Genomic DNA, 57,671 nt, shown 5'->3' with positions numbered 1-57,671 from the left:
AGAAGAACAGACCTACAAAGGTGGATTCGAGGAAGAAGGCCATCAGACCTTCGATTGCCAGCGGAGCACCGAAGATATCCCCTACATAGTGGGAATAGTAAGACCAGTTAGTCCCGAACTGGAACTCCATGGTCAGACCGGTTGCCACACCTAGAGCAAAGTTGATACCAAACAACTTGCCCCAGAACTTGGTCATATCTTTATAAATCTGTTTGCCGGAAAGGACGTAGACCGTTTCCATAATGGCCAGCAGGAACGCCATACCGAGCGTCAGCGGCACAAAAAGGAAGTGGTACATCGCGGTCAAGGCAAACTGTAAGCGCGACAGTTCGACTATATCTAACATCATGACTCCTTGCTCATCGCATGAAGACTCCGAGAGTGAACCCCGTTAGAAAGGGTCACACGCATGCCCCAATACAAAATTATTTGCTCGCCCCTATCGTTGCCATTTCATCAAAAGAGGAAAGACAATGATAAAAAAGTTACAAATATGTTAATGAATAAACCAAATTGATCCCGTAATTATATTACGCCGCAAAATCCTTACAATAAACAGGTTTTTATTGAGCAAATTTGCATTTTTCGACAGTGATCAATTTATAGTGAAATTGTCACTATCCCACCAATTTGATCTACGACAATTTATCGCGTTTTGCAGATTTTTTTCAAGAATTAAAAATTGATTTATATCAAAATCAACCAGATATGTTAATCATGTATAATCCATGGATCATTGGTAATTTTATTGTTAATTTATTGTAACTAAATAGCACAGTAAAATTACCACTATGGAAATACATAGATAAAAAACCAGTATTTTATTTAACAGAACCGCCTTACCCACTTTTTATAAGACTAATTGATTAGATTAGCCAATTTGTTGTCATTTTACATAACATATTTTTATCAAAGTTAATTGATTGTTGTCTTTATGAGCACCCATCTTCACCCCGGAATGTTATTGTTGCTTTGCTAATAATCACGTTGAAGGATGGATTTGTAGAATGCAGGAGGAAGGGAAAGAGAGCTTTTAAGCTAAATTGCATCTGATATAAGTATTTTTCCCCTTTTTATATTCAATGAACGGCTCAGTGAGCCAACATCAAACAACATGAGATTCAATAACTAAGTTTATCCTGTGTTGGTATATGTAAATTATCTTTATTACCCCAGCAGCAAGACGAGACAATGAAACGGTATTATATCTGGACGTTATTGAACATCCGCCCACTCTAAGTAATACGTTCCACTGCTCAAGAATAATCATTTGAGTAGAAGTGATTAATTAGGCCCAATAAATAGCACCCCCCAAATGAGTTATTAACCATTTGTTACTTTAAACATTACCGTTACAATTTCATGTTAAGACGGCAGTAAATTGCATTAATAATGCGCACCAAACTTTATGAACTACTTTTATAACCAGCCCCTCTTAAAAAAAATGCAAATCAGATGTTGATCACAAATATATCAATACATTAAATCAATATAATTTGAAAAATTAAAATCAATAACAACCATATACGTAACCTATTGAAATAACCGTCATATTTAATGCAACCACATAAACAAGCATTTTTCGAAAGATATTTTGAAAATAGATCAATTGCAACCTGACGACAGGACACAGACACTCCAGTGTTATTAATCATGTGCCACAGAAACGGCCATAAATACGACGTGTGTAACTTATTTTACTCTCTGTCTTACAAAGGATTACCCATGAAGAAAGCAACACTAGTGCTTGGCGTTATTGGTGCCGACTGCCATGCAGTTGGCAATAAAGTTCTGGATCGCGTTTTTACTTCTCATGACTTCAGAGTCATTAACCTGGGCGTAATGGTCAGCCAGGATGAATATATTGATGCTGCCATTGAAACTGGCGCTGACGCGATAGTGGTTTCCTCTATCTATGGGCATGGGGATATCGACTGTCTGGGTATGCGTGAACGCTGCATCGAACGTGGGCTGGGCGACATTCTGCTCTATGTAGGCGGTAACCTGGTGGTGGGTAAACATGACTTCGCTGACGTGCAAATCAAATTCAAAGAGATGGGTTTTGACCGCGTCTTCGCCCCCAGCCATGACTTAGAAGATGTCTGCCAGCTGATGGCCAACGATATCAACCAGCGTCATGGTGTTGAAACACGTATTTTCGAAGAGGCCATCTGATGCAAATCGTCTCTGTCGATATTGGATCGACGTGGACCAAAGCTGCCCTCTTTACCCGGGAGGGGGACGCGTTAACGCTGGTTAACCACGTTCTGACCCCAACCACCACGCATCATCTGGCCGATGGTTTTTTCTCAAGCCTGAATCAGGTGTTAAACGTAGATAACGCCCTCCCCCTGTTAAAAAGCGGCGAAGTCGCATTGAAGTACTCCTCTTCAGCCAAAGGTGGACTGGCGGTTGCCGCAATGGGATTAGTGCCTTCTATTACCCTGGAATCCGCGAAAGTAACCGCTCACTCTGCTGGCGCTAAAATTGCACAACATTACGCCTACAAGCTGAACCGCCGTGATATTCAGGCGCTGGAAGAGTCACCACCCGATATCCTCTTGTTCACGGGCGGCACCGACGGCGGAGAAGAGAGTTACGGGCTAAATAACGCCCGTGTGCTGGCGGAATCAAAACTCGAGTGCGCCATTATTTATGCCGGAAACAGGGACATTCAGGACAATATACAAGACATCCTCGGGCATAAAGATCTGACTATCGTCGATAACGTCCTGCCTGACCTTGAAAATCCCTCCCCTTTCGCCGCGCGACAGGCCATCTGCGACATTTTCCTCAAACGCATTGTTAAAGGGAAAGGGCTGGATGTCATTGTTGATGAAACGGGCGAAGAGCCGATGCCAACGCCGTGGACGGTTTTTGAACTGGTTAAGGCAATCAGTAATGTCGATAGCAGTTGGAAAGAGTTCATGCTGATCGACATGGGCGGCGCAACCACCGATATGTATTCTGCCTGTGCCAATAATCTCTCACCCGACACCGTTTTACACGGCGTACCGGAACCCTTCGTAAAACGGACCGTTGAAGGCGATCTGGGAATGCGCGTCTCAGCAATGGTGGTTGGTGAAAGCGCAAAAGACTTAGTTAATGTGATCTTTTCTCAGCACCCCACGCAGCAGGACGCTTTTTATCATTATCTCCGTCATTTGGTTGCACATCCCGACCATTTACCCACTACCGCAGAAGAAAAATATTTCGATACTGTGCTGGCCGGGCTGTGCGTAGGTTACGCCACTGAACGTCATGCCGGCACCAAAAAAGAGGTCTGCACCTGCGTCGGCAATGTCGATTTACAGATGGGACGCGACCTGACCACCGTGCGCAAAGTCGTTGGTTCCGGTGGATGGCTGTCGCGCGCGAGCCAGTTTGATATTCATCGTTGGTTGAAATACCGCGAGTTAAACGACGACGGCAAACGCATTCTCTTACCGACCGAATTTGAATATTACCGCGATTCACGGGGGCTATTTCCACTGCTGGCAAACGTCGCCAGAGTCGATCCGCAGGCCGCCGCGCGTACCAGTATTCAATGCTTAACCCTATAACAATTAAGGTAGCAATCAATGGAACTTCGAAATAAGAAATTAACCCATGACGAATTCATGACCGAGCGGCAACAGGTACTGAAAACCTGGGAAACCGGCAAGGATGTTGAAAACTTCGAAGATGGCGTTAAATATCAACAAACTATTCCTGATCACAAACGCTTCTCCCTTGCCCTACTGAAAGCAGACCTGGAAGGTAAAACGCTTAGCCAACCGCGCGCAGGCGTGGCGTTGATGGACGAGCACATCGAACTACTGAAAACACTGCAAGATGAGTGCGATTTGCTGCCGAGCACCATCGATGCCTATACCCGTCTGAATCGTTACGAAGAAGCCGCGGTAGGGATTAAAAAATCCATCGAAGCCGGAACCTCTAAACTGAACGGTTTACCGGTGGTTAACCACGGCGTCGCCGCATGCCGTCGTCTGACCGAAACCTTGCAAAAACCGCTACAGATCCGCCATGGCACACCAGATGCGCGGCTGCTGGCTGAAATCTCAATGGCCAGCGGCTTCACCAGCTATGAAGGCGGCGGCATTTCCTACAATATTCCGTATGCCAAACGCGTAACGCTGGAAAAATCGATCCGCGACTGGCAGTACTGCGACCGTTTAATGGGGCTGTATGAAGAGCACGGCATTCGCATCAACCGCGAACCGTTTGGCCCGCTTACAGGTACCTTGATTCCACCGTTTATCTCGCACTCTATTGCGATAATCGAAGGCTTGCTGGCACTGGAACAGGGCGTGAAATCTATCACCGTCGGTTATGGTCAGGTCGGAAGCCTGACGCAAGATATTGCGGCGATCCAGTCTCTGCGGGAACTCGCTCACGAATACTTCCAGAATCATGGCTATGCAGAGTACGAATTAAGTACGGTGTTCCACCAGTGGATGGGCGGTTTTCCGGAAGACGAGTCAAAAGCGTTCGCGATTATCTCCTGGGGCGCGGCGGTTGCCGGAATGTCGGGCGCAACCAAAGTAATCACCAAGAGTCCGCATGAAGCCTGGGGCATCCCTACCGCTGCCGCCAACGTGCAGGGACTGAAAGCCTCCCGCCAAATGCTCAATATGGTTAGCGATCAGAAATTCCCACAGTGTCCTGCGGTGGAACTGGAAGTTGAGCTGATTAAGAGTGAAGTTCGCGCCGTGCTGAATAAAGTGTTCGAACTGGGGAATGGGGATATCGCGCGCGGTACGGTGCTGGCATTTGAAGCGGGCGTACTGGATGTGCCGTTTGCGCCAGCCGCCTGCAACGCGGGCAAAATTCTTCCGGTTCGCGACAATACCGGCGCGATACGCGTGCTGGAAGCAGGCGCCGTTCCGTTGCCAAAAGACATTCTCGACCTTCACCACGATTACGTTGCTGAACGCGCACGCTTTGAAGGACGCCAACCGACATTCCAGATGGTTGTTGATGACATCAATGCTGTATCCCACAGTAAATTAATAGGAAGACCATAATGAAAATAAAACAGGCCCTGTTCACCGCTGGCTACTCCTCATTCTATTTCGATGACCAGCAGGCGATAAAAAACGGAGCGGGCCACGACGGATTTTTTTATACCGGGGAGCCGGTTACGTCTGGTTTTAGCGCAGTACGTCAGGCTGGGGAGTGCGTTTCAGTTCAGTTGATTCTGGAAAATGGCGCGGTCGCGGTTGGTGACTGTGCTGCGGTACAGTACTCCGGGGCAGGCGGTCGCGATCCGCTGTTCCTCGCCGAGCATTTTATTCCGTTCCTTAATGACCATATCAAACCGTTACTGGAAGGCCGCGATGTGGATGCGTTTGTGCCGAACGCCCGTTTTTTCGACAAGCTGCGTATTGACGGCAACTTGCTGCATACCGCCGTGCGCTATGGATTATCGCAGGCGCTGCTTGACGCTACCGCGCTGGCAACGGGCCGTCTGAAAACTGAAGTAGTTTGCGATGAATGGCAGTTACCGCGCGTGGCAAAATCCATTCCTTTATTTGGCCAGAGCGGCGACGATCGGTATATCGCCGTCGATAAGATGATCCTTAAAGGGATCGACGTACTGCCCCATGCACTGATTAATAACGTCGAAGAGAAGCTGGGCTTTAAGGGCGAAAAACTGCGCGAATATATCCGCTGGCTGTCAGATCGCATTCTGAGCAAACGTACCAGCGCTCGCTACCACCCTACCCTACACATCGATGTATACGGCACCATCGGTCTGATCTTCGACATGGATCCTGTTCGCTGCGCGCAATACATCGCCAGCCTGGAAGAAGAAACACAAGGTCTGCCGCTGTACATTGAAGGTCCGGTCGATGCCGGTAACAAACCTGACCAAATTCGCCTGTTGACTGCCATCACCAAAGAGCTGACGCGCCTCGGTTCCGGCGTGAAAATTGTCGCCGACGAATGGTGTAACACCTACCAGGATATCGTTGATTTCACTGATGCAGCCAGTTGCCACATGGTGCAAATCAAAACGCCTGATCTGGGCAGTATTCACAACATCGTCGATGCGGTTCTGTACTGCAACAGCCACGGAATGGAAGCTTATCAGGGTGGCACCTGTAACGAAACCGATGTCAGCGCCCGAACTTGTGTCCACGTAGCTCTTGCCGCGCGTCCCATGCGGATGCTGGTAAAACCGGGGATGGGGTTTGACGAAGGCCTCGACATCGTGTTCAACGAAATGAATCGTACTATCGCGCTGATGCTGGCTAAGGATTAACAGATGGCTCGTTCTTTTAAAGTCTTATCACCTACTGCGATCCTCGGTTACGGCTTCCCTGAAGAGAGCTTCCGCAAAGCGATGGCGGAATCTCCCGATCTGATCGCCGTTGATGCCGGTTCTTCCGATCCTGGCCCGCACTATCTGGGGGCGGGTAAGCCCTTTACCGACCGCGCGGGAGTTAAACGCGACCTGCGCTATATGATAACCGCAGGCGTGCAAAATAATATTCCAGTGGTGATCGGGACGGCCGGTGGTTCTGGCGCAGCCCCGCATTTGGAGTGGTGTCGTCAAATTATTCACGAGATTGCGCAAGAGGAAAAACTTTCGTTTTCGATGGCGCTGATCCCGGCGGACGTTGACAAAGCCATCGTCCACCAGGCACTGGATAACGGCAAAATCACGGCGCTGGATTTTGTCCCGCCGTTAACGCACGACGCGATTGACGAAAGTACCTATATCGTCGCGCAAATGGGCATCGAGCCCTTCCAGCGGGCGCTGAAAGAAGGCGCACAGGTGGTGCTGGGCGGCCGGGCTTATGATCCGGCCTGCTTTGCCGCGCTACCCATCATGCAAGGCTTTGACGAAGGGCTGGCGCTGCACTGTGGGAAAATTCTCGAATGTGCAGCAATTGCCGCAACGCCAGGCTCCGGCTCTGACTGTGCGATGGGCATCATCGACGATAATGGCTTCACGCTGAAGACGTTCAATCCGCAGCGTAAATTCACCGAAACATCCGCAGCCGCGCATACGCTGTATGAGAAATCGGACCCGTACTTCCTGCCGGGACCAGGTGGTGTTCTGAATCTGAAAGGCTGCACCTTCAAAGCCGTGAACGACGGTGAAGTTTATGTCAGCGGTTCTAAGCATGAAGAAACGCCATATGCCCTGAAACTGGAAGGTGCGCGGCAGGTGGGCTTCCGCTGCCTGACCATCGCAGGCACTCGCGACCCAATAATGATCGCCGGGATCGACAAAATCATTGAAGATGTCAAAGCCAGCGTAACGCGCAACCTGTCGCTGACCGATGACAGCATTCGAATGACATTCCACCTGTACGGTAAAAATGGTGTCATGGGCGACCACGAGCCCATGGAAACTGCCGGACATGAACTGGGGATCGTCCTGGATGTGGTCGCGCCGACGCAAGAAATCGCCAACAGTGTTTGTTCACTGGTGCGCTCCACTATGCTGCACTACGGTTATGAAAATCGCATCGCCACTGCGGGCAACCTGGCGTTCCCGTTCTCCCCTTCTGATATCCAGAGCGGACCCGTATACGAGTTTTCTATCTATCACCTGATTGAAGCCAACGACGCATTGCGCTTTGATTTCCATATTGAACAGGTGACGCCAGAAGGAGTTCAGGCATGAAACAGTCAATTGTCTCACTGGCGCAAGTCATTCGTTCGAAAAATGCCGGCCCCTACGAACTGGTTTTAGATATTTTATTTAAAACGAAAGAAAACTATGAGCGAGTTAAATCATCAGGGCAATTAACTCCAGAGCTGATTGCGCGCTTATATCATGTTGAACCTGACTTTATTCATCGTATTGTCTGGTTTGATCCTTCTAATGCAGTAAAAATCGTCATGCCACGAGATATTATCTCCGGGAATGTGGGCGATAATGATGTTTATGGTGCGCAGCAGCACGCACCTTTATTAAGCATTCATTTTGACATTTAATAATTAATACTGTTTAGATTATCAACCCCATAAATGTACCTGCACAGATTTCCTTATGCCAGGTACATTTATCTAAACATATCAATAAAATAGCTTAGAAAGCTGCCAGCATTATCACAACTGGAATAACTGGTGGCCTACGTTCCCCTAAAAATCATACAACAACCACACGTAATTAAACAAAAAATACTTAAGCTAATACCGAATGACAACGTGATATAACTCATCCAGTCTCTGCTGGAAAAAAGACTGCCTTATCATTCGGTAAAAATAACCACAATGTGAGAACACATCATGTCCAAACCATTTATCTGGCAAGAACCGTTTTTACAATATAAAGACGCGACGGAATATAAATTAATCAGCGATCAATATATTACAGTAACGGAAATAGACGGCGAAGAAGTGATAAAAGTCGCTCCGGAAGCATTAACGTTGCTTGCCCGGGAGGCATTTTATGAAGCCTCTTTTTTCTTACGTCCCGTTCACCTGCAACAAGTCGCCAGCATTCTGAACGATCCGCAGGCCAGCAGTAATGACAGATATGTGGCCTTGCAGCTACTGCGCAATGCCGAAGTCTCGGCAAAAGGGATATTACCCAACTGCCAGGACACCGGCACCGCTACCATTGTCGCCAGTAAAGGGCAACACATCTGGACCGGGGGCAATGACGCCGAAGCCTTAAGCAAGGGTATTTACACCACTTTCCAGGAAAATAATCTGCGCTTTTCACAAAATGCGCCACTGGATATGTATACCGAAGTCAATACACAAACCAATCTTCCGGCTCAGATTGATATCAGCGCCGTCCCCGGCGACGAGTACCATTTTCTGTGTGTTAATAAAGGGGGTGGCTCTGCCAATAAAGCTGCGCTTTACCAGGAAACTAAATCTCTCCTGCAACCAGAAAAACTGACTGCGTTTTTAATCGAAAAAATGAAATCGCTGGGAACTGCCGCCTGTCCGCCCTACCACATCGCCTTTGTCGTCGGGGGACTTTCTGCCGATCAGGCGCTAAAAGTTGCCAAACTAGCGTCGACAAAATACTACGATAATCTGCCCACCAGCGGAAACGAGCAGGGACAAGCCTTCCGCGATGTTGAGCTGGAAAAAACCTTGCTCGACGCCAGCCAACAATTTGGTATTGGTGCTCAGTTTGGTGGCAAATATTTCGCTCATGATATTCGTGTTATTCGTCTACCGCGCCACGGCGGCTCCTGCCCAATCGCTATGGCACTCTCCTGTTCCGCCGATCGTAATATTAAAGCCAAAATTAACAAGCACGGCATCTGGCTGGAAAAACTCGAACATAATCCGGGGCAATATATTCCAGCCTCAATGCGGGAAGACAATCACACGCATAACGTACAGATTGATCTAAATCGTCCATTGCGTGAGGTAATGCAGGATCTCGCCACATTACCGATCGGCACCCGTGTGTCGTTAAGCGGCCCCATCGTAGTGGCGCGTGATATCGCCCACGCCAAAATAAAAGAACGACTGGATAACGGCGAACCGATGCCGGATTACCTGAAACATCATATTGTCTATTACGCTGGCCCCGCGAAAACACCGGAAAATATGGCCTGTGGTTCTCTTGGGCCCACCACGGGCGGTCGAATGGACGGTTATGTCGACGCCTTCCAGGCGGCTGGCGGCAGTCTGGTGATGTTATCGAAAGGCAACCGCAGCCAGCAGGTTACCGATGCCTGTCACAAACATGGCGGCTTTAATCTGGGAAGTATCGGCGGTGCGGCGGCGTTACTGGCACAAGAATATGTCAAAAGCCTGCATTGCCTGGAATATCCGGAGTTGGGCATGGAAGCTGTGTGGATGATGGAGGTTGAAAACTTGCCCGCGTTCATTCTGGTGGATGATAAAGGCAATAATTTCTTTAGTCAGTTTGAGCAGCAACACCGTTGCGCCAATTGCCCCGCCGGGCATTAAGGAAAGTGAATGGAAGCGCGGATTTCAACTGAACGACATATTCAGCGCCAGCAGAAACTGAAAGAACAGGTCGACACACGCATCGCGGCGGCGACGGAGAAAAAAGGAATATTGATTGTTTTCACTGGTAACGGAAAAGGAAAATCCACCGCCGCTTTTGGTACCGTGACGCGCGCCGTAGGTCATGGCAAAACGGTTGGCGTTGCGCAGTTCATCAAGGGACAGTGGGACAACGGCGAATATAACCTTCTCCATCCACTGGGCGTTGAATTTCATATTATGGGAACAGGTTTTACCTGGGAGACACAGAATCGGCAAGCGGATATCGACGCGGCGAAAGAGGTCTGGTCTGAATGCAAGCGGATGCTGGCTGATGACCGTTACGATTTAGTGGTGCTCGATGAGCTGACCTACATGCTGGCTTACCATTATCTGGATACCGAAGAAGTGATCGCTTCGCTACAAAATCGCCCGGCGCAGCAAAACGTCATTGTCACCGGACGCGGCTGCCATAGTGAGATAGTAAAAATGGCGGATACGGTAAGCGAAATCCGCCCCGTCAAGCATGCTTTTGATAACGGTATTCAGGCACAGCCTGGTATCGACTGGTAATGACTGCGCCTGGCATCTCGCCAGGCGCAGGTTTTACATCTCCTCCGGTACGACCGATTTTGCCAGCAACCACTCACGAAAGAGTTGCAAGTGCGGATAATCAGCCTTCTCTTCCCGCCACGTCATAATAAAGCGATTGCCGGTACGAATAGGCACATCACACGGAATCACCATGTCACCGCTATCTAAATCGTGTTGAATTGCAAACCGGGGCAGGAGCGCCACACCGAGATTAGATCGCACGGCGGCAATCAGCATTGAAAGTAAATCAAAACGTGGCCCGTTATTCACCAACGGATTACTAACGCCAGACAATGCAAACCACTCTTCCCAACCAGTAATACGGGTGCTTTGATGCAGCAATGGTAGCTCACTTAATAGCTCTGCAACAGACAGTTTTTGGTCAGGAAGTGAAAGTAAACTGCCGCTGCATACCGGCAGGATCTCTTCCTCAAAGAGATATTCTACCTCCGACCAGGGCGCACAGAAATTTTCGCGCATAATGACGGCATCGTATTCCCGATTAAGAAAATCCCCGTTATTAGCTAATGAGTGAATATTGACAATAATATCGGGATACAATTTATTGAACTCACGTAAATTGGGGATCAACCAGTGCGTGCTGAAAGTAGGATTGACAGCAAGCTCAATAACCTGAACCGTAGGCTGCCAGGTCATGATAGTATTCGTGTCACGTTCAAGCTTATTCAATGTTTCTTTAACAATTCCCAGATAATGCTTTCCGGCATCATTAAGAAATATTCTTTTTTTAGAATGCGCAAATAATGATATATGTAAAAAATCTTCCAGTGCGCTAACTTGCCTGAATACTGCGCTTTGGGTTAATGCTAACTCCTCTGCCGCTCTGGTATAACTTTCATGGCGTGCGACTACCTCAAAAGTTACCAACAGTTCCGTTTTGGGTATTTTTCCTCTCATAATGCCGTCCCTTAAAAATAGTTTAAACTATCAAAAAACCATTACTTATTGCTAAGTAATGGCAACCAAAGCAGCAATAGATATTTTATAAAAATCATGATCGATATTTATAACCCAGCAAGCCCGGCGTGACAATTGTCTCAATCAGATAATAATAATCCGAAAAGCAAAGCGCCCTTCGGATTATTATGATTCAAGTTAAGTGAAGATTATTAAATTGATAGCAATTATCATATCTATGGATATTATGATAAACAATCAACAAAAATTTTATTTTTGATTTATAGCATATCCTTCTAAGAATTTTTGCGAAGCTGCAATATCTGGGGTAAAGACCCGATCCTGGTCGACAAAAGGCACGACTTTTCTGTATTCGGTAAACATTGCTTTGGTGGATTTTCCTAATGCCAGTTGCGGATCGGCCTGCAACCGTAAATCGAGAGCCTGTGCGGAATGCATCAGTTCAATGCCATAAATCACGTTCAGATTATCGACAACCTGTTTCAATCTTCTGGCCGCGTGGTCATTATTGGCGCCGGTATCTTCTATACCTCCGGCAACCGGTTGAATATCGAAAGAAACAGGATTGGCGAGATCGACGTTTTCCGCATGCAGCGCGACAAACGGAATATGCAGCGAACCGAAGCCGTGACCTTTATTACCGGGTGCCGACAGGAAGCGCGTTAAACCGGTAAAGTGCTCATCTTCCAGGTGCAGCGAGCGACGCATACTGTTATGCGAAACATGTACCAGCGCCACGGTCAGACGCTGAGTGGCAAGCGCAACAGGTAACGATTCGAAGTTCGCCGTCGGGAAGATCCCGCCGCTGACTGCGCCATCTTTAACAAAATATTGCGCGACCTGACTGGAGTCCTGATACGCCTTGTCTGCATTCAGCACCGTTGCTGGGTTGTCATCGGAACTGTTGATTTGTACGGTTATGACCTCTTCAGCATCATGCAAAGCACGTACTGATTCAGCAATGGTATATACCGTAGTTCTGAACGATAACGGATCTTGCAATGCACGTTTGTCATCTTTATGCCATAAATATGAACCGTTTAACGCATCGCGAATCTCTTTTGCAGAGTCAGCCAACTGCGGGAAAGGACGCACGGCAATTGACTGCGGCAGTACTGGTGCGACGTTACCATTCAACGCTTCCAGACTCATAGCGAAAACCACCGGGCTGACATTCAGCAACTGACGTGCCGAACGAACTGCTTCGATAGCGTAGGCTGTCCCGACGCTGTTGTTCGACAAAATCGCCAGCATATCTTTACCCTGCGGCACCAGTGGCTTAAGTCCCACTTTCGCCAGCGCGTCACCACCGCTCATTTGCACGCCATTTACTCGGGCTTTCCATTCCCCCATCATCACCAGACCAACGTGCGAAGCGAGCATAATATCCGCTGCGCCGATGCTTCCCCGCGCCGGAATTAACGGTGTAACGCCGCGATTAATAAATTCGGCATACAACTCGGCAATATAAGGCTGCGCGCCGGTTTGCCCATGCAGCATGGTATTTAAACGTAATACCATTGAAAGGCGTGCCAGATAATCCGGTAACATCGGACCAACGCCCGCAGAATGGGCGCGCAGCGCGGCAGCATTAAATTTTTTCGACGCGTCAATCACCTCAGGCGTTAAATTTCCTTTGGCATCAAATATCGGCTGGTCTTTATTTAGCCCCACGCCTACGGTTAAACCATAAACGGGTGTTCCAGAATGTGCGGCGGTCATCACCAGATCATAACTTTTTTCCATTCTGTCCAGAGCTTTCGGCGCGATTTTGACGTCGTTATCACCTAACGCAATTGACCAGGCCTGGTCAATGGAAAGATGTTCGCCATCCAGAGTAATGGTTGATTTCGCCATCGCGATGGAGCAAACGCTCCAGAGCACAACGGTGACAGTGACTCTTCGTATCAATCCTTTCATTGTGTTTCCTTATCATGATGAGTTTAACAACGGGTTACTGCGACAACGTTTTAATTTGTTCTATCTGTTTTCCCCCGCCGGACAATACTGGTCACCAGGCGAGCGGCAACTTTCGCGGTTAAATTATCGCGATCCAGGTCCGGGTTAAGTTCGGCAATATCCGCCGCAATCAACTTCTCGCTACCGGCGATTAAATTCACAATGGCTTCAGTAATATTTAACGGCACGCCTAACGGTGATGGCGCAGAAACGCCGGGCGCCTGATAACCAGGTAAAACATCGAGACAAATCGTTAAATAAATGGCGTCACATGCCTGAATATCTGCCGAGAGCGCATTAGCCACCTCATGCAAACCACGTTCAAATTGCAGAGATTCGTCCAGCCAATAACGCACACCGAGACAATCAGCGCGATCAAATAACGCCTGAGTATTGGCAAAACGACTTATTCCCAGCACGCGATAATTAAACGGTTTGCCATGCTGCGCGTTCCACTCTTGCATCTGACGAAACGGCGTACCTGAATTGGCTTTTTCCGCCATCCGTAAATCAAAATGCGCATCAAGGTTCACAATCAGTAACCGCTGAATATCAGGACGCGACTGCATAATCCCCTGAAATGTTCCCCACGCCACTTCATGACCGCCACCCAGAACCACCGGTAAACTGCCGCACGCAATGGCTGTAGATACGTTGGCCGCCAGACGATTTTGTGCGGACTCCAGCGCGTGGTCCTCGCTTTGTACATCGCCCATATCGAAAATAGCGCCTTCAAAGAGCACCGGCATATTTCCCAACATGCTGCGCAACGCGCCCGGTCCGCCTGCTGCACCCGCTCGCCCACCATTACGTTGCACCCCGTCATCAACGGCAAAACCAATCAGCGTACAACCGCCGTGGCTTTGTTCACTAAACGGTTGCACATGCTGATGCCAGCGAGTGCTGATGCCGATTTCCTGCGAGTCAACACGCCCACTCCACGGCAATAATGTTTGCTTCATTACCAACTCCTTTTTCCGCCGACAATAAGCCCCTGGCAAGGCTGATGCCCAAACCAGTAAGCCAGTTCACGTGGATGGTTAAGATCCCAGACCGCCATATCCGCCCGTAATCCCGGTGCAAGTTCACCCCGGTCAATAAGTCCAAGTGCCTTTGCCGCATGACGTGTAACGCCCTGAACGGCTTCCAGCGGCGTCATGCGAAACAGCGTACAGGCCATATTGATCATCAATGGCAATGACATATTGGGAGACGTTCCGGGGTTATGATCTGTGGAGATTGCAATCGGCACGCCCGCTGCCCGCAAAGCGGCAATCGGCGGCAGATGGGTTTCGCGCAGGAAGTAATAAGCACCGGGGAGCAGTACCGCCACTGTTCCAGCTGCTTTCATGGCGGCGATCCCCGACTCGCTAAGGTATTCCAGATGATCGCAGGAGAGTGCAGAAAACGCCGCCGCCAGCGCCGCGCCTTGCTGGTCAGAAAGCTGTTCGGCATGCAGTTTTACAGGCAATCCATAGTGTTGCGCTTTACTGAAAACGCGCCGTACCTGGTCTGGGCTAAAGGCGATGTTTTCACAAAAAGCGTCAACCGCATCAATCAGCCCCTGTTCATGTAAGACGCCCATCCAATCGCAAAGCGCCGTAATGTAATCATCACTGCGCCCGGCAAACTCTGGCGGCAAGCTGTGCGCCCCAAGAAACGTAGACTGAATACGTAATCCTGTAGATTCCTGTAAGCGGCGGATAACGCACAAACAGCGCGCTTCATCTTCCAGCGTCAAGCCATAACCGGATTTTATTTCCAGCGTACTGACGCCTTCACGCAACCAGTTTTGTAGTCGCTGCGCCGCCAGTTCAAACAGTTGTGTTTCGCTGGCCGCCCGCGTGGCATTGACGGTAGATAAGATCCCGCCGCCCGCTTTGGCGATATCTTCATAAGCCACGCCTTGCAGCCGCATCTCAAACTCATTCGCCCGCTGGCCGCCATACACCAGATGCGTATGGCAATCCACCAGACCGGGGGTCAGCAACTTACCCTGCAGGTCGTGTTCCTCTGTAATGTCAGCCGTCAGTTCGCGAGGGATCTGCGTGGCCTTGCCAAGCCAGACAATAGTGTCGCCACGGCTGATTAATGCACCATTTTCAATCACTCCCCAATCGTTAGCGGAAAGCGTCGCCAGCGTGGTATTTCGCCAGAGCGTTAATGCACTCATAAGGATTTTTCCCCTCGTAGATAATAAAGCCACCAGCCCGCCAGCTCACCGACGGAGACTTTTTTCCGTGGTACGAAACGCCAGGGCTTGCCATCAGGCGCAACCAGCCATAACAACATATTTGCCGCGACAAACACCCTTTTCTCGCCGCTTATCCACTCCCCTTCACACAGCGTGAACAGGCCCGCTTGCGCAAGTGACGGAGGAAGCCAGTCAACGGCACTTTGCACCCGCAACATCCCCGTATCGCCTTCCCGCGCCATGACATTGAGATCGCGAACTGCACCGCCCAGCAGCTGGCAATCTGGCATGACTTCTCCGGGAAAAATTAAGGCGGGATCGTGACGTTGCAGGTTGATTATCGAATCGGCAAACGTCAGCCTCACCCCTTCCCCATCGAGAATGGCGAGGCCACGAACCACGCCAGGCCACGCCGAAAAAGGACCGTCCTGGCTGACATTGGCCATACTGATGCGTAACAGCCAGTTTTCATCATCAGGCCAGGCATGCAGTTGTCGCGTAAAACCCCCGCCGTTGCGCCACGGTTGCAAGGGCTTATCCATTGCAGATATCAGCATTGGTTCCATATTACGACTCGGGATAAATAGTCTGGGCAGGAACGCTGGTAGTACGTTTTGCCCACGGGTAATAAATAACGGCAGTCATTAACAAGCCGATAATCCAGGAAATATCCGCCCTGCCCATCAGTACAGAAATGGGTCCCTGATACAGTTTTTGATTCAGGAAGGGGATCTGCACCAGCACACCAATTCCGTAGCAAACCAACGCGGTTTTGTTATACGCGCCATAGCGACCCTCCGGGGTATAAAGTGCCGGAATATCGGTTTTACCTTGTGAGATGAAGTAGTAGTCGATGAGATTGATGGCGCTCCACGGCACAAATACCGTCAACAGCAGCAGAACGAAGTTTTTGAAATTATTCAAAAAGTCTGCGCTTGCCGCCAGCGCGACGACCATCGACAACAGCACGAAACCTACAACGTAAGCAGCACGAACACGCTGTGAAACCTGGCTGCGATTGTTAAAGGCGCTGACGGTCGCCAGAATCGACATAAAGCCGCCGTAGGCATTCAAACAGTTAACCGTCAGTTTGCCGCAAACAATCACCGTATAAATCAGAATGGCAAACGTTGGTCCGGCCAAATCGCCCATAAAACCAACCTGATCTTTCAGGAAGTTAGCACCGCAAGCAGCAACAATAACGCCAAAAGTCATGGCACATTGCGCGCCAAGCGTGGTACCCAGAAAGGTGGCAAAGAAGATTGATTTTGCTGGTGTATCAGAGGGTAAATAGCGGGAATAATCAGAGGCGTAAGGTGCAAACGTTAATTGCCATCCGGCTGAGAGTGCAATCGTTAATAAAAACACCGATAAGCTAAATGGCTTTTGACCAAATGCCGCAGCCACATCGTAGTGACCGCTAAGTTGAGTGGCCAGGTAAATAAACCCCAGAATACTTAATATCCCTGCAACACGGCCAACGACGTGAATAAGTTTATAACCGACCAATGCGATCATCGCGGTAAGCATGCCAAAAATAATAATTCCGGTCGATGCTGACTCAAAACCAAATATCCGGTTAATCGCCTGACCGGATAATACCGTACCCGTCGCGGCAAATCCGAGATACATAATAATCACCATCAGTAACGGTAGCGCCGCTCCTTTTACGCCAAAGCGGATACGACTGGAGATCATCTGTGGTAATCCCAGCTTTGCCCCCTGTGACGAGTGCAATGCCATAACCGCGCCGCCGATAATATTACCGATTAATAAACCAATAATTGCTGACATGGCTTCAGAGCCAAAAATAATCGCTAACGCGCCGTCCACCACGGCGGTAATTTGTAAGTTAGCACTTAGCCACAAAGTAAACTGGCTGGAGGGCGCGCCGTGGCGAGCGGACTCAGGAACGGCGTTAATCGTATTTGATTCTAATACTGGTTTTTTACTGCGGATAGGGCTGCTTGATTCCATGAAAAAGTCTCCTGCAAAATGAGAGGTCATTTTTTGAAACAGCAATAGAGGGTCGAGAGATATTTCTCTCGACGATGTAATGAATATTTTTGATAATTATTGTTATACAGGCGGATGACTTCCCGCCTGTATTAGCGCAAATATTAAATAACAGCGTTAATATTTAGCGAATCATCGGCAATTTCAGACCATAATTTTTGGCACATTCAATTGCCGCCTCATAACCCGCATCCGCATGACGCATAACCCCGGAAGCACAGTCATTCACCAGCACACGCGCCAGACGTTTTTCGGCTTCTTCGCTACCGTCGGCAACAATAACCATCCCGGCGTGTTGTGAATACCCCATCCCGACGCCGCCGCCATGATGCAGAGACACCCACGTTGCGCCACCTGCGGTATTGAGCAGACCATTGAGCAACGGCCAGTCAGAAACCGCATCACTGCCATCGAGCATGCTTTCAGTTTCGCGGTTCGGGCTGGCGACAGAACCGGTATCAAGATGATCGCGACCAATCACAATCGGTGCTTTTAGTTCACCGTTGCGCACCATTTCGTTGAATGCCAGCCCCGCCAGGTGACGCTCACCAAGCCCCAGCCAGCAAATACGTGAAGGAAGCCCCTGGAAGGCGATACGCTCACGCGCCATATCCAGCCAGCGATGGGTCAGTACGTTATTGGGGAATAGTTCTTTAATTTTGGCATCGGTTTTATAGATATCTTCCGGGTCACCAGACAGTGCCACCCAACGGAACGGGCCTTTACCTTCACAAAACATGGGACGAATGTAAGCAGGAACGAAACCCGGGAAATCGAAGGCATTTTGCAGACCTTCGTTGAAAGCCACCTGGCGGATGTTGTTACCATAATCGACAACCGGGATCCCCATCGCCTGGAAGTCCAGCATCCCCTGAACATGCGCCACGCAACTCTGTGCCGCTTCTTTTTGCAGTCTGGCGTGCTGTTGTGGATCCTGCTGTGCAGCACGCCATTGTTCTACGCTCCAGCCCATTGGCAGGTAACCATAGACCAGATCGTGAGCGGAGGTCTGGTCGGTCACCAGATCCGGTTTGATAGCTCCCTGATGCGCACGTTTCACCAACTCAGGAACAATTTCCGCTGCATTGCCCAGCAGCGCGATAGAAACGGCTTCTTTGCGTTCGGTGTGGTATTTAATCAGCGCCAGTGCATCATCAAGATCTTTCGCTTGTTTATCGACATAACGGGTACGCAGACGGAAGTCGATGCTACTTTGCTGGCACTCGATATTTAATGAACAAGCTCCCGCCAGAGTCGCCGCCAGCGGTTGTGCACCGCCCATACCACCGAGCCCCGCGGTCAGGATCCATTTTCCACTTAGCGAATTGTTGTAGTGCTGGCGACCTGCTTCGACAAAAGTTTCGAACGTTCCCTGCACAATGCCCTGACTACCGATGTAGATCCACGAGCCCGCGGTCATCTGGCCGTACATGAACAGACCTTTGCGATCCAGTTCATTGAAGTGATCCCAGTTGGCCCATTGCGGCACCAGGTTAGAGTTGGCAATCAGCACGCGGGGCGCGTCAGTATGGGTTTTAAACACGCCTACGGGTTTACCGGACTGTACCAACAGCGACTCATCAGGCTCGAGATTTTTGAGCGATTCGAGGATCTGGTCGAAACATTCCCAGTTACGCGCCGCGCGGCCAATGCCACCGTATACCACCAGATGCTGTGGATTTTCGGCTACGTCGGGATCAAGGTTGTTCTGCAACATCCGATAGGCAGCTTCGATCTGCCAGTTTTTGCAATGCAGTTGAGTTCCTTGTGGCGCATGGATGACGCGACTGGTATCAATACGAGGGTCTGAAGGCTTACTCATGAATCTTCTCCTGTTACTGGATAAAATTAAATGCTGTCATCGCCCAGAAAAAACGAGCGAAGGAATACAGAAACGGTTTATATAATCTCCGTTTATAATTTCGCATTATCAATTCACTTGGTGAATTTCATTTGTTATGGAATATTCACCCTGAATGTAAATTCAAAAAAACTGCCAACGCTTTGTATGCGATTTCAATATGCTTAATTTAACTTTTGGAAAAAGTGATATTGTTGGCAAAATATTTTCTCATTTGAACATATGAATATGATGAGATTGCAAGATGTCTGTAATTTAATTATCCGGAGAAATGCGTTAATAACAACCAGACATTAGCGTAACAACAGGTAACCCGACACCATACAGCACGCATAACACAATGATATTTAAAATAAGATCTTCATTGCTCGTCATAACGATATGTTTTATTATCATTAATAATCCATTTGTTTTTATCCCACTTTGATAATTAAAAAACGGCAAGCAATGGATAGTTACCGCCATAAGAACAGGCGTAAAAATAACTCTTAAAATATATATCCCGGGAGTTATCATTTTTCATATTTTACAATCCAGTGTCGATGATTCACATCCTTTATAACAACAACCCTCTTTGGCAATCGGTATTTTTATCTTGTATTCATCATCATTGCTGAATACACTACGCGCGTTTTCTTTCCCTTTTGCTGGCTGCTGACCGGAAAGACAAAATTACCCTCGCAATACAGGGGGTTGATTAACGTCTATATTTCAGGACAGCGTTATGCATCATCTTTCGAGGCTTGATAAAGCCTTTCTGCGCAAAGGGATCCAACTTTCCCGCGCCAACAATATTGTTTCATTATCTCGTCCATCAGGAGCCAGAGCCCACGTACTGCTGCCGGACGAACTGCCGCTAGAAGAAAAAGCAGTGACACAACTTCTTGATTTTGCAGAAGTGAAGCTACCAGATCATCCAGGTTATGTACGCCAGACGTGCGCGACGCCAGATTTTCACCCCGGCAATGGCGTCCCCGTTGGCGCTGTGGTGGCCTCAACGCCGGATTTAGTCATTCCCGCCGCCATCGGCACCGATATTTCTTGTGGCATGCGACTGCTGACGACTGGATTAACACTTGAGCAAGCCGAAGCGCATAAAGACGTCATCACTCAGCGGTTAACACAAGTGCTACTGCAAAATGAGCGCGATGTTCCGTTATCCGCACGAGCGTTCACCGCGCTTTTTGATGGCGGACCGGCAAATTGTGTGTCGGCCTTACCATCAGCGGGTCTCTGGACACGCACGAATATCCCCCGGATGATGCAAGAGATTGATCGCTGCATTGGGCTGAACGAGCATAACAGTCATTCGCGTTATGCCCCACCCGCCCTGCTGGCAACGGACCGCGCATTACTCCGCGATCCTTGTCTTGGTACGCCGGGTTCAGGTAATCATTTTATTGAACTTCAGGTGGTTGATAGCGTGGTCGATCGCCATGTGGCCTGGCAACAAGGGCTGAAAATGGGCGATATCGTGGTGATGATCCATAGCGGATCGCGAGATGTCGGCTTTTACGTCGGACGACGCTGGATGGATCGCGCCCGTGCAGCCTGGCCCGCCGGGCATAAACATCCACAAAGCGGATTATATGCTCTGGGCGGTGAGCTGGCGGAGGAATACCTGCAGGCTATGGGAATGGCGGCGCGTTACGCGTGGTTAAATCGCGTGACCATTGCGGAAATGGTTCGCGTATGTTTTGCCGATTTATTCCATCAGGATGATTCACATCTGGTGGTGGATGTGCCGCATAACATCATCCTTCGCGAGCATGAAATGAATATTCATCGCAAAGGCGCAACGCCGGCACGCGCCGGCGATCTGGCGTTAATCCCCGGATCAATGGTCGATTATTCGTGGCTTGCGGTCGGTTGCGGCAACCCGCAGTGGCTGTGGTCATGCAGTCACGGAGCAGGACGCAGCCAGCGTCGGCAGACCATGCGCTCACGCGCGACTGAAGAGTCAACGCTGCCGTGGCAATGCGTCACATTGCGCGAAGAACGACGTCTTGAAGAAGCGCCAGCTGCTTATAAAGATATTGGTCCGGTTATCGAAGCCCAACAAGAAGCCGGATTAATTCAGCCAGCGGTCAGATTTCGACCGTGGTTAACGTTTAAGGGGTAACGCAATTAACAAAACCCAATCGGATATATAAGTATCTGGTTGGGCATTGGGCCATTGATTACAGCCCACAGTGCGGCAAGCGAGGAATTAGGCACGGGAAAGTGGCAAACAGGCCTGGCGGCGGTAGCGGTTGATTGGTCGCCAAAATGGTTGAAGGTGGGTCTGGTGCAATGGCAAAAAAGCTTTGCTGGCGATAACGATCGTGAGTCGGTGGCATCAACCACTTTTCAGCCCTTCATCATTTATAAAATGTCTAAAGGCTGGTTTTTACGCTCAAGCGGGATCTGGACGTTGAATGTTAAAAACGATGATTACTATATTCCGGCGGGCCTGGGGGTAAGGAGGCTAACACCACATAGCCTCCTGTTTGCTAACCGCTACATTTTCGCTTTTACCCGTGCGATAGCCTCTTCATAAGAGGGCTTATTTTTTTCCGCATAAGCGAGTTGATAATGCTGCAATGCATCGGCGTTCTGTCCAGCAGTTTCATAAATTTTGGCAATGTTATAATAGGAGTTAGCGCGCGTTGTCGCCGCATTTGCTCCACTGGCTAACGAGATCGCTTTACGATTTGCCCAAATCGCTTCCGCTATGTTGCCATTTTTCTGATAAGCCAGACCCAGGTTACTAAATGCCTGACCGTAATTGCCGTCTAATTCTGTTGCCTGTTGGAAGAGTTGAATGGCTTGCTCAAGTTGACCGGTTTTATAGACAGCTTCACCTTCGCGATTATATTTTCTTGCCAGTTGAGAATCTCCACTGTTTTGCATCGCAGGTGAAGCCGGAGTTGAAGAGCCCGTCGCAGGCATTATCACAGTGGCTAGATCCCTGACGCCTAATGTGGTGTCGTTAAAATTGGCACTGGTCACAGAGTTGATATCTTCAAACTCGCCGTTTGGATTGAGTTTAAACACGGTCCAGATGTTCCCTCGTTCTCCAGCTGGGACACTATAGCTACGCACCAGGGAGCTCCCTACATAGACAAACACTTTTGCATTACTGGCAGAGAGATAATTACTGTTGGGCAACCCTTTATTGCTATAGTCCTGCACGGCATAGATGTAACTTTCGCCAAAATGCTTTTTGCTGATGGTGATAGTTTCTGGTCCATAGCTATCCGTATCATCAACATCCAGATTGGCATCAGTCCCCCCTTTACTATCAAAATAGATATGTCCGCCAGGGAAGATCAAATGCGAATCAAGATCAAAAGGCCTGTCCCCCCAGCTCAATACTACACGCATGCCATCCAGATTAGTCATTACCGGACTAATAGCATAAGTCATGCCCGCACACGGGCATTTGACCACCAGATTGGAATAACCCTCTTTTTTGACGATTAGCAAAGCATCTTGATCATCGGCAAAGGAAGAGCCCAGATTAATGCTGCCCGAGGCATCTGTGGTGCCAGAAACAGATTGTGCGCCATTGCGTTGCAGCGTCACCGATGCCCCCTCAATGCGTTTATCTTTCACTGTCGCACTTAAAATATCGATCTTTACATCGGCCGCATAAACGTCCGCATTTATACCCATCAGGGCCAGAGCAACCGGCAGAACAATTTTCTTCATGTATAAATCCTTTTACAGAACGGAGAGGAGATATTTCGCCGGGCATTATTGCGCAGAGGATGGGGAAAAAAAGCAGTGGGCAAACTTTTCAGATTAGCGCCCGACACACAACAAAAAAGGCCATCATACGATGGCCAACCATGTCGAAACCGACAGCCCTTCGCCATTCCTGTAGAGGGAAGCGGCGAGGGCTATTTCTTATTACAGATATTTATTTCAGAACAGTTTTCAGTGCTTCACCGATATCCGCCAGGCTGCGAACGGTTTTCACGCCTGCGGCTTCCAGAGCCGCGAATTTCTCATCCGCAGTCCCTTTACCACCGGCAATGATCGCACCTGCGTGACCCATACGTTTGCCTTTCGGCGCAGTCACACCAGCGATGTAACCCACAACTGGCTTGGTAACGTGCTCTTTGATGTACGCAGCTGCTTCTTCTTCAGCGCTACCGCCGATCTCACCGATCATCACGATCGCTTCGGTCTGCGGATCTTTTTCGAACATTTCGAGAATGTCGATAAAGTTAGAGCCAGGGATCGGGTCGCCGCCGATACCGACACAGGTCGACTGACCGAAACCGTAATCCGTGGTCTGTTTAACCGCTTCATAGGTCAGTGTACCGGAACGGGAAACGATACCCACTTTACCCGGTTTGTGAATGTGACCCGGTTGGATACCGATTTTGCATTCACCCGGAGTGATTACGCCCGGACAGTTCGGGCCGATCATACGAACGCCTGCTTCATCCAGCTTCACTTTCACGGTCAGCATATCCAGCGTTGGGATGCCTTCAGTGATGGTGATAATCAGTTTGATGCCTGCGTCGATGGCTTCCAGAATGGAGTCTTTGCAGAAAGGTGCTGGTACGTAGATAACAGAAGCGGTAGCGCCAGTAGCAGCAACGGCTTCACGCACGGTGTTGAACACCGGCAGGCCGAGGTGGGTGGTGCCGCCTTTACCTGGAGTTACACCGCCAACCATTTTGGTGCCGTATGCAATGGCCTGCTCAGAGTGGAAAGTCCCCTGGCTACCGGTAAAGCCCTGGCAGATAACCTTGGTGTTTTTATCAATTAAAATGGACATTATTTCCCCTCCACTGCGGCAACAACCTGCTGAGCTGCATCCGTCAGACCTTTTGCTGCAATAATATTCAGGCCGCTGTCAGCCAGTTTCTTCGCGCCCAGTTCGGCGTTGTTACCTTCCAGACGTACCACGACCGGTACGTTAACACCCACTTCCGCTACCGCGCCGATGATACCGTCAGCGATCAGGTCGCAACGAACGATACCGCCGAAGATGTTAACCAGAACGGCTTTCACTTTGTCGTCAGAGAGGATGATTTTGAACGCTTCGGTTACACGTTCTTTGGTTGCGCCGCCGCCAACGTCCAGGAAGTTAGCCGGTTCGCCGCCGTGCAGTTTAACGATGTCCATCGTACCCATCGCCAGACCTGCGCCGTTAACCATACAACCGATGTTACCGTCCAGCGCAACGTAGTTCAGTTCCCACTGTGCAGCCTGTGCTTCACGCGGATCTTCCTGCGACTGGTCGCGCATTTCGCGCAGATCAGGCTGGCGGAACAGTGCGTTGCCGTCAGCGCCCAGTTTGCCGTCGAGGCAAATCAGATCGCCCTGTTTGGTGATGACCAGCGGGTTGATTTCGATCAGCGCCAGGTCGCGCTCCAGGAAAATGGTCGCCAGACCCATGAAGATTTTGGTGAACTGCTGAACCAGTTTACCTTCCAGACCCAGTTTGAACGCCAGCTCGCGTCCCTGATACGGCATCGGGCCAGTCAGCGGATCAAGCGCAACTTTGTGGATCAGGTGCGGAGTTTCTTCCGCCACTTTTTCGATTTCCACGCCGCCTTCGGTGGAGGCCATAAAGACCACGCGACGGGAACTACGATCTACAACGGCACCGAGATACAGCTCTTTAGCGATGTCGGTCGCTGCTTCAACCAGAATCTGGTTAACCGGTTGGCCATTAGCATCTGTTTGATACGTTACCAGACGCTTGCCCAGCCAGTTTTCTGCAAAAGCACGGATGTCTTCTTTGCTGTTTACAACTTTCACACCGCCCGCTTTACCGCGGCCACCAGCGTGAACCTGACATTTCACTACCCACGGACCGGCACCGATTTTTGAAGCGGCTTCTTCTGCTTCGCGCGGAGTAGTACAGGCATAACCCACCGGTGCTGGTAAGCCATAGCGGGCAAAAAGTTGTTTTGCCTGATATTCATGTAAGTTCATGTGTTCTGTCCATCCTTCAGTAATCGTTATCTTTTAAACCGTAGACCGACACCCTATCCACGTCGGTCTACAGTGCAGGTGAAACTTAAACTACTACACGTCCAGCAGCAGACGCGTCGGATCTTCCAGCAACTCTTTGATCGTTACCAGGAAGCCCACGGATTCGCGACCATCGATCAGACGGTGATCGTAGGACAGCGCCAGGTACATCATCGGCAGGATCTCAACCTGACCATTCACCGCCATCGGACGATCTTTGATAGCGTGCATACCCAGAATTGCGCTCTGCGGCGGGTTGATGATCGGCGTAGACATCAGGGAACCGAACACACCACCGTTGGTGATGGTGAAGTTACCACCGGTCAGATCTTCAACCGTCAGCTTGCCGTCACGGCCTTTAACTGCCAGCTCTTTGATTTTCTTCTCGATGTCTGCCATGCCGAGGGTATCGACATCACGCAGTACCGGCGTCACCAGGCCGCGCGGCGTAGAAACCGCCATGCTGACGTCGAAATAGTTGTGGTAAACCACATCATCGCCGTCGATAGACGCATTCACTTCCGGGTAACGTTTCAGGGCTTCAACCACCGCTTTCACGTAGAAGGACATAAAGCCCAGACGGATGCCGTGACGTTTTTCAAACGCTTCACCGTACTGCTTACGCAGATCCATAATCGGCTTCATGTTGACTTCGTTGAACGTGGTCAGCATGGCGGTGGAGTTTTTCGCTTCCAGCAGACGCTCTGCCACACGCTTACGCAGGCGAGTCATCGGGACACGTTTTTCGCTACGTGCAGCCAGAGCCGGTTGTGCCGCCGGAGCAGCCGCGGCCGGAGCAGACTCTTTCGCCGGGGCTTTCGCCAGATGTTTTTCCACATCTTCACGGGTCAGACGACCACCCACACCGGTGCCTTTAATGGCGCTGGCGTCGAGGTTGTGTTCAGCCAGCAGGCGACGGATCGCCGGGCTTAACGCATCGTTGTTTTGCTCTTCCAGAGACGCCTGCTGGCGTTGCGCCGGAGTGGACGCTTTCTCTTCTGATTTGGCGCTGGTTTCTTTACCCGCGCTGTTGCCTTCACGCAGGCGACCAAGGATCTGACGAGACGTTACCGTTGTACCTTCATCTTCCAGAACCGCATCCAGAATGCCGTCTGCTGATGCCGGTACTTCCAGTACCACTTTGTCAGTTTCGATTTCTACCAGCACTTCATCACGTACGACTGCGTCGCCGGGTTTTTTATGCCAGGTTGCGACGGTGGCATCGGCTACGGATTCAGGCAGGTCAGGGACCAGAATATCTACGCTACTCATTGTGTATCCTTTATTTATTCGACGTTCAGCGCGTCATTAACCAGATCTTGTTGCTGTTTCTGGTGAACGGACATATACCCTACCGCCGGAGAGGCGGAGGCCGGGCGGCCTGCATAACGCAGAGAAGCCCCAAACGGAATCACTTCACGGAAATGATGCTGGCTGCAGTACCATGCGCCCTGGTTGAGCGGCTCTTCCTGGCACCAGACAAAATCCTTGACGTGAGCAAACTGCTGCAACACTTCCTGCATCGCTTTATGCGGGAACGGGTAGAGTTGCTCGATACGCACAATGGCGACATCGTGTTGATTGTTCTTACGACGTTGTTCCAGCAGGTCGTAATAAACCTTACCAGAACACATCACTACGCGCTTCACGCCCTTCGGATCAAGCTCGTCGATTTCACCGATGGCGGGCAGGAAGGTGCCGTTCGCCAGTTCTTCGAGGCTGGAAACCGCCAGCGGATGACGCAGCAGGGATTTCGGCGACATCACGACCAGCGGACGACGCATCCCGCGCAGCGCCTGACGACGCAGCATGTGGTAAACCTGTGCCGGGGTAGACGGTACGCACACCTGCATGTTTTGCTCAGCACAAAGTTGCAGATAACGTTCCAGACGCGCGGAGGAGTGCTCCGGCCCCTGCCCTTCGTAACCGTGCGGCAGCAACATCACCAGACCACACATCCGGCCCCATTTCTGTTCGCCAGAGGAGATGAACTGGTCGATAACCACCTGCGCACCGTTGGCGAAGTCACCGAACTGCGCTTCCCAGATAGTCAGAGTGCGTGGTTCTGCGGTGGCATAACCGTATTCAAACGCCAGCACTGCTTCTTCAGACAGTACGGAGTCCCAGACGCGGAACGCGCCCTGCCCGTTATGGATGTGTTGCAGCGGCGTGTAAGTGGAACCGTTAGACTGGTTGTGGATCACCGCGTGGCGGTGGAAGAAGGTACCGCGACCGGAGTCTTCACCCGACAGGCGAACCGGAATGCCTTCGTCAACCAGCGTGGCGTAAGCGAGGTTTTCCGCGCCGCCCCAATCGAACAGTTTCTCACCGGCAGCCATCGCCTGGCGATCGCCATAAATCTTGGCAACGCGAGACTGCATTTCAACCGCTTCCGGCACCGTACTGATGCGTTTAGCCAGCTCCTGCAGGCGCTTCATCTCAACTTTGTTCGGGTACTCTTCGTCCCATTCGTGGTTGAGGTACGGCGACCAGGTGAAAGAGTGCATGTTCATCGGACGCCACTCTGCCACTACGCAATCGCCAGCATCCAGCGCATCGCGGTACAGGTTAACCATCTCGGTGGCATCTTCCAGCGTCGCCACTTTTTCCTGCTCCAGCTTGTCAGCGTAGATTTTGCGCGGCGTTGGATGTTTTTTGATTTTCTGATACATCAGCGGCTGGGTTGCGCTCGGCTCGTCGGCTTCGTTATGGCCGTGACGGCGGTAGCACACCAGGTCGATGAAAACATCACGTTTAAAGGTGTTACGGAAATCGAGCGCCAGACGGGTCACAAAGGCAACGGCTTCCGGATCGTCCGCGTTAACGTGGAAAATCGGTGCCTGAACCATCTTACCGATATCAGTACAGTACGGCGTAGAACGAGCATCCAGCGGGTTAGAGGTGGTGAAGCCAACCTGGTTGTTGATAACGATACGTACCGTACCGCCAACTTCATAACCACGTGCTTTCGACATGTTCAGGGTTTCCTGAACCACGCCCTGCCCGGTTACTGCGGCGTCACCATGAATGGTGATTGGCAGCACTTTGTTGCTGCTTGGCTCATCAAGTCTGTCCAGACGAGCGCGAACAGAGCCGATAACTACCGGGCTTACAATCTCAAGGTGAGACGGGTTAAACGCCAGCGCCAGGTGCACCAGGCCGCCATCGGTCTGGAAGTCAGACGAGAAGCCCATATGGTATTTCACGTCGCCCGTGCCGAGGTGTTCTTTATGTTTACCGGCAAACTCGTCGAACAAGTCTTGCGGTTTTTTACCCAGCACGTTCACCAGAACGTTCAGACGACCACGGTGCGCCATCCCGAGAACCACTTCGCGGGTGCCGCTGTTGCCCGCGTGGCGGATCATCTCTTTAAGCATCGGGATTAACGCGTCACCGCCTTCCAGCGAGAAGCGTTTTGCGCCAGGGAATTTTGCGCCGAGGTAACGTTCAAGGCCTTCAGCGGCGGTCAGTTCGCTTAAGAAGCGTTTTTTCTCTTCGCTATTGAAAGTCGCGCGACCAGACTCGATACGCTGTTGGATCCAGCGTTTTTCTTCGGTGCTGGTAATGTGCATATACTCGGCGCCAATCGGGCCGCAGTAGGTTTGCTTGAGAGCTTCCAGCAACTCGCCGAGTTTCATGGTTTCTTTGCCGCTGGCAAATGAACCGACGTTGAAGGTCTCCTGGAAGTCTGCTTCGGTCAGATCGTGGAAAGACGGATCCAGATCGGCCACTTTATCTTGCTGCCACAGTCCCAGCGGATCGAGATTCGCATGCTGGTGACCACGGAAGCGGTATGCGTTAATGAGCTGCAGGACTTTAACCTGCTTCACATTAGTGTCAGGGTCGGAGATCGTTGAAGAGTAACGTGAAGCGTCTTTCGCCAGGCGGCGGAAATATTCACGCGTTTGAGAGTGGAATTGATCCGGTTTGACTCCCGTACCAGGTAACTGCTGGAACGTCGAACGCCAGTTAGCGTCAACCGAGTCAGGATCGGTTAAGAAGTCTTCATAGAGCTGTTCTATCCAGCTCTGGTTTGCGCCAGAGAGGTAAGAAGAGTCCAACCAGGCTTTCAAAGCGCTGTTCTGCATCGTGATCCCTTAAGCATCTTTTTTATGCTTACTTCGCCGTGGATACTACCACGCACATTTCATATCAGATGTGCGTGCCGGGGTTCACTTGTTGCGGACTTGTCGTGTTTTCTGCGTCCGCTAAGGAACCTTTAAAAACTGTCTTAGTGTCAGGGGCAGTTTTTAAAGATTTCCTGCATTTCTTTTGTAGGCCGGATAAGGCGTTCACGCCGCATCCGGCACTGGTTGCCTGATGCGACGCTTGCGCGTCTTATCAGGCCCGGGGTTTATGCATTACGCTGCAATAACATCGACTTGATATGGCCGATGGCGCGCGTCGGGTTCAGCCCTTTCGGACATACACTGACGCAGTTCATGATGCTGTGACAGCGGAATACACTGAATGCATCACTCAAACCGTCGAGGCGCTCGTCAGTCTCGGTATCACGGCTATCGATCAGGAAACGATATGCCGCTAACAAGCCTGCCGGGCCGATAAACTTATCGGGATTCCACCAGAAAGACGGACAAGAGGTTGAACAACATGCGCAGAGAATACATTCATACAGCCCGTCGAGTTTTTCGCGCTGCTCAGGCATCTGCAAATGCTCACGAGCTGGCGGATTTTGCCCATTATTCAACAGGTAAGGTTTGATTTTCTCATATTGCGCATAGAATTGTCCCATGTCTACCACCAAATCGCGGACAACCGGTAAACCAGGTAACGGGCGAATTACAATTTTCTTACCCGGCTGGTTGAGTGCCGAAATTGGGGTAATACAGGCCAGACCATTCTTACCGTTCATGTTCAGACCGTCGGAACCACATACCCCTTCACGGCAGGAGCGGCGGAATGACAGGCTGGGATCTTTCTCTTTCAACTGGATAAGCGCATCCAGCAGCATCATGTCGCGACCTTCATCCGCTTCCAGGGTGTAATCCTGCATACGCGGAGCATCATCAACATCCGGGTTATAGCGATAAATTGAAAACTCGAGTCTCATTTTCCTGTCTCCGCATTAGTAAGTACGAATCTTCGGCGGGAATGCCGGGCGCAGTTTCGGTTCCATGTTGACGCTTCGGCGCGTCATGGATTCCGACTCTGGCAGATACAGGGAGTGGCACAGCCAGTTTTCATCATCACGATCCGGGAAGTCGAAGCGGCTATGCGCGCCACGGCTTTCGGTACGGAAGTTGGCAGAAACAGCCGTTGCATACGCCGTTTCCATCAGGTTATCCAGTTCCAGGCACTCAACGCGCTGGGTGTTGAACTCGCTGGAAGTGTCATCCAGACGGGCATTTTTCAGACGCTCGCGGATCACTTTCAACTGCTCAAGCCCTTTCGCCATCGCATCACCTTCACGGAAGACCGAGAAGTTATGCTGCATACATTCTTGCAGTGCTTTACGAATCGCCACCGGATCTTCACCGTTACGGTTGTTGTTCCAGCGGTTTAGGCGATCGAGAGACGCTTCAACATCAGACTCGCTGGCATCGCGCAGTACGCCCTGCTCGGCAATAGACTCTTGCAGATGCAGACCTGCCGCACGACCAAATACCACCAGGTCCAGCAGCGAGTTGCCGCCCAGACGGTTTGCGCCGTGTACGGATACGCAGGCAATTTCACCTACCGCGAACAGCCCAGGGATCACCACATCTTCGCCTTTCTCGTTCACGGTCAGCGCCTGACCGGTCACTTTGGTCGGAATACCGCCCATCATGTAGTGACAGGTTGGGATTACCGGAATCGGCTCTTTCACCGGATCAACGTGAGCGAAGGTGCGGGAGAGTTCAAGGATGCCCGGCAGACGGGATTCAAGAACTTCTTTACCCAGGTGGTCGAGTTTCAGTTTTGCGTGTGGCCCCCACGGACCATCACAACCACGACCTTCACGGATTTCGATCATGATGGAACGCGCCACCACGTCACGGCCCGCCAGGTCTTTGGCGTTCGGCGCATAACGCTCCATAAAGCGTTCGCCATGTTTGTTCAGCAGATAACCGCCTTCACCACGGCAACCTTCGGTGACCAGTACGCCCGCACCGGCAATACCGGTCGGGTGGAACTGCCACATTTCCATATCCTGTACCGGTACGCCTGCACGGATAGCCATGCCGACACCGTCGCCAGTGTTAATGTGGGCGTTGGTGGTGGACTGATAAATACGCCCTGCCCCGCCAGTCGCCAGCACAGTCGCGCGAGCTTTAAAGTAAACCACTTCACCAGTTTCGATGCACAGTGCGGTACAACCGACCACCGCGCCATCGGCGTTTTTCACCAGATCCAGCGCATACCATTCGGAGAAAATAGTGGTGTGGTTTTTCAGGTTCTGCTGATAAAGCGTGTGCAGCAGTGCGTGACCGGTACGGTCGGCAGCCGCCGCAGTACGTGCCGCCTGCTCGCCGCCGAAGTTTTTCGACTGGCCGCCAAACGGACGTTGATAGATACGACCATCATCAAGGCGCGAGAACGGCAGGCCCATGTGTTCGAGTTCCAGAATCGCTTCCGGCCCGGTTTTACACATATATTCAATCGCGTCCTGGTCACCGATATAGTCCGACCCTTTTACGGTGTCGTACATATGCCATTCCCAGTTATCTTCATGGGTATTACCCAGCGCAACGGTAATGCCGCCCTGCGCAGAAACGGTATGGGAACGGGTCGGGAAAACTTTAGAGAGCAGCGCACAAGTCTGGCCGCTCTGGGAAATTTGTAGCGCCGCGCGCATACCTGCGCCTCCGGCACCAATCACAACTGCATCAAATTCTCTGACTGGCAATTTCATCACACACCCCACACCACAACGAATCCATAAATCACGTAAACCACCAGTGCAACGACAATTACCAGTTGCAGAATCAGGCGCACGGCCAATGGTTTAACGTAGTCGGTCAACACCTGCCACATGCCGATCCAGGCATGGATCAAAATGGAAAACAGTGCCAGCAGAGTGAAGACTTTAGTGAACGCAGAGGCAAAGAAACCACTCCAGACGTCATATGTCAGTTCGCCACTGATAGCAAAAAAACCGACCATATAAATGATGTAAAGCGTCAGGACGAGAGCAGTAGCGCGAACGAGGATGAAATCATGTACGCCATTGCGTCCTAATGCGGAAGCGTTGCTTACCATACGAGGACTCCTGCAAGAATTGAAAGCACGACAGTAATGACAAAAGAGACTTTGGCAGAGCGTTTACCCGCTTCGAATGTTTCTTCCAGATAGCCAAAATCCATCATCATGTGGCGAATACCTACGACGACGTGATATGCCAGAGCGGTAAGGATGCCCCACATGATAAATTTCACGAAGAAGCTGCCCATAATGGCGGAAGCTTGCTCGAAACCTTCAGGGGAAGAGAGGCTGGTACCCAGAAGCCACAGCAGGATGCCCACTGCAACAAACGTAATCACACCGGAAACGCGATGAAGAATGGACGCTATCGCCGTGATGGGGAACCGGATGGTCTGTAGGTCCAGATTAACAGGTCTTTGTTTTTTCACATTTCTTATCATGAATAACGCCCACATGCTGTTCTTATTATTCCCTGGGGACTACGGGTACAGAGGATAACTTTCTGTTACCTGGAGACGTCGGGATTTCCTTCCTCCGGTCTGCTTGCGGGTCAGACAGCGTCCTTTCTATAACTGCGCGTCATGCAAAACACTGCTTCCAGATGCGAAAACGACACGTTACAACGCTGGGTGGCTCGGGATTGCAGGGTGTTCCGGAGACCTGGCGGCAGTATAGGCTGTTCACAAAATCATTACAATTAACCTACATATAGTTTGTCTGGTTTTATCCGGAACAGTGATCTGGGTCACGATAACAACATTTATTTAATTTTTAACCATCACATTTGACAATCATTCAACAAAGTTGTTACAAACATTACCAGGAAAAGCATATAATGCGTAAAAGTTATGGGGTCACTATTTCACCGAAGATTAACTTATGTAACAGTGTGGAAGTATTGACCAATACATTCGAGACAGTTATTAGTGATAGACAGGTTTAATAATTCGGATTGCTAAGTGCTTGATTCGCCGTTTATTCGTCATCAATGAATTCTTTACCTGCAAGCGCCCAGAGCTCTGTACCCAGGTTTCCTCTCTTCCACAGAGCGGCGAGCCAAATAACAAACGGGTAAAGCCAGGTTGATGTGCGAAGGCAAATTTAAGTTCCGGCAGTCTTATGCAATAAGGCGCTAAGGAGACCTTAAATGGCTGATACAAAAGCAAAACTCACCCTCAATGGGAACACAGCTGTTGAACTGGATGTGCTGAAAGGCACGCTAGGTCAAGATGTTATCGATATCCGTACGCTTGGTTCAAAAGGCGTATTCACCTTTGACCCTGGTTTCACTTCAACCGCATCCTGCGAATCTAAAATTACTTTTATTGATGGTGATGAAGGTATTTTGCTGCATCGTGGCTTCCCGATCGATCAGCTGGCAACCGATTCTAACTACCTGGAAGTTTGCTACATCCTGTTGAATGGTGAAAAACCAACCCAGGAACAGTATGACGAATTCAAAACTACAGTAACTCGTCATACCATGATCCACGAACAGATCACCCGTCTGTTCCACGCTTTCCGTCGTGACTCGCATCCGATGGCGGTAATGTGCGGTATTACCGGTGCGCTGGCGGCGTTTTATCATGACTCTCTGGACGTCAATAACCCGCGCCATCGTGAAATCGCCGCGTTCCGCCTGTTGTCGAAAATGCCGACCATGGCAGCAATGTGCTACAAATATTCCATCGGGCAGCCATTTGTTTACCCGCGTAATGACCTCTCCTACGCCGGTAACTTCCTGCATATGATGTTCTCCACGCCGTGCGAACCGTATGAAGTCAATCCAATTCTGGAACGTGCTATGGACCGCATTCTGATCCTGCACGCTGACCACGAACAGAACGCCTCTACTTCTACCGTACGTACCGCAGGTTCTTCGGGCGCGAACCCGTTTGCTTGTATCGCGGCAGGTATTGCCTCTCTGTGGGGGCCAGCACACGGCGGCGCCAACGAAGCTGCACTGAAAATGCTGGAAGAAATCAGCTCGGTTAAACACATTCCGGAATTTGTTCGTCGTGCGAAAGACAAAAATGACTCTTTCCGTCTGATGGGCTTCGGTCACCGCGTGTACAAAAACTATGACCCGCGCGCGACTGTCATGCGTGAAACCTGCCATGAAGTGCTGAAAGAGCTGGGCACGAAAGATGACCTGCTGGAAGTGGCTATGGAGCTGGAAAACATCGCGCTGAACGACCCGTACTTTATCGAGAAGAAACTGTACCCGAACGTCGATTTCTACTCTGGTATCATCCTGAAAGCGATGGGTATTCCGTCTTCCATGTTCACCGTCATTTTCGCAATGGCACGTACCGTTGGCTGGATAGCCCACTGGAGCGAAATGCACAGTGACGGCATGAAGATTGCCCGTCCGCGTCAGCTTTACACCGGGTATGAAAAACGTGACTTTAAAAGCGATATCAAGCGTTAATCATTGATTACCTGGCAATAAATCCTTCTAACCCGTCTTTTCTATGGCGGGTTATTTTTTTATGCCTAAACACAAAAAATTGTAAATACAAAATCCATTATCGGACCGACATAGATATTGTAAAAAAATAATATTGCTTAATTTGTAACCAGGCCAATGTTTTTTTATTACGCCCTCCAAATAGCAAAATTCTTAACCTCATGAAAATGAGGAATATCTCTAATAAGCCTCCATCTTATTCATTAATCAATTAATTCACCGTGTCAATTGATTAGACTTGTATTTAATAACGTTAACAATATTTTTAAATAAAACTAAAAACATTTGATATTCAAATAAGTTATTCTGGTATCGCTATACCTTTTTTCTATTTCCTCTAAGGACTCCGTTATGTTTAAAGGACAAAAAACACTGGCGGCGCTGGCCGTATCTCTGTTAATTTCTGCCCCTGTTTATGCTGCTGATGAAGGTTCTGGTGAAATTCACTTTAAGGGCGAAGTTATTGAAGCGCCTTGTGAAATTAAACAGGAAGACCTTGATAAACAAGTAAATCTTGGTGAGGTAACCACGAACCGCATCAACCAGGATCATCACAGCGCATTGACGCCTGTCGATATTCATCTGATTAACTGTAACCTGCCTAACTCCAATAACGGTGCAGGAGTGCCAGTTTCAAAAGTCTCGGTAACCTTTGACAGTTCAGCGAAAACAACGGGAGCCTCCCCGATGCTCAGCAACACCAGTGCTGGTGAAGCCACAGGGGTTGGCGTGCGCATAATGAACAAAGACCAGTCCAACATCACTCTGGGTACAGAAAGTCCAGATATTGGGCTGGAACCAACAGCCACAGAACAAACTCTGAACTTCTTCGCCTGGATGGAGCAGATCGATAACGGTACTCCTGTGACTTCTGGTGAAGTCACCGCGAACGCAACCTATGTTCTTGATTATAAATAATCACCGTGTAGTCATATATTAATCTATATATGACAACCTCTGTGGTTATACGTATTACGGCGGCAAGTTAGCCGCCTTTCTTCAAATATTTACCAGGTATGGATGCCGTGAATATTTACCGATTGTCTGTTTTATCCTGCCTGACAATGGCTATTCCCTCTGCTTTAGCGGTGGAGTTTAACCTTAACGTCCTTGATAAATCGATGCGCGATAGCGTTGATATTTCTCTGCTCAATGAAAAAGGCGCTATCGTTCCCGGTGATTATTTTGTTAGCGTCGTTGTTAATAATATTCAAATCAGCAGTGGGCAAACTATTCGCTGGCAAAAAGCCAGCGACAAAACAATTCCTTGTATCAATGATTCCCTGTTGAGTAAATTTGGCCTTAAAGAAAAAATCCGCCAGACATTGCCGCAGGTTAATCAGTGTTTCGATTTTAGCGGCCTGCCGGAAATCAACTTTACGTTTGATCAGACCAACCAACAACTTAACATCACGATTCCACAAGCCTGGCTGGCATGGCATTCCGACAACTGGGCGCCGCCTGAAACATGGGATGCCGGAGTTTCGGGTATCTTGCTGGACTACAACCTGTTTGCCAGTACTTATCGCCCGCAGGAAGGGAGCAGTAATACCAATCTGAATGCTTACGGTACAACGGGTATTAACGCCGGAGCATGGCGGTTGCGTAGCGATTACCAGCTCAACCAATCCGACAATGGTGATGTGCACGATCAATCCGGGGCTATTTCCCGAATCTATCTGTTTCGCCCGCTACCACAAATAGGCTCCAGATTAACCCTTGGCGAAACCGATCTCAGCTCCAATATTTTTGACGGTTTTTCGTATACCGGTGCAGCCCTGACCAGCGATGACCGAATGCTTCCCTGGGAATTACGCGGATACGCACCGCAAATTAGCGGCGTGGCGCAAACTAACGCCACCGTCACCATAAGTCATACCGGACGCGTCATTTATCAGAAAAAAGTCCCGCCAGGCCCGTTTATTATTGATGACCTGAATCAGTCAGTTCAAGGCACACTGGATGTCAAAGTGACGGAGGAAGATGGTCGAGTTAATAATTTCCAGGTATCCGCAGCATCAACGCCTTTTCTGACCCGCCAGGGGCAGGTACGTTATAAACTTGCAGCTGGTCGACCGCGCTCTTCTTTGTCTCATCATACTGAAAACGAAACATTTTTAAGTAATGAAGTTTCCTGGGGGATGCTCTCCAATACTTCACTGTATGGCGGGTTGATTCTCGCCGGGGACGATTATCATTCTGGCGCGCTGGGTATCGGGCAAAATATGCTGTGGCTGGGGGCGCTCTCCTTCGACGTCACCTGGGCTAAAAGTCGTTTTGATAATCAACCGGACGAGAAAGGTTACAGTTATCGCTTCAACTACAGTAAACGGATAGATGCCACCGACAGTCTTCTTTCGATAGCGGCATATCGTTTCTCCGACCGCCATTTCCATAGCTACGCCAATTATATCGATCATAAATACAATGACGCTGATGCTCAGGATGAAAAAAAGACAATCAGCCTTTCCGCCGGGCAACCCATTACACCGCTGAATCTCAACCTGTACGTCAACGTGTTGCGTCAAACCTGGTGGAATGCGGAGTCCTCCACAACTGCCAATATTACCGCTGGCTTCAACGTTGATATCGGTGACTGGAAAGATATTTCCGTCTCAACCTCATTTAACACCACACATTACGAAGACAAAGCTCGTGATAACCAGATTTACCTGTCCATTTCATTGCCTATTGGTAACGGTGGCCGCATTGGTTATGACATGCAGGACAGTAAAAATAGCACCTCACACCGCATGTCGTGGAACGATACCCTGGATGACCGTAACAGTTGGGGAATATCGACCGGGCTGCAATCTGACCGCCCTGACAATGGCGCACAGGTTAGCGGCAATTATCAGCATCTTAGTTCTGCGGGCGAGTGGGATCTGTCTGGCACGTACGCCGCTAATGATTACAGCTCTGCCAGCACCAGCTGGAGTGGCTCCTTTACTGCTACACGCTTTGGCGCTGCGTTTCATCGCCGTAGCTCCACCAACGAACCTCGTCTGATGGTTAGTACAGACGGTGTAGCCGACATTCCGATTCAGGGTAATCTCGACTACACCAACCGCTTTGGCATTGCGGTCGTACCGTTTGTCTCCAGTTACCAACCCTCGACGGTCGTGGTCAATATGAACGACTTGCCCGACGGCGTCACGGTATCCGAAAACGTGGTCAAAGAAACCTGGACGGAAGGCGCGATCGGCTATAAAGCGCTGGCTTCACGTTCTGGAAAAGATATCAACGTCATCATCCGCGACTCCAGCGGCCATTTCCCGCCACTCGGCGCCGATATCCGGCAAGAAGGAAGCGGAATCAGCGTCGGAATGGTGGGGAAAGATGGCCACGCCTGGTTAAGTGGTGTGGGTGAAAGTCAGCGATTCACAATACTTTGGGGTGATAAACAGCGTTGTTTAATTCAGCTTCCTCAGCACCTGGAAGATATGAGTAAACGTTTGATTCTCCCCTGTCATTAATTAAGGAAAAGACAATGACAATTTTTAAAGGAATGCCCCTTATTCTGCTGATCGTGAGCTTATGCAGCAATGCCGCCTTACAGCCCGATCGCACTCGTATCGTGTTTAACGCCAATGATAAAGCGACCAGCCTGCGGATAGAAAATCGCAGCGATAAACTTCCCTATCTCGCATACTCATGGATAGAAAATGACAAAGGGGATAAAAGCGATGATTTCCTCGTAGCCTTGCCGCCAATCCAGCGTCTTGAAGCGAAAGCGACATCGCAGGCGCGTATCGTCAAGCAATCTTCCACTAGCCAATTGCCGACCGATCGTGAGTCGCTGTTTTACTATAATCTGCGCGAGATCCCCCCTGCCCCGGAAAAAGCAACCGGTCATGCAATTCTTCAGGTTGCTATCCAGAGCCGTATAAAGTTGTTCTGGCGGCCCGCCGGATTACGCAAAAAATCGGGCGAGCATGTGGAATTACAGTTACAGGTCAGCCAGCAGAATAATCAGCTTACCCTGAAAAACCCGACCCCTTATTACCTGACCATCGCCTATCTTGGCCGCGATAAAAAAGGCATTCTGTCCGGCTTTAAAAGTACGCTCATAGCGCCTTTTGCTTCGGCAATCGCCAGTACGGGTAACTATAACGGCAACCAGTTTTATCTTGGCTATATGGATGACTATGGCGCGTTACGTATGACGACGCTCAACTGTCAGGGGCAATGCAAAATGCAGCGCGTGGTGGAGGATAAACAATGAGTATAAGCAAAGGACTGTTACTCATTGCCTGCTTGTTATTTCTGCCCTTAAAAAACGCGTTGGCGCTGGATTGTTATTTTGGCGCCTCAGGCGGCGCAGTGGAAAAATCAGAAACGATTATGCCATTCGCCGTCCCGGCTAACGCCAAACCGGGAGATAAAATCTGGGAATCCGATGATATTAAAATCCCCGTCTATTGTGATAACAATACCAACGGTGATTTCGAAAGTGAGCATGTATACGCGTGGGTAAACCCCTACCCCGGCATGCAGGATCGTTACTATCAGCTCGGTGTAACCTATAATGGCGCTGATTATGACGCCAGCCTCGGAAAAAGCCGTATCGATACTAACCAATGTATCGACAGTAAAAAAATTGACATGTATACGCCAGAACAAATAATCGCAATGGGATGGCAAAATAAAATTTGCTCTGGTGATCCTGCAAATATCCGTAAATCGCGAACGTTCATGGCGCGTATGCGACTGTACGTCAAACTACGCGAAATGCCGCCACACGATTATCAAAGCACCCTTAGCGATTACACTGTCGTACAATTTGATGGCGCTGGCAGCGTCAACGAAGATCCCTCGGCTAAAAACCTGAAATATCACATCTATGGGCTGGAAAATATTCGCGTTCTTGACTGCAGTGTCGACTTCGCCATTACCCCCAATAATCAGGTCATCGATTTTGGTAAATTTAACGTGCTGGATATTCGCCGTCACAATATGACAAAAACGTTCTCTATCAAAACGACCAAAACCCAAAACACTGAGTGCACTGATGGCTTCAAAGTCAGTTCTTCGTTTTATACCGAAGAAACACTGGTGGAAGGCGATCAGGCGCTGCTCGTGGGTAATGGGCTACGACTGCGTGTGCTGGATGAAAACTCTTCACCTTATACATTCAATAAATATTCTGAATACGCCGACTTTACCAGCGACATACTGGTCTATGAAAAAACCTATACGGCAGAGTTGTCATCCATAAGCGGCACACCCATTGATCCCGGCCCCTTTGATACCGTGGTGCTGTTCAAAATTAACTACAACTAATTCTATTCAGGTGAATGGCGCTTTGTGCGTCTTACCGTAGCCATATTTTTATCGAAGTTCTGGCCTTCTGGTCAGAACTTTTTTTACCAGCATAGTGAACCCTACACTGCCACCCTCGTGCGGGAGTTTCTGATTAAAGTTATCTCCTTTTGTGCTCTGGTTGCCCATAACCACTGTGCCTGACAGATGAATTTCATCATCAACTTTAGCTTTATTCGTGTGACGTTCACCCTTAGCAGACGTTGTAACTGCTATCTATATTCAATTCTATTATTAAAAAAACCATTGGTTAACCATAGAAATAAAATAGCGTAAAAGCCTATGGGTAAAATACCCCCGAAAAAATCACGGGGGTCATACTCAATCAAAGGGTATTACATTTATTGTTCAAACCAGCAATAAAGATATTGCCGGAATATAGGTAATGACCAACAGAAGTAAAATCAGACTTATCAGTAATGGCACCGCTTCTCGCATAAATTGCCCGACAGAAACCTGTACGGTATTACACACCAGCAGCATCACAGTACCAACAGGTGGAGTAATCGTCCCTAATGACAAATTAATAATCATGATGATGCCAAAATGCACCGGATCAATGCCATAATGGGCCACCACGGGTTTAAGTAATGGGACTAATATCAGCAGGATGGCGCTACCTTCAAGGAACATGCCAAGCAACAACAGCAATAGATTGATAATCAATAAAAAGACATATTTATTATCGGTCAGAGAAGTTACGAACTCCGCAACCGTAATACCAGCCCGCTCAAGGGAAAATATCCAGCCCAGTGCCGCACTCGCCATAATGATTAACATGACCGATGCCGTGGAACGCGCCGTCTCAGAGAGTGCAGTAAATACATGGCTGATTTTCAGCTCGCGATAAATCACAAAACCAATAAACATCACCAATAATACTGCTACGGCTCCGGCTTCCGTTGGCGTGAAGATATTTGCCCGGATGCCACCGATAACCGCAACGATTAAGAACAGTGCTGGCCAGGCCTGCACCAGCGCCACTGACACTTCTTTCGGTTTTGGCCAGTGTTCGCTGGAAGGTTTTAAACCGCGACGAATAGCCACCAGCCATACGGTGACGATCAACATAGCGGAACACAGCAGACCGGGCAGGATCCCGGCCATAAACATGGAACCGATGGAGACATCCGCCACCAGTCCATACAGGATCAGCGCAATACCCGGTGGAATGATTGGTGTAATCAGCGAACCACAAGCCGTTATCGCCGCGGCAAAGCCACGGGAATAGCCTTTCTGTTCCATTTCCGGCACCATCATGCGCGATAACATCGCGGCATCCGCCAGGTTTGAGGCGCTGACGCCGCCCATCATGGTACTGACCAGAATATTAGCCCCACCCAGACCACCGCGCATTCTGCCAATCAACACGTTGGCAATTTGCAAAATACGTGCGGCAATACCGGTATAGCTCATTAACGTGCCTAATAAGATAAAAAATGGAATAGCTAACAGCGAAGGGGTTTGCGTCGTGGCAATCAAACGCTGAATAGCCACCATTAACGGCACATTTGAATAGCAAAGGAAGTAGGTCAGAATGCCGCAAAACATCGCCAGCCATACCGGCATATTGATAAATAAACAGATGAACATAAGCGGAATGATCATCAGCCAGTTATCCAGCCAGCTTCCCGCCAGTAATTCACTCAATGCTGTCATTATTCACCTTCCTTGCGTGGCGTTTTCTTGATCAGATGTAAGGCAGTAAAACAGGCGACCCCGATAGCGCCAACCGTGACGGCAATATCGATCCAAAACCAGGATATTTTTAATATTTGCGTGGTTTTAAAGGCTGTCCCGGCAGCTAATTTCCATGCTGACCAGGCCATGACCACCAGCAAAATAATAGACATCAGAGAGACTAAAAACGCTAATATACGTTGCCCGCGTGAAGTAAGTGCATCGGCTAAAAATGGAATCGATAAATGGGTATTATCTCGTTCAGCAACAACCGCACCAAACATGACTACCCAAACCATTAATAAACCGGAAACTTCCTCTGTCCACTGCAATGGCATATTAAAACAGTAACGCATTATTACCGCAGCAATAGTCATTATTACCAATAAAAAGAGTGTTAATACCGCAGAAACTTCAATCACTTTCCCGAAAAGACGCATAAACACCTCTGCTCTTAACGGTCGGTGCCGAAACACCGACCTGTCCTTATGCCATGAAGTTATTTCAGCTGTTGCTGAATGGTGTCATATAAACCAGGGGTCCATTCCGGGAATTGTTGATAGACTTTTAAGGCTTTTTCTTTGAAAGGGGCCACCTCAGGATAGATGATTTCCACGCCCTGCTCCTGCATGGTTTTCAACATTGCCGCATCCTGCTCAGTGGTAATTTTCTGGCTATATAAACCAGCTTCATACGCTGTCTGGTGAATAATATCTAACTGCGCAGGCGTCAGGGTACTGAAAAACGCTTCGCCACCCAACCATAATGATGTATTGGTCAGATAGTTCACCATTGACAGATATTTCGCCTGTTCATGCAGTTTTTGCCCATAGAGAACAGAAACCGGGTTTTCCACACCATCGATCATCCCCTGAGTCAGCGCCGGATAAACGTCGCCCAGCGGCATTGGCGTTGGGGTTGCGCCCATTGCTTCAATGGCTTTAATCTGCATGACGTTATTCGGCACGCGGATCTTCATCCCTTTCAGGTCTTCTGGTGTACGAATTGGTTTTTTAGCAATGATCTGTCGGGTGCCGTACAGATAGTTGCTCATGACAATATGCACACCTTTTTCCCGTAGTTTCTGTTCTTTTTGTTTAAACCAGTCACTGGCATAAATCGCAAACAGTTTCTGCGGATCTTCAGTTAAATAAGGCCCAAATAATATTCCCAGGTCTGCATCATAGTCAGTTAAAAAACCAACATCACTGATGGTGATAATATTCATCCCCATCAACGCTTGCTCTGTAATATCTTGTTTAGAACCTAACTGTGAACTTGGATAAAGTTCGAAAACAATATCTCCATTGCTTTTTTTCTTCACAAGTTCTGCCCAGTGCTTCACTACTGTATCCGCTGGCTCGCCGGGGTTACTTTCATAGGCGATTTTGATAGTGACCGGTGCGGCATTCAGCATCGGACTTAATAAAGCGAAAAGAAATAAAAAGGGCGTCAGTAATTTTTTCATTATTATTACCTGTAAGAGCTTTATCGATTAACGGGGATCTGCCCGACAGACTGCACTTTTGCTGTAATCAAATGCTTTATACGTTAAAACAAACTCCTGATGTTCCAGTCGTTCTGCGGCACAATATTGACCGTTGGCGACATGTTCAATCACCTGCATAATATCGTCTGCAATATCGTCGAGCGTTGCGCTTTCGCTAATTACACGACCGGCATTAACGTCCATATCGTCAGATAAATGCTCCCACGTCTGTGGGTTATTACACACTTTAATAATGGGTGCGATCACTGAACCAATAACTGAACCGCGACCTGTGGTAAATAACACCATATGACAGCCAGAGGCGATAAGTTCCAGTGCTTCTGAGGAATCGTTAATATTAGGATAACCAAAACGAGGTTCACCATCAGGCACCACGTCCATCAACCAAAGCCCAGGAAAGGGCGTTTGTTGCGTCGGTAAAATAACGCCAGCAATCAGCGCATCGCCCGACTTGGTATAAGCCCCAAGGGATTTTTCTTCCTGAGTGGTTAAGCCGCCTTCAGCATTACCGTTAGAAAAACTCCCAAGCCCCATCAAACTGTAATAACGCTCGGCTTTTGTCATTGCCATTTCGATGGCATCACGTGCCTGCGGGCTACCCGCGCGCGACATCATATGCTGCTCACAACCAAGCAGCTCCCCGCTTTCTTCAAAAATACAGGTAGCCCCTTTATCCAGCAGTTGGTCAAATGCGCGTCCTACTGCCGGATTACCCGTGATACCACTGGTGCCATCGGAACCACCGCAGATAGTACCAACCACCAGGTCTCTCCAGTTCAGGATACAACGCGGTGTATCTGCAAGCTGTTCCAGCATTTCAGCGACCAACTGCTTACCCAGAGTAATGGTGTTGGTCGTGCCTTTATTTTCCTGAATGACCAGCGTATGGCACAGTCGCCCACTTTCTCGTACTTCTTGCTCCAGCCGACGGCGATCAAAATTCTCGCACCCCAGCGAAATAATCAGTACACCACCTACGTTGCTATGAGTCGCCAGATTTTTTACCAGCCGATAGCCATAATCGCTGGGATAACAACCTGAAAAACCAAAATACTGCACGTCGTGACAAGGAAATCCTTCGGCAATCTTTTTAGCGATATGGCTGGCGCACTCCACCATAAAGATTACCTGCACAGTATTACGAATACCCGGTCGACCATTTTGCCGTACATAACCTTCCATTATGCTTTTTCCTCTGGCTGATAGCCGGCATCATCATGATGAAAAATGGCGATGGCATTGCTGGCAAGATTATGGGAATGCACATGTTCACCCATGGCAATATCGCGAGTGGCATGTCCGATAATGGCGCCGTATTTCAGAATCGAATCACCATTGTTCAGCGCTTCGCAGGCCAGTTTGTGACCCAGAGTAACGGAACTACAGGCCACCATTTCCCCCTCATCCCACCAGACAATATCGCCACTGGCGATGTCATTCAGCGCGACTACACAGTTATCTTTGGCATGTAGCTTTAACGCACGTTTGCGCATAATTCCCCCGTACATCAGAAGCCGATCAATGCGCCGCCATCTACCACCAGCACCTGACCACTGACAAACGCCGCTGCGTCTGAAGCCAGATAAACAGCAGCCCAACCGATATCTTCCGGCTTGCCGAATTTTTTCATCGGTGTCCGACCCAGGATTTTGTTACGGCGTTCGTCATCACCTTCAATGGCCTTACGCAACATTGGTGTATCGATCCAGCCTGGCGCAATACCGTTGACGCGAATCCCATGAACGGCAAGCTCCGTGGTCATACCGCGAATCATGCCGAGATAGGCTGACTTCGCTGCGCTGTAACCAGTAACCAGAGGCTGCCCAAGAAATGAGGTCATCGATGCAGTAAAAAGCACACAGCCTTGACCGCGTTGTTTCATATGCGGCACCAGCGCTTTGGTTAACGCAAATGCGCCGACTACGTGAACGTCGAGTACTGACTCAAAATCACTGACGCTCATCTCTTCAATCGGTTTTTTGCAGTGATTGCCTGCGTTATTGACCAGGATATCGATAGCACCGTGTTCGCTAATAAGCGCATCAACTTTTTCCTGTGCGGCTGCGGTATCCCCGACATCCATTTGTATCCAACTGGCCTGCGACCCCAATGTTCCGGCGGTCGCTTGCGCCAGCTCGCCGTTCAGGTCAGCAATAATGACCTTCGCCCCGCTGACTATCATGCATTTCGCCATCGCCAGCCCCAGTCCACTGGCTGCACCGGTGATCAACGCGGTTTTGTTATGTAAAGAAAAAGCATTCATGGTGTCGCTCCTTAAAGGTCAATGAGGATTTTGGTATACGCGCCGGGATCACTTGCCCAGTCGCTAAAAGCGTGATCAGCCTGTTCCAGCGGGTAGTGAGCACTCACCAGATTGCTGACCGGATAACGCCCGGACTCCATCAATGCCAGCACGGCACGAAAATCCGCCACGGTGGCATTGCGCGAACCACGGATATCCAGTTCTTTCATCAGGAACTGCGCACTCTGATAACTCACTGGCTGTTTGGCGTAACCGACATAAACCACACGACCGCTAAACGCCACCAACCCTGTAGCCTGTTCAATGGTTTGTTGATTCCCCACCGCTTCAATCACCACTTCCGGGCCGCGACCGTCATTTAACAGCGCCAGTTCTGCCGCCACGTCACATTGCTGCGAATTAAGAAAACGTTGCGCACCGCACGCCTGGGCAATGTTCTGCTTGCGATCATCAATATCGATAGCAATTACGCGTGCGCCCATGGCGGATGCCGCGGCGATAGCGCCAAGGCCAATTACCCCACAACCGATAACTGCGACCCATTCACCCACATTAATTTGCGCACGTCTGGCCGCATGTAGCCCCACGGCCAGCGGTTCTACCAGCGCTAACTCATCAACACTTAAGGCATTACAGACAATGACTTTATGTGCAGGCATCGTCAGTTGTTGCGCCATCCCACCCTGACGTTGCACACCGAGAGTTTGGTTGTTCTTACAGGCGTTAGGACGACCGCTCAGACAGGAGCTGCACACACCACATTCAGTGCAAGGCAGAACAACCACCCGGTCACCCGGCTTGATCGCCCCCGCCATATCGCCAGTTGCCAGCACCGTGCCGCCAATTTCATGCCCCGGAATACAGGGATAATTAACCAGCGGATTCAGCCCCCGCCAGGTATTGAGGTCAGAACCACACAGCCCGACACGCTCAACATTGATTAGCACTTCTCCTTTACCGCAGACAGGTTCGGGGATATCAACAAATCGCGCCTGACTTCCCTGCTCAATGGTTAATGCCTTCATTCGTTGCTCTCCTTACATTACGCCGAAGGTTTCAAAAGCCTGTACCGTGCTCATGCCATCACTGATGGCTTTGCGAACTTCGCTTTCGGTTGCCACTTTTTCCAGAGCCAGGGTAATGACTTCTTTCTCAACGGCCTGGGGAATAATCAGTAATCCGTCACGATCACCAAACACGATATCGCCTGGATTCACCCGCACACCGTGAAATTCAATGGGTACGCCGAAATCGATGACCTTGCCGCGCGGACCTTGATCCTGTGCGTAAGTGCCATGACAAAAGGTGGGAAATTTCAGTTCAAGAATTTCAGCAGAGTCACGGGCGTAACCATCGAGTACCGCACCTGCTGCTTTTAGATGCATGGCACGGGTAGACATCAACCCGCCCCACAAGGCATAGCGCAGAGAGCTGCCCGTAGTGATGTAAACATCGTTCTCTTTGAGGGCATCCAGCGCTTCAAACATGATGCCAAACGGTTTTTCGCCAATCGCCGTCTTACCCGACGTCGATTTGGTTTCGTAAACGTCCGACTCCAGCACCGGCATTGCCCGGCCTGCCACCACCATATTCACATCCAGCGGCTTGATTGCCGGAGAAACAAACTGGTGCATATAGCCCAGCGTGTCGAGAATATCGCCAACCACGGCGGTAAATAGCCGGGTTTTCATCAACGCAAAAAGTTCGTTATCACTCTTCCACATTATTTTCATCCTGTAAGCCTGTTTAACAGGTTTACAGGGTAAGAAGAAAAAGCGCACAATACTGCGAAGGGCGTCACGAAAAAGTTGTGTATTTACTATTTCTTCGCCACTCTTTCACACAATATGTCTTTGATTCGCACTGCATGGCGGGCGCACAGGCGCAGTAGTCTATTGATAATCAAGGGTTCTGGAGGAAAATATGAAGGATACAGTCCCGGTATTCTGGATTTTACCGACCAGGAAAAAGTACAACAGGAGTAAAAATGAGTGAGAGTGCGTTATTGACCAGCGTAACGTTATCGTCACAGGTCAAAAATCATATTCTTAATCTGATCGCCGAACAAAAATTGACACCGGGGATGCCAGTTCCCAGTGAAGTTCAGTTGATTCAGAAATTGGGTGTCAGTCGGGGTATTGTGCGTGAGGCCTATCGTTCACTTGCCGCCCTGGGGATTCTGGAAACGCACAGCGGTAAAGTGCCACGAATCAAAAAATTTGATGATGAAGTGCTGCGCGTGGTGTTTGGATTTGCCCTGGCGACCGAACAAGTGACAACAGAGCAAATTCTTCAAGTACGTCGCTGGCTGGAGTTGGGCGTCGTGGAAGCGGCTGCCCGTAATGGCGAAGAGGAAGATTTTGCCAGTCTGCGCGCCGAAATGGCGCAAATTCGCGAACAGTTTGATGATGTTGAAAGTTTTATCACCCATGATATTCGTTTCCACCAGTTACTCGCCGTTGCCTCAAAAAATCCGCTTTTTATGATGTTATTGCAGGCATTACATCAGCAGTTGCGGCAATCCATCCAGGAGGGGTTAAACGCCCAAAGCGATCAGAAAGAGTATGGCAATCACATCATCACACTACACCAGAAAATCTGCGACGCTGTGTGTGCCAGAGATGTCGAAACGGCGACTCAAGCCATGAAATCACACTTCGACAGCCCGGTCAGTGCACTGATCAATAATTCCTCGCCATAAGACTTATTTCAGTTCAATCGTTCACTCTTCCCTCTTTTACAAACGAGAGGGAGACAACGGTACTTAATACGCCCTTTAGCCAAAATCTGTCTTTTTCTTGATTACCGCTATTTTTTCGTTAAGGCGCATTCTTTATGCTGTATCGATACACCAAAGGTAAGTTAAACAGGGAGTGACGGATGCCAATGCTACAGTGGGGAATGTTATGTGTTCTGTCACTTCTCCTTTCTATTGGCTTCCTCGCTTTACATCTCCCGGCGGCACTCCTGCTTGGGCCGATGATCGCCGGGATCATCTTCAGTATGCGCGGGGTTACCCTGCAACTCCCCCGCTCCGCTTTTCTCGCCGCACAGGCCATTCTTGGCTGTATGATTGCGCAAAACCTGACCGGTTCGATCCTGACCACGCTGGCGGTTAACTGGCCGATTGTGTTAGCTATTTTACTGGTGACGTTGCTTTCCAGCGCTATCGTGGGATGGTTACTGGTGCGCTATAGCTCACTGCCCGGAAATACGGGTGCCTGGGGCTCCTCGCCTGGTGGTGCGGCGGCAATGGTCGCGATGGCGCAGGATTACGGCGCAGATATTCGCCTGGTGGCGTTTATGCAGTATCTGCGGGTACTGTTCGTCGCGGGGGCCGCTGTTCTGGTTACCCGCATGATGCTGGGCGATAACGCTGAAGCGGTTAACCAGCAGATGGTATGGTTTCCGCCAGTGAGCATTAATCTCCTGCTTACGATTTTGCTCGCGGTCGTTGCCGGTACGGCGGGATGCCTGCTACGTCTTCCTTCCGGCACGATGCTTATCCCGATGCTGGCAGGTGCGGTGCTCCAGTCTGGCGAGTTCATCACGATTGAGTTACCGGAATGGCTGCTGGCGATAGCTTATATGGCGATTGGCTGGCGAATTGGTCTGGGCTTCGATAAACAAATCTTACTGCGGGCATTGCGTCCGCTGCCGCAAATCCTGCTGTCGATTTTTGCTCTGCTGGCTATTTGTGCGGGTATGGCGTGGGGGCTGACCCGGTTTATGCATATTGATTTTATGACCGCCTACCTCGCCACCAGCCCCGGCGGACTAGATACAGTGGCGGTCATCGCCGCAGGGAGCAATGCCGATATGGCGCTCATTATGGCGATGCAAACCCTGCGCCTGTTCAGTATTTTGCTGACGGGGCCAGCCATTGCGCGGTTTATTTCAACCTATGCGCCGAAGCGAACGGCCTAGTGCTGGCAACCAGGGCACCAGTAAAACGGGCGCGATGACAGCGTGGCTTTCTCAATGGTGCCGCCACAGCGTTCGCACTTCTCGCCATCACGATGAAAAACCTTAAAGCGAAACAGCGCGCCGTGATGTTTATTTTCATCCACCTGCCCCCGCGTAGCGTAAGAAAGTCGCGGAATATCCAATAACGCGTGTGCGAGTGCATCCAGTTGCGCCGCGTTGAGATCTTTCGCTTTATGACTTCCGGTCAACCCAACCTGCCAGAGGATCTCCACGCGCAGATAATTGCCAAGCCCTGCCAGAAACGCCTGGTCGAGCAGTAACCCGGCAAACTGACGGTTACGAAAGCGCGGCGACAATAACCGTTCTTTCACCACATCCGGCGTCAGATTCGGATCCAGCACATCGGGGCCAACGCGTTGTAAGAACGGATGCGTAGTCAGTTGTTCCGGCGTTAACATTTCAATATCAGAGGCGCTATAAAGCAGAATGGTTTTGTCGGCTGTTTGCAACTTTACCCGCAACACCCGCGTGGTCTGCGGCTCTTCGCCAGTATCAACCACGCGCCAGACACCATAGAGTTGGTTATGGCTATAGAGCGTTAAGCCATCCGAAAAATGGGTCAGCAACGCTTTTCCGCGCGTTTCCACATAAGTGACATGCTGACCAATAAGTTGTGATTGATAAGATTTTAACTGCGGGAAGGCAAACCAGACATCGGTCAGTGGTTTGCCTTTGATCGCCGCCTCCAGGTTATCCGCTGCACGGCGGATCTCCGGGCCTTCAGGCATGGTGATATCCTTTTTTCATTCTTTGTTCAGAGGGATTATGCTGCGACAACAATCCCCTTTTCGGCAAATGCAGATCGTAGCCGGCGGGCGAACACCAGTGCGTGCTCGCCGTCGCCATGCAGGCAGACAGTCTGCGCCGCGACCGTTGCCCATTCGCCGGTGATACTTTTGACTCTGCCGTGTTGCACCATCTCCAGCGTTTGCGCCAGCGCCTGTTCTTCGTTTTCAATCAACGCACCTGGCTGGCTTCGCGGCACCAGCGAACCGTCGGCCTGATAGCCGCGATCGGCAAACACTTCCTCGCGCGTTACCAGACCATATCGTTCGCCTGCACGAATCAGCTCGCTTCCTGCCAGCCCGACGAGAATCAATGCCGGATCGCAGGCGTAAACGGCTCTGGCGATGGCGTCTGCCAGTTGTGCGTCTTTCGCTGCCTGGTTGTATAACATGCCGTGCGGTTTAACATGACGCATTACGCCACCTTCCGCCCGGGCAATCGCTGCCAACGCGCCAATTTGATACAACGTCTGGGCGTAAACGGTTTCTGACGGCAGTTGCATGGCGCTGCGACCAAAATTTTCCCTGTCGGGAAAGCTCGGGTGAGCGCCAATCGCGACACCATTTTTTATTGCTTCACGCACGCTTACCAGCATGGTTTGCGCATCGCCTGCATGAAATCCACAGGCAATATTGGCCGACGAAACCAGCGTTAAAAGTTCCGCATCGCTGGAACTCCCTTCGCCCAGATCGGCGTTAAGGTCAATTTTCATTGTGCAGCCGCCACGCTAATTGTTCGAAATAACGTTGCTGATCTTGCCGCGCTTTCATTGCCTCTTCCAGTGAACACTGGACAAAATGAATCGGCTGACCGAGCGGAATTTGCGCAAGATGGTACATATCAGCCTCAATGATGCAGGCAATACGCGGGTAACCGCCGGTAGTTTGCGCGTCGTTCATCAACACAATGGGCTGCCCGTTATGCGGCACCTGCACCACGCCTGGCAGCAAACCGTGAGATAACAGTTCGCGATCGGTGGTGCGTTTTAAAATTTGCCCCTGTAAGCGATAGCCCATCCGGTTACTTTGCGAGCTAAGCTGCCAGGGCGAACGCCAGAATGCATCCTGCGAGGCGCGATCGAACTCATGATATTCCGGCCCCGGTAAGGCGCGAATCCGGTTACCCCACAGCAACTGTTTAACGCCCTGCGCTTCCATAAAATCACGCTTCGCTTTGCCAATGGGGAGTCGGTCACCATCCTTCAGTAAACGCCCTTCCAGCCCGCCAATCCCCACCTTGAGATCGGTGCTGCATGACCCCATCACTGGTGGCACATCAATACCGCCCGCCACCGCCAGATAGCTACGTACACCATGTTGTGGACGTTTAAGCATTAAACGCTGGCCTGCTTTCATCGGCAAGCGCCAGCCAGTCCAGACAGCATTATCATCCAGCCGCGCCTCGCAACCTGCGCCAGTCAATGCAAACCAACCATCTGTTTCGAACTCAACCGTTAACTGACCGAGCGTGATCTCCAGCGCGGGGGCATTAGCATCATTACCCACCAGCAGGTTAGCAATGCGTAGCGCAGGCATATCCAGTGCGCCGCAGTGGCTGATACCCGACTGGCGAAAACCGTGACGGCCGCCATCCTGCACGGTGGTGTACATCCCCGCACGAATAATCTTCAGCATACTCCCTCCTTCTGCGGCACAAAGCGCACGCTGTCTCCCGGACGCAATAAGATAGGTTCGTCACGCGTCGGGTCAAACAGACTGAGCGAAGTATGACCTATCAACTGCCAGCCGCCCGGCGTTGCCAGTGGATAAACACCGGTCTGCGGCCCGCCAATCCCGACAGAACCTGCCGGAACGAGCAAGCGCGGTTCAGCGCGCCGTGGCGTGTGTAGTTGTTCCGGCAAACTCCCGAGATACGGGAAGCCTGGTTGAAAACCTAAAAACCAGACCACGTATTCCACGGAGGAGTGCAATTCAACAACCTGTTTTTCGCTCAACCCACAATGCGCCGCAACCACCGCCAGATCCGGCCCGCCTGCGCCACCGTAAACCACCGGAATTTCGATAAAGCGAGACTCAGGTTCCAGCGCCTCGCTCTCTTCCCACCAACGTTGCAAACGCTCTATGGCGTCCAGCGCCAGCGATTCAGGGTTCCGCAAAATCACCGTGATATTGTTCATGCCGGGAATAGCTTCAACGACATTCGGCATATCCACCAGACGCTGGGCCAGCCGCCAGATCCGTTTCTGGCTGGCCAGCGTCACCGGCGGTTCCAGTTCCAGCACTACCGCCGTTTCACCTATCAGATAACAACGCGCTCGTTGCACTTTCGATCCCTCTGACTATTCGTTATGCAGGATTAGGAATATCAATAAAGGTCACATCAAGATCGGTATTTTCATTCAACCACTCGCTCAACGCGCGAATACCACCGCGTTCAGTGGCATGGTGACCCGCAGCATAAAAATGCAATCCCTGCTCGCGGGCTGAATGAATGGTCTGTTCAGAAACTTCACCCGTAATAAAAGCATCCACGCCAAAACGCGCGGCACTATCAATAAAACTTTGCCCACCACCGGTGCACCAGGCGACGCGCTGTACTACCTCCGGGCCGTTGTCGCCACACCACAACGGCTTGCGTCCCAGACGCGCTTCAATCCATGAGGCCAGTTCCAGCCCCGGTACCGGCATGGTCAGTTCGCCCCACGGCACCAACGGCTCAATTTCGCCCATGACCGTGATCCCCAGTAACGCCGCCAGTTGCGCGTTATTGCCCAGCTCAGGATGTGCGTCAAGTGGCAGATGCCAGCCATACAGGTTGATATCATTCGCCAACAATGTTTTTAAGCGGTTACGCTTCATACCGCGAATTACTGGCGATTCCCCTTTCCAGAAATAACCATGATGCACAATGACCGCATCAGCGCCCAGGCGTACCGCTTCATCGAGTAGCGCCTGGCTGGCGGTGACACCGGTAACAATTTTTTGCACCGTCTCTTTGCCTTCCACCTGCAAACCATTCGGCGCGTAATCACTTATCGCCGCGCTGTTCAATTTCTCGTTAATCAGTTGTTCCAGTTCGGTGTTTTTCATCATTGCGCCTTCCATATTCTGATAGCTACTCCGTTAACATAGCGTTACCTCGCCTGTTCGTCGATAGCCAATCTTTCGACATATTAAGAAACAAACCCATCGCCAAAAGGCGCAAATTGTTTATCTCATAAATGCATAGTTCATGTATATTTATGCAATCAGACAGCATATTGCATAAATAATCAGATCTGTATCAAAGTTTTAACTTTAAGGAAACACACGCACGCCGCGCAACTCTTACGTGGTGTCGCATCCAACCGCGGAATTATTATGAATAAACACGCATCACAGCCGCGCGCTATCTACTACGTTGTCGCGCTACAAATCTGGGAATATTTTAGCTTCTACGGCATGCGTGCCTTGCTGATTCTCTATCTCACCAATCAACTGAAATACAACGACACCCACGCTTACGCGTTATTTAGCGCCTATTGTTCGCTGGTGTATGTCACGCCGATCCTCGGCGGTTTTCTGGCGGATAAAGTGCTCGGCAACCGTATGGCGGTAATGCTGGGGGCGTTGTTGATGGCTGTCGGGCATGTGGTGCTGGGCGCCAGCGAAATCCACCCGTCATTCCTCTATCTGTCGCTGGCAATTATCGTTTGTGGCTATGGTCTGTTTAAATCCAACGTCAGTTGCCTGCTTGGTGAACTGTATGAACCGACCGATCCACGTCGTGATGGCGGTTTCTCGCTGATGTATGCGGCGGGTAACGTGGGATCGATTATTGCCCCTATCGCCTGTGGTTACGCCCAGGAAGAGTACAGTTGGGCGATGGGCTTTGGCCTGGCGGCGGTTGGCATGATCGCGGGTCTGGTCATTTTCTTATGTGGCAATCGTCATTTCAAACATACCCGCGGCGTTAACAAAAAAGTACTGCGTGCGACAAACTTTCTCCTGCCGAACTGGGGATGGCTGCTGGTTCTGCTGGTCGCAACGCCTGCGCTGATTACTGTACTGTTCTGGAAAGAGTGGTCGGTATACGCCTTAATTGTCGCCACTATCATTGGTCTGGCGGTACTGGCGAAAATTTATCGCAAAGCAGAAAACCAGAAACAACGTAAGGAGCTGGGGCTGATTGTGACGCTCACCTTCTTCAGCATGTTGTTCTGGGCCTTCGCACAACAGGGCGGCAGCTCGATTAGCCTTTATATCGACCGCTTCGTTAATCGCGATATTTTCGGTTATAGCGTTCCGACCGCCATGTTCCAGTCGATTAATGCTTTTGCTGTGATGTCGTGCGGTGTGTTCCTGGCGTGGGTGGTTAAAGAAAGCGTCGCGGGTAATCGTACCGTGCGCATCTGGGGAAAATTTGCTCTTGGCCTCGGCCTGATGAGCGCCGGGTTCTGTATTCTTAGCTTAAGCGCCCGCTGGTCTGCAATGTATGGCCACTCTTCCCTGCCGCTGATGGTGCTTGGTCTGGCAGTGATGGGGTTTGCCGAACTGTTTATCGATCCGGTTGCTATGTCGCAGATTACGCGTATTGAAATCCCCGGCGTGACCGGCGTATTAACCGGCATTTACATGCTGCTTTCCGGCGCGATTGCGAACTATCTGGCGGGCGTCATTGCCGATCAGACATCGCAAGCTTCGTTTGATGCTTCCGGGGCGCTCAATTACTCCATCAATGCATATATAGAAGTGTTTGATCAAATCACCTGGGGTGCGCTGGCGTGTGTAGGACTGGTGCTGATGATTTGGCTGTATCAGGCGCTTAAGTTCAGAAACCGTGCGCTGGCGCTGGAGTCTTAATAGGCCAACACCGATGCCTGATGCGACGCTTAACGCGTCTTATCAGGCCTGGATGGCCCATTGAATTTGCACTATTTGCCAGGCCGGATAAGGCGTTCATGCCGCATCCGGCATCTGGGCACGAGTCTGTTATTTCCCCTTCCTCGCCGCTTCATACGCTGCCAGCGTTCGCAGCCTCGCCTCTTTGTGATCGACAATCGGCTGTGGATAATCCAGCTTCACGCCCGCTTTCTGCGCCCACTTCCACGGCTCATGCACCGCTTTCCCTGGTACATCGCGCAACTCCGGTAGCCACTGGCGGATAAACTCGCCTTCGCGGTCAAATTTCTCGCCCTGGGTTGTTGGGTTAAAAATACGAAAATACGGCGCAGCATCGGTTCCGGTAGAAGCGGCCCACTGCCAGCCGCCGTTATTGGCCGCCAAATCACCATCAATCAGTTGTGACATGAAATACCGCTCGCCTTCGCGCCAGTCGATCAACAAATCTTTCACCAGAAAACTGGCAGTAATCATCCGCAGACGATTATGCATCCAGCCGGTGTTATTAAGCTGACGCATGGCAGCATCAACAATCGGGTATCCCGTTTTACCTTCTTGCCAGGCTTTAAAATGGGCGGCATTGCGCTGCCACTGCACACGCTCCGTCCAGGCAATAAACGGACAATGTTTACACAGCGAAGGATAATACGTCATCAAATGGCGGTAGAACTCGCGCCAGATCAGCTCATTAAGCCAGACGCTACCCGGTCCGCCTTCCAGCACCTGCGGTTGTTCCGCCAACAGGCGATGCAAACACTGGCGAGGCGATAACCCGCCCGTTGCCAGGCTGGCGGACAAACGACTGGTGCCTTCCACTGCCGGAAAATCTCGTTGTTGCTCATATTCTCCGGCACCGTTCTGGCAAAACTGGCGTAATTGCGCAATCGCCGCTTTTTCTTCCACCGGGAAATGCGCAGTATCGAAAGACTGACGAGGATAATTCAGCGTAATGGATGGCGCGGGCTTTATCGATCCGCTACTACGAACTTTTGGTGCAGCGACGCACTCCGGCATCCCTTCCCGCAGCCGTTTCAGCCAGGCATTCTTAAAAGGCGTAAAGACTTTGTACATCTCATGATTGCCGGTCATCACCGCGCCAGGCGGCAGGATCACGCTGTCATCAAATCCTTCACACACCACGTTACGCAGCGTTCTCTCAACCTGCACATCCCGCGCCCGCTCATTCACCTCATACTGATAGTTATAAAAAAGATGAGTAACGCTGTTTTCCGCGCACACCTGTTTAACTATTTCGACGCTGGCGACAAAGTCATCCACTTCACGGAACAATAAAGGAATACCTTTTTCCGCCAGCACGATTTGTAGCCCATTCAGTTGAGCATTGATAAGTTTAGCCTGACGCGGCGACATGTTATGCGCCGCCCACTGGCGTGGTGTAGCGATATACAACGCCAGCACGCGTGCAGACGAATTGCGGCAGGCGGCAGCCAGCGCGAGATTATCGTGCAGACGTAAATCCTGGCGAAACCAGACCAGATGGATGGTCATAAAACTCCTGCATGGCGCAAATTAATCACACGCGGCCAAAGTTCGAAATAACGCTGCCCTGAAAGCCAGGCGTTAGGATAAAGCGCCATATAGTGTTTGATACGCATCAGCGGTGCAAGAAGCGGTTGCTCGCCACGGCGATAACTGTCGATAAGCGCCGCCAGCTGCTGGCGTTCTGTGGAATCAAGATGCGGGCGAAAATAACCCTGAACGTGCATCAAAACGTTGGTATGATCACGCCGATTGGCAGGGTGAGAAAGCAAAACAATTACGCGTTGGCGGTACTGGTTGTAAAAATCATCCAGATTTTGCCACTGATGAATATCAGCCACGAACGGGCCAAGTTTGCGGTATTCGGGCTGGGAATGCGCCAGAAAGACGAGTTTATAGCGGCTGTGATAATCGAGAAGCGCTCCGCGCGTTAAGCCGTGTGATTTCAGTCGATGTAACTCATGAAGGGCGAAGATACGGATTAGAGTGCTGTCATCAAATCGTTGCTGATTCATTACTGCTCCTGAACGGTTTACAGGAGTAAGTGTAGACGTTGGGAAATGAAATTTGTGGGGTTAATCCTGTTGTAGCAGGGCAAGATTACGAAAGCCCGCTCCCCGTAAGGACTGACGCCAGGTAGTTTCTGTCCATAGCTGCCCTTTCTATTCAAACGTGAAATCAATAA

At 50.2% G+C, this 57,671-nt stretch carries 51 protein-coding genes (1 of these 51 running past the window's edge); 19 read left to right on the top strand and 32 right to left on the bottom strand.

Annotated elements, in window-relative coordinates; genetic code table 11:
• Positions 1-346, bottom strand: partial view of a cytochrome ubiquinol oxidase subunit I gene (cydA, locus tag FEK47_RS03465; protein ID WP_010331061.1) — the start only. The gene continues 1,223 nt to the left of window position 1, outside the view; 346 of the gene's 1,569 nt are visible here — the first part of the coding sequence; the start codon lies at positions 344-346; its stop codon lies off the left edge, out of view.
• A gap of 1,379 nt (positions 347-1,725) precedes the next feature.
• On the opposite strand from cydA, the gene glmS reads away from it, so the two are divergent.
• The 8 genes from glmS (at position 1,726) to cobO (ending at position 10,515) form a co-directional block, all read left to right on the top strand.
• Complete coding sequence (gene glmS / locus FEK47_RS03460; RefSeq protein WP_130214952.1) at positions 1,726-2,175, top strand: methylaspartate mutase subunit S; 450 nt, start codon at positions 1,726-1,728, stop codon at positions 2,173-2,175.
• Entirely contained in the window at positions 2,175-3,563 is a 1,389-nt protein-coding gene (glmL, locus tag FEK47_RS03455) for a methylaspartate mutase accessory protein GlmL (protein WP_135487435.1), read from the top strand. Before glmS ends, glmL begins: the two co-directional genes overlap by 1 nt.
• A gap of 18 nt (positions 3,564-3,581) precedes the next feature.
• On the top strand, positions 3,582-5,027 hold the full coding sequence (locus tag FEK47_RS03450; protein ID WP_135487436.1) for a methylaspartate mutase subunit E: 1,446 nt from the start codon (positions 3,582-3,584) through the stop codon (positions 5,025-5,027).
• The gene (locus FEK47_RS03445) at positions 5,027-6,268 is read left to right on the top strand and encodes a methylaspartate ammonia-lyase (protein ID WP_130209898.1); all 1,242 of its coding nucleotides are present in this window, start codon (positions 5,027-5,029) and stop codon (positions 6,266-6,268) included. The genes FEK47_RS03450 and FEK47_RS03445 overlap by 1 nt, the downstream gene beginning before the upstream one ends.
• Positions 6,269-6,271: 3 nt before the next feature.
• Positions 6,272-7,642, top strand: a complete 1,371-nt coding sequence (locus tag FEK47_RS03440; RefSeq protein ID WP_130222233.1) for an acyclic terpene utilization AtuA family protein — start codon at positions 6,272-6,274, stop codon at positions 7,640-7,642.
• On the top strand, positions 7,639-7,956 hold the full coding sequence (locus FEK47_RS03435) for a DUF4387 domain-containing protein (RefSeq protein WP_130214960.1): 318 nt from the start codon (positions 7,639-7,641) through the stop codon (positions 7,954-7,956). Before FEK47_RS03440 ends, FEK47_RS03435 begins: the two co-directional genes overlap by 4 nt.
• Before the next feature lie 294 nt (positions 7,957-8,250).
• Entirely contained in the window at positions 8,251-9,903 is a 1,653-nt protein-coding gene (locus FEK47_RS03430; protein WP_138183104.1) for a class I fumarate hydratase, read from the top strand.
• Between the two features lie 9 nt (positions 9,904-9,912).
• Positions 9,913-10,515 (top strand): cob(I)yrinic acid a,c-diamide adenosyltransferase, encoded by a 603-nt coding sequence (gene cobO / locus FEK47_RS03425; RefSeq protein WP_135381136.1) that lies wholly within the window; start codon positions 9,913-9,915, stop codon positions 10,513-10,515.
• 33 nt (positions 10,516-10,548) lie between these two features.
• Here the strand turns inward: cobO and FEK47_RS03420 are convergent, their stop codons facing one another.
• From FEK47_RS03420 to hutU, 7 genes are all read right to left on the bottom strand, one after another.
• Positions 10,549-11,454 carry a LysR substrate-binding domain-containing protein gene (locus FEK47_RS03420; protein WP_138183103.1) on the bottom strand — a complete coding sequence of 302 codons (906 nt, stop codon included), beginning with the start codon at positions 11,452-11,454 and terminating at the stop codon, positions 10,549-10,551.
• Between the two features lie 270 nt (positions 11,455-11,724).
• Positions 11,725-13,395, bottom strand: a complete 1,671-nt coding sequence (locus tag FEK47_RS03415; protein ID WP_135404565.1) for an aromatic amino acid ammonia-lyase — start codon at positions 13,393-13,395, stop codon at positions 11,725-11,727.
• A gap of 50 nt (positions 13,396-13,445) precedes the next feature.
• Positions 13,446-14,396, bottom strand: coding sequence for a formimidoylglutamase (gene hutG / locus FEK47_RS03410; RefSeq protein ID WP_135487437.1), 951 nt, complete (start codon positions 14,394-14,396; stop codon positions 13,446-13,448).
• Complete coding sequence (gene hutI / locus FEK47_RS03405; protein ID WP_135487438.1) at positions 14,396-15,607, bottom strand: imidazolonepropionase; 1,212 nt, start codon at positions 15,605-15,607, stop codon at positions 14,396-14,398. The genes hutG and hutI overlap by 1 nt, the downstream gene beginning before the upstream one ends.
• Complete coding sequence (locus FEK47_RS03400; protein WP_240727831.1) at positions 15,604-16,185, bottom strand: HutD family protein; 582 nt, start codon at positions 16,183-16,185, stop codon at positions 15,604-15,606. The genes hutI and FEK47_RS03400 overlap by 4 nt, the downstream gene beginning before the upstream one ends.
• 10 nt (positions 16,186-16,195) lie before the next feature.
• Positions 16,196-17,605, bottom strand: coding sequence for a cytosine permease (locus FEK47_RS03395; RefSeq protein ID WP_135487440.1), 1,410 nt, complete (start codon positions 17,603-17,605; stop codon positions 16,196-16,198).
• A 163-nt stretch (positions 17,606-17,768) separates the two neighbouring features.
• Positions 17,769-19,466 carry a urocanate hydratase gene (hutU, locus tag FEK47_RS03390; RefSeq protein WP_130214975.1) on the bottom strand — a complete coding sequence of 566 codons (1,698 nt, stop codon included), beginning with the start codon at positions 19,464-19,466 and terminating at the stop codon, positions 17,769-17,771.
• A 763-nt stretch (positions 19,467-20,229) separates the two neighbouring features.
• Here hutU and FEK47_RS03380 point away from each other — a divergent pair.
• Complete coding sequence (locus tag FEK47_RS03380) at positions 20,230-21,627, top strand: RtcB family protein (RefSeq protein WP_135487442.1); 1,398 nt, start codon at positions 20,230-20,232, stop codon at positions 21,625-21,627.
• Between the two features lie 54 nt (positions 21,628-21,681).
• Positions 21,682-22,044 carry a hypothetical protein gene (locus FEK47_RS03375; RefSeq protein WP_240727833.1) on the top strand — a complete coding sequence of 121 codons (363 nt, stop codon included), beginning with the start codon at positions 21,682-21,684 and terminating at the stop codon, positions 22,042-22,044.
• On the opposite strand, the gene FEK47_RS03370 is transcribed toward FEK47_RS03375, so the two are convergent.
• The 9 genes from FEK47_RS03370 to sdhC all read right to left on the bottom strand — a co-directional run bounded on the left by FEK47_RS03370 (position 22,005) and on the right by sdhC (position 33,082).
• Positions 22,005-23,162, bottom strand: coding sequence for a tetratricopeptide repeat protein (locus tag FEK47_RS03370; protein WP_171020847.1), 1,158 nt, complete (start codon positions 23,160-23,162; stop codon positions 22,005-22,007). The two genes, FEK47_RS03375 and FEK47_RS03370, sit on opposite strands and share 40 nt — an antisense overlap.
• A gap of 247 nt (positions 23,163-23,409) precedes the next feature.
• Positions 23,410-24,279 (bottom strand): succinate--CoA ligase subunit alpha, encoded by an 870-nt coding sequence (sucD, locus tag FEK47_RS03365; protein WP_000025458.1) that lies wholly within the window; start codon positions 24,277-24,279, stop codon positions 23,410-23,412.
• Positions 24,279-25,445 (bottom strand): ADP-forming succinate--CoA ligase subunit beta, encoded by a 1,167-nt coding sequence (gene sucC, locus FEK47_RS03360; protein WP_001048602.1) that lies wholly within the window; start codon positions 25,443-25,445, stop codon positions 24,279-24,281. The genes sucD and sucC overlap by 1 nt, the downstream gene beginning before the upstream one ends.
• A gap of 93 nt (positions 25,446-25,538) precedes the next feature.
• A complete protein-coding gene (odhB, locus tag FEK47_RS03355; RefSeq protein ID WP_000099823.1) occupies positions 25,539-26,756 on the bottom strand; it encodes a 2-oxoglutarate dehydrogenase complex dihydrolipoyllysine-residue succinyltransferase in 1,218 nt (405 codons plus the stop codon).
• Between the two features lie 14 nt (positions 26,757-26,770).
• Positions 26,771-29,572, bottom strand: a complete 2,802-nt coding sequence (gene sucA, locus FEK47_RS03350) for a 2-oxoglutarate dehydrogenase E1 component (protein WP_001181473.1) — start codon at positions 29,570-29,572, stop codon at positions 26,771-26,773.
• A gap of 266 nt (positions 29,573-29,838) precedes the next feature.
• Entirely contained in the window at positions 29,839-30,555 is a 717-nt protein-coding gene (gene sdhB / locus FEK47_RS03345; RefSeq protein ID WP_064528883.1) for a succinate dehydrogenase iron-sulfur subunit SdhB, read from the bottom strand.
• 15 nt (positions 30,556-30,570) lie between these two features.
• Positions 30,571-32,337, bottom strand: a complete 1,767-nt coding sequence (gene sdhA / locus FEK47_RS03340) for a succinate dehydrogenase flavoprotein subunit (RefSeq protein ID WP_130214982.1) — start codon at positions 32,335-32,337, stop codon at positions 30,571-30,573.
• On the bottom strand, positions 32,337-32,684 hold the full coding sequence (gene sdhD, locus FEK47_RS03335) for a succinate dehydrogenase membrane anchor subunit (RefSeq protein WP_130222245.1): 348 nt from the start codon (positions 32,682-32,684) through the stop codon (positions 32,337-32,339). The genes sdhA and sdhD overlap by 1 nt, the downstream gene beginning before the upstream one ends.
• Entirely contained in the window at positions 32,678-33,082 is a 405-nt protein-coding gene (gene sdhC, locus FEK47_RS03330; protein ID WP_165382759.1) for a succinate dehydrogenase cytochrome b556 subunit, read from the bottom strand. Before sdhC ends, sdhD begins: the two co-directional genes overlap by 7 nt.
• Before the next feature lie 380 nt (positions 33,083-33,462).
• Between sdhC and FEK47_RS03325 the strand changes: the two genes are divergently transcribed.
• From FEK47_RS03325 to FEK47_RS03300, 6 genes are all read left to right on the top strand, one after another.
• A complete protein-coding gene (locus tag FEK47_RS03325; RefSeq protein ID WP_123057984.1) occupies positions 33,463-33,570 on the top strand; it encodes a hypothetical protein in 108 nt (35 codons plus the stop codon).
• Between the two features lie 204 nt (positions 33,571-33,774).
• Positions 33,775-35,058: a citrate synthase gene (gene gltA / locus FEK47_RS03320; RefSeq protein ID WP_064528891.1), complete on the top strand. Its 1,284-nt coding sequence runs from the start codon at positions 33,775-33,777 to the stop codon at positions 35,056-35,058.
• A 390-nt stretch (positions 35,059-35,448) separates the two neighbouring features.
• A complete protein-coding gene (locus tag FEK47_RS03315; protein ID WP_135487443.1) occupies positions 35,449-36,015 on the top strand; it encodes a fimbrial protein in 567 nt (188 codons plus the stop codon).
• Between the two features lie 98 nt (positions 36,016-36,113).
• Positions 36,114-38,573 carry a fimbria/pilus outer membrane usher protein gene (locus tag FEK47_RS03310; protein WP_171020846.1) on the top strand — a complete coding sequence of 820 codons (2,460 nt, stop codon included), beginning with the start codon at positions 36,114-36,116 and terminating at the stop codon, positions 38,571-38,573.
• A gap of 14 nt (positions 38,574-38,587) precedes the next feature.
• A complete protein-coding gene (locus FEK47_RS03305; RefSeq protein ID WP_135487444.1) occupies positions 38,588-39,322 on the top strand; it encodes a molecular chaperone in 735 nt (244 codons plus the stop codon).
• Positions 39,319-40,380: a fimbrial protein gene (locus FEK47_RS03300; RefSeq protein WP_135487445.1), complete on the top strand. Its 1,062-nt coding sequence runs from the start codon at positions 39,319-39,321 to the stop codon at positions 40,378-40,380. The genes FEK47_RS03305 and FEK47_RS03300 overlap by 4 nt, the downstream gene beginning before the upstream one ends.
• Before the next feature lie 387 nt (positions 40,381-40,767).
• Here FEK47_RS03300 and FEK47_RS03295 read toward each other — a convergent pair whose 3' ends face one another.
• Genes FEK47_RS03295 through FEK47_RS03260 form a run of 8 tightly spaced genes read right to left on the bottom strand, consistent with a single transcriptional unit; the run spans position 40,768 to position 47,596 of the window.
• A complete protein-coding gene (locus tag FEK47_RS03295) occupies positions 40,768-42,078 on the bottom strand; it encodes a TRAP transporter large permease (protein WP_135487446.1) in 1,311 nt (436 codons plus the stop codon).
• Positions 42,078-42,539, bottom strand: coding sequence for a TRAP transporter small permease (locus FEK47_RS03290; protein ID WP_135487447.1), 462 nt, complete (start codon positions 42,537-42,539; stop codon positions 42,078-42,080). The genes FEK47_RS03295 and FEK47_RS03290 overlap by 1 nt, the downstream gene beginning before the upstream one ends.
• A 59-nt stretch (positions 42,540-42,598) precedes the next feature.
• Positions 42,599-43,567, bottom strand: coding sequence for a C4-dicarboxylate TRAP transporter substrate-binding protein (locus tag FEK47_RS03285; RefSeq protein ID WP_135487448.1), 969 nt, complete (start codon positions 43,565-43,567; stop codon positions 42,599-42,601).
• A gap of 27 nt (positions 43,568-43,594) precedes the next feature.
• On the bottom strand, positions 43,595-44,791 hold the full coding sequence (locus FEK47_RS03280) for a UxaA family hydrolase (protein WP_135487449.1): 1,197 nt from the start codon (positions 44,789-44,791) through the stop codon (positions 43,595-43,597).
• Positions 44,791-45,102: a UxaA family hydrolase gene (locus FEK47_RS03275; RefSeq protein WP_001361279.1), complete on the bottom strand. Its 312-nt coding sequence runs from the start codon at positions 45,100-45,102 to the stop codon at positions 44,791-44,793. The genes FEK47_RS03280 and FEK47_RS03275 overlap by 1 nt, the downstream gene beginning before the upstream one ends.
• Positions 45,103-45,116: 14 nt before the next feature.
• On the bottom strand, positions 45,117-45,872 hold the full coding sequence (locus tag FEK47_RS03270; protein WP_000991075.1) for an SDR family NAD(P)-dependent oxidoreductase: 756 nt from the start codon (positions 45,870-45,872) through the stop codon (positions 45,117-45,119).
• Positions 45,873-45,883: 11 nt separating this feature from the next.
• Complete coding sequence (locus FEK47_RS03265) at positions 45,884-46,897, bottom strand: zinc-binding alcohol dehydrogenase family protein (RefSeq protein WP_138183100.1); 1,014 nt, start codon at positions 46,895-46,897, stop codon at positions 45,884-45,886.
• A gap of 12 nt (positions 46,898-46,909) precedes the next feature.
• Positions 46,910-47,596, bottom strand: coding sequence for an RraA family protein (locus tag FEK47_RS03260; protein ID WP_135487450.1), 687 nt, complete (start codon positions 47,594-47,596; stop codon positions 46,910-46,912).
• A gap of 263 nt (positions 47,597-47,859) precedes the next feature.
• On the opposite strand from FEK47_RS03260, the gene FEK47_RS03255 reads away from it, so the two are divergent.
• Both FEK47_RS03255 and FEK47_RS03250 read left to right on the top strand, forming a co-directional pair.
• The gene (locus FEK47_RS03255; RefSeq protein ID WP_135487451.1) at positions 47,860-48,573 is read left to right on the top strand and encodes a FadR/GntR family transcriptional regulator; all 714 of its coding nucleotides are present in this window, start codon (positions 47,860-47,862) and stop codon (positions 48,571-48,573) included.
• A gap of 179 nt (positions 48,574-48,752) precedes the next feature.
• Positions 48,753-49,799, top strand: a complete 1,047-nt coding sequence (locus FEK47_RS03250; RefSeq protein WP_135487452.1) for an AbrB family transcriptional regulator — start codon at positions 48,753-48,755, stop codon at positions 49,797-49,799.
• Here the strand turns inward: FEK47_RS03250 and nei are convergent.
• Genes nei through ybgI form a run of 5 tightly spaced genes read right to left on the bottom strand, consistent with a single transcriptional unit; the run spans position 49,796 to position 53,695 of the window.
• Positions 49,796-50,587, bottom strand: coding sequence for an endonuclease VIII (gene nei, locus FEK47_RS03245; protein WP_135487453.1), 792 nt, complete (start codon positions 50,585-50,587; stop codon positions 49,796-49,798). The two genes, FEK47_RS03250 and nei, sit on opposite strands and share 4 nt — an antisense overlap.
• Positions 50,588-50,622: 35 nt before the next feature.
• Complete coding sequence (gene pxpA / locus FEK47_RS03240) at positions 50,623-51,357, bottom strand: 5-oxoprolinase subunit PxpA (protein ID WP_135487454.1); 735 nt, start codon at positions 51,355-51,357, stop codon at positions 50,623-50,625.
• On the bottom strand, positions 51,347-52,279 hold the full coding sequence (pxpC, locus tag FEK47_RS03235; RefSeq protein WP_135487455.1) for a 5-oxoprolinase subunit PxpC: 933 nt from the start codon (positions 52,277-52,279) through the stop codon (positions 51,347-51,349). The genes pxpA and pxpC overlap by 11 nt, the downstream gene beginning before the upstream one ends.
• Positions 52,273-52,929 (bottom strand): 5-oxoprolinase subunit PxpB, encoded by a 657-nt coding sequence (gene pxpB, locus FEK47_RS03230; RefSeq protein WP_130215016.1) that lies wholly within the window; start codon positions 52,927-52,929, stop codon positions 52,273-52,275. The genes pxpC and pxpB overlap by 7 nt, the downstream gene beginning before the upstream one ends.
• A 22-nt stretch (positions 52,930-52,951) precedes the next feature.
• Positions 52,952-53,695 carry a radiation resistance protein YbgI gene (ybgI, locus tag FEK47_RS03225; protein WP_130224268.1) on the bottom strand — a complete coding sequence of 248 codons (744 nt, stop codon included), beginning with the start codon at positions 53,693-53,695 and terminating at the stop codon, positions 52,952-52,954.
• A 270-nt stretch (positions 53,696-53,965) separates the two neighbouring features.
• Here ybgI and dtpD point away from each other — a divergent pair, with 270 nt between their 5' ends.
• Entirely contained in the window at positions 53,966-55,447 is a 1,482-nt protein-coding gene (gene dtpD / locus FEK47_RS03220) for a dipeptide permease DtpD (RefSeq protein WP_138183099.1), read from the top strand.
• A 129-nt stretch (positions 55,448-55,576) separates the two neighbouring features.
• On the opposite strand, the gene phrB is transcribed toward dtpD, so the two are convergent.
• Both phrB and FEK47_RS03210 read right to left on the bottom strand, forming a co-directional pair.
• A complete protein-coding gene (phrB, locus tag FEK47_RS03215; protein WP_135486493.1) occupies positions 55,577-56,995 on the bottom strand; it encodes a deoxyribodipyrimidine photo-lyase in 1,419 nt (472 codons plus the stop codon).
• Positions 56,992-57,501: a YbgA family protein gene (locus tag FEK47_RS03210; RefSeq protein ID WP_135486494.1), complete on the bottom strand. Its 510-nt coding sequence runs from the start codon at positions 57,499-57,501 to the stop codon at positions 56,992-56,994. Before FEK47_RS03210 ends, phrB begins: the two co-directional genes overlap by 4 nt.
• Between the last annotated feature and the right edge of the window lie 170 nt (positions 57,502-57,671).

This window comes from Escherichia sp. E3659 (assembly GCF_005781135.1).
Taxonomy (GTDB): Bacteria; Pseudomonadota; Gammaproteobacteria; order Enterobacterales; family Enterobacteriaceae; genus Escherichia.
Note: the sequence above shows the minus strand (reverse complement) of the source record. Positions and strands in the feature narration are given on the sequence as shown.

What these genes read in the sequence shown, in the direction of transcription:
- glmL (WP_135487435.1), top strand. Translation starts at nt 2,175, where the DNA reads ATGCAAATCGTCTCTGTCGATATTGGATCGACGTGGACCAAAGCTGCC.
- phrB (WP_135486493.1), bottom strand. Translation starts at nt 56,995, where the DNA reads ATGACCATCCATCTGGTCTGGTTTCGCCAGGATTTACGTCTGCACGAT.
- FEK47_RS03295 (WP_135487446.1), bottom strand. Translation starts at nt 42,078, where the DNA reads ATGACAGCATTGAGTGAATTACTGGCGGGAAGCTGGCTGGATAACTGG.
- FEK47_RS03275 (WP_001361279.1), bottom strand. Translation starts at nt 45,102, where the DNA reads ATGCGCAAACGTGCGTTAAAGCTACATGCCAAAGATAACTGTGTAGTC.
- sdhD (WP_130222245.1), bottom strand. Translation starts at nt 32,684, where the DNA reads ATGGTAAGCAACGCTTCCGCATTAGGACGCAATGGCGTACATGATTTC.
- odhB (WP_000099823.1), bottom strand. Translation starts at nt 26,756, where the DNA reads ATGAGTAGCGTAGATATTCTGGTCCCTGACCTGCCTGAATCCGTAGCC.
- hutU (WP_130214975.1), bottom strand. Translation starts at nt 19,466, where the DNA reads ATGAGTAAGCCTTCAGACCCTCGTATTGATACCAGTCGCGTCATCCAT.
- FEK47_RS03440 (WP_130222233.1), top strand. Translation starts at nt 6,272, where the DNA reads ATGGCTCGTTCTTTTAAAGTCTTATCACCTACTGCGATCCTCGGTTAC.
- pxpA (WP_135487454.1), bottom strand. Translation starts at nt 51,357, where the DNA reads ATGAAAATTGACCTTAACGCCGATCTGGGCGAAGGGAGTTCCAGCGAT.
- hutG (WP_135487437.1), bottom strand. Translation starts at nt 14,396, where the DNA reads ATGAAGCAAACATTATTGCCGTGGAGTGGGCGTGTTGACTCGCAGGAA.
- FEK47_RS03290 (WP_135487447.1), bottom strand. Translation starts at nt 42,539, where the DNA reads ATGCGTCTTTTCGGGAAAGTGATTGAAGTTTCTGCGGTATTAACACTC.
- glmS (WP_130214952.1), top strand. Translation starts at nt 1,726, where the DNA reads ATGAAGAAAGCAACACTAGTGCTTGGCGTTATTGGTGCCGACTGCCAT.
- FEK47_RS03400 (WP_240727831.1), bottom strand. Translation starts at nt 16,185, where the DNA reads ATGCTGATATCTGCAATGGATAAGCCCTTGCAACCGTGGCGCAACGGC.
- FEK47_RS03255 (WP_135487451.1), top strand. Translation starts at nt 47,860, where the DNA reads ATGAGTGAGAGTGCGTTATTGACCAGCGTAACGTTATCGTCACAGGTC.
- FEK47_RS03450 (WP_135487436.1), top strand. Translation starts at nt 3,582, where the DNA reads ATGGAACTTCGAAATAAGAAATTAACCCATGACGAATTCATGACCGAG.
- sucA (WP_001181473.1), bottom strand. Translation starts at nt 29,572, where the DNA reads ATGCAGAACAGCGCTTTGAAAGCCTGGTTGGACTCTTCTTACCTCTCT.
- ybgI (WP_130224268.1), bottom strand. Translation starts at nt 53,695, where the DNA reads ATGAAAAACACCGAACTGGAACAACTGATTAACGAGAAATTGAACAGC.
- nei (WP_135487453.1), bottom strand. Translation starts at nt 50,587, where the DNA reads ATGCCTGAAGGCCCGGAGATCCGCCGTGCAGCGGATAACCTGGAGGCG.
- FEK47_RS03380 (WP_135487442.1), top strand. Translation starts at nt 20,230, where the DNA reads ATGCATCATCTTTCGAGGCTTGATAAAGCCTTTCTGCGCAAAGGGATC.
- gltA (WP_064528891.1), top strand. Translation starts at nt 33,775, where the DNA reads ATGGCTGATACAAAAGCAAAACTCACCCTCAATGGGAACACAGCTGTT.
- cobO (WP_135381136.1), top strand. Translation starts at nt 9,913, where the DNA reads ATGGAAGCGCGGATTTCAACTGAACGACATATTCAGCGCCAGCAGAAA.
- FEK47_RS03210 (WP_135486494.1), bottom strand. Translation starts at nt 57,501, where the DNA reads ATGAATCAGCAACGATTTGATGACAGCACTCTAATCCGTATCTTCGCC.
- FEK47_RS03300 (WP_135487445.1), top strand. Translation starts at nt 39,319, where the DNA reads ATGAGTATAAGCAAAGGACTGTTACTCATTGCCTGCTTGTTATTTCTG.
- FEK47_RS03420 (WP_138183103.1), bottom strand. Translation starts at nt 11,454, where the DNA reads ATGAGAGGAAAAATACCCAAAACGGAACTGTTGGTAACTTTTGAGGTA.
- FEK47_RS03250 (WP_135487452.1), top strand. Translation starts at nt 48,753, where the DNA reads ATGCCAATGCTACAGTGGGGAATGTTATGTGTTCTGTCACTTCTCCTT.
- FEK47_RS03310 (WP_171020846.1), top strand. Translation starts at nt 36,114, where the DNA reads ATGGATGCCGTGAATATTTACCGATTGTCTGTTTTATCCTGCCTGACA.
- FEK47_RS03445 (WP_130209898.1), top strand. Translation starts at nt 5,027, where the DNA reads ATGAAAATAAAACAGGCCCTGTTCACCGCTGGCTACTCCTCATTCTAT.
- FEK47_RS03280 (WP_135487449.1), bottom strand. Translation starts at nt 44,791, where the DNA reads ATGGAAGGTTATGTACGGCAAAATGGTCGACCGGGTATTCGTAATACT.
- FEK47_RS03370 (WP_171020847.1), bottom strand. Translation starts at nt 23,162, where the DNA reads ATGGGTATAAATGCGGACGTTTATGCGGCCGATGTAAAGATCGATATT.
- FEK47_RS03285 (WP_135487448.1), bottom strand. Translation starts at nt 43,567, where the DNA reads ATGAAAAAATTACTGACGCCCTTTTTATTTCTTTTCGCTTTATTAAGT.
- hutI (WP_135487438.1), bottom strand. Translation starts at nt 15,607, where the DNA reads ATGAGTGCATTAACGCTCTGGCGAAATACCACGCTGGCGACGCTTTCC.
- FEK47_RS03325 (WP_123057984.1), top strand. Translation starts at nt 33,463, where the DNA reads ATGCGTAAAAGTTATGGGGTCACTATTTCACCGAAGATTAACTTATGT.
- FEK47_RS03430 (WP_138183104.1), top strand. Translation starts at nt 8,251, where the DNA reads ATGTCCAAACCATTTATCTGGCAAGAACCGTTTTTACAATATAAAGAC.
- FEK47_RS03265 (WP_138183100.1), bottom strand. Translation starts at nt 46,897, where the DNA reads ATGAAGGCATTAACCATTGAGCAGGGAAGTCAGGCGCGATTTGTTGAT.
- FEK47_RS03415 (WP_135404565.1), bottom strand. Translation starts at nt 13,395, where the DNA reads ATGAAAGGATTGATACGAAGAGTCACTGTCACCGTTGTGCTCTGGAGC.
- sdhB (WP_064528883.1), bottom strand. Translation starts at nt 30,555, where the DNA reads ATGAGACTCGAGTTTTCAATTTATCGCTATAACCCGGATGTTGATGAT.
- sucC (WP_001048602.1), bottom strand. Translation starts at nt 25,445, where the DNA reads ATGAACTTACATGAATATCAGGCAAAACAACTTTTTGCCCGCTATGGC.
- FEK47_RS03315 (WP_135487443.1), top strand. Translation starts at nt 35,449, where the DNA reads ATGTTTAAAGGACAAAAAACACTGGCGGCGCTGGCCGTATCTCTGTTA.
- FEK47_RS03435 (WP_130214960.1), top strand. Translation starts at nt 7,639, where the DNA reads ATGAAACAGTCAATTGTCTCACTGGCGCAAGTCATTCGTTCGAAAAAT.
- FEK47_RS03395 (WP_135487440.1), bottom strand. Translation starts at nt 17,605, where the DNA reads ATGGAATCAAGCAGCCCTATCCGCAGTAAAAAACCAGTATTAGAATCA.
- sdhA (WP_130214982.1), bottom strand. Translation starts at nt 32,337, where the DNA reads ATGAAATTGCCAGTCAGAGAATTTGATGCAGTTGTGATTGGTGCCGGA.
- pxpC (WP_135487455.1), bottom strand. Translation starts at nt 52,279, where the DNA reads ATGCTGAAGATTATTCGTGCGGGGATGTACACCACCGTGCAGGATGGC.
- sucD (WP_000025458.1), bottom strand. Translation starts at nt 24,279, where the DNA reads ATGTCCATTTTAATTGATAAAAACACCAAGGTTATCTGCCAGGGCTTT.
- dtpD (WP_138183099.1), top strand. Translation starts at nt 53,966, where the DNA reads ATGAATAAACACGCATCACAGCCGCGCGCTATCTACTACGTTGTCGCG.
- FEK47_RS03260 (WP_135487450.1), bottom strand. Translation starts at nt 47,596, where the DNA reads ATGTGGAAGAGTGATAACGAACTTTTTGCGTTGATGAAAACCCGGCTA.
- FEK47_RS03270 (WP_000991075.1), bottom strand. Translation starts at nt 45,872, where the DNA reads ATGAATGCTTTTTCTTTACATAACAAAACCGCGTTGATCACCGGTGCA.
- sdhC (WP_165382759.1), bottom strand. Translation starts at nt 33,082, where the DNA reads ATGTGGGCGTTATTCATGATAAGAAATGTGAAAAAACAAAGACCTGTT.
- FEK47_RS03305 (WP_135487444.1), top strand. Translation starts at nt 38,588, where the DNA reads ATGACAATTTTTAAAGGAATGCCCCTTATTCTGCTGATCGTGAGCTTA.